This window comes from Planococcus sp. ANT_H30, assembly GCF_008369335.1.
GTDB lineage: Bacteria > Bacillota > Bacilli > Bacillales_A > Planococcaceae > Planococcus > Planococcus kocurii.
The window spans coordinates 1-56,537 of sequence record NZ_VOBJ01000003.1 but is presented as its reverse complement, the minus strand read 5'-3'; the positions used below and the strand labels follow the sequence as shown (position 1 = coordinate 56,537).

General features: G+C 41.3%; 61 protein-coding genes, 8 tRNA genes and 1 rRNA gene (1 of these 70 running past the window's edge). 54 read left to right on the top strand and 16 right to left on the bottom strand.

The features are described from left to right. The 3 genes in view from FQ085_RS08735 to FQ085_RS08725 are tightly spaced (at most 36 nt apart) and all read left to right on the top strand, a layout consistent with a single transcriptional unit that may run on beyond the window. Positions 1-1,561 carry the 3' portion of a penicillin acylase family protein gene (locus tag FQ085_RS08735; RefSeq protein WP_149456407.1) on the top strand. Its footprint begins 806 nt before the window's first position, so only the last 1,561 of its 2,367 coding nucleotides appear in the window; its start codon lies beyond the left edge, outside the window; its stop codon occupies positions 1,559-1,561. A 36-nt stretch (positions 1,562-1,597) separates the two neighbouring features. Further along, positions 1,598-1,951: a fluoride efflux transporter FluC gene (locus FQ085_RS08730; protein WP_149456406.1), complete on the top strand. Its 354-nt coding sequence runs from the start codon at positions 1,598-1,600 to the stop codon at positions 1,949-1,951. Beyond that, a complete protein-coding gene (locus tag FQ085_RS08725; RefSeq protein ID WP_149456405.1) occupies positions 1,948-2,280 on the top strand; it encodes a fluoride efflux transporter FluC in 333 nt (110 codons plus the stop codon). Before FQ085_RS08730 ends, FQ085_RS08725 begins: the two co-directional genes overlap by 4 nt. Positions 2,281-2,330: 50 nt before the next feature. Here FQ085_RS08725 and FQ085_RS08720 read toward each other — a convergent pair whose 3' ends face one another. Both FQ085_RS08720 and FQ085_RS08715 read right to left on the bottom strand, forming a co-directional pair. Next, entirely contained in the window at positions 2,331-2,750 is a 420-nt protein-coding gene (locus tag FQ085_RS08720; protein ID WP_058386417.1) for a universal stress protein, read from the bottom strand. A 12-nt stretch (positions 2,751-2,762) separates the two neighbouring features. Beyond that, positions 2,763-4,229, bottom strand: a complete 1,467-nt coding sequence (locus FQ085_RS08715) for a SulP family inorganic anion transporter (RefSeq protein WP_058386416.1) — start codon at positions 4,227-4,229, stop codon at positions 2,763-2,765. A gap of 321 nt (positions 4,230-4,550) precedes the next feature. On the opposite strand from FQ085_RS08715, the gene FQ085_RS08710 reads away from it, so the two are divergent. From FQ085_RS08710 to FQ085_RS08700, 3 genes are read left to right on the top strand one after another with little or no spacing between them, the layout of a single operon-like run. Continuing rightward, entirely contained in the window at positions 4,551-4,907 is a 357-nt protein-coding gene (locus tag FQ085_RS08710) for an ArsR/SmtB family transcription factor (protein WP_149456404.1), read from the top strand. Further along, entirely contained in the window at positions 4,900-6,969 is a 2,070-nt protein-coding gene (locus FQ085_RS08705; protein WP_058386414.1) for a heavy metal translocating P-type ATPase, read from the top strand. The genes FQ085_RS08710 and FQ085_RS08705 overlap by 8 nt, the downstream gene beginning before the upstream one ends. A 21-nt stretch (positions 6,970-6,990) precedes the next feature. After that, positions 6,991-8,109 carry a GNAT family N-acetyltransferase gene (locus FQ085_RS08700; protein ID WP_149456403.1) on the top strand — a complete coding sequence of 373 codons (1,119 nt, stop codon included), beginning with the start codon at positions 6,991-6,993 and terminating at the stop codon, positions 8,107-8,109. 137 nt (positions 8,110-8,246) lie between these two features. On the opposite strand, the gene FQ085_RS08695 is transcribed toward FQ085_RS08700, so the two are convergent. Next, on the bottom strand, positions 8,247-8,402 hold the full coding sequence (locus tag FQ085_RS08695) for a lmo0937 family membrane protein (RefSeq protein ID WP_143039509.1): 156 nt from the start codon (positions 8,400-8,402) through the stop codon (positions 8,247-8,249). 172 nt (positions 8,403-8,574) lie between these two features. Between FQ085_RS08695 and mntR the strand changes: the two genes are divergently transcribed. From mntR to FQ085_RS08670, 5 genes are all read left to right on the top strand, one after another. Further along, positions 8,575-9,006, top strand: coding sequence for a transcriptional regulator MntR (gene mntR, locus FQ085_RS08690; RefSeq protein ID WP_058386412.1), 432 nt, complete (start codon positions 8,575-8,577; stop codon positions 9,004-9,006). 12 nt (positions 9,007-9,018) lie between these two features. Beyond that, entirely contained in the window at positions 9,019-9,879 is an 861-nt protein-coding gene (locus FQ085_RS08685) for a CvfB family protein (RefSeq protein WP_058386411.1), read from the top strand. Positions 9,880-9,932: 53 nt separating this feature from the next. Beyond that, on the top strand, positions 9,933-10,820 hold the full coding sequence (locus FQ085_RS08680) for a DUF1002 domain-containing protein (RefSeq protein ID WP_149456402.1): 888 nt from the start codon (positions 9,933-9,935) through the stop codon (positions 10,818-10,820). 365 nt (positions 10,821-11,185) lie between these two features. Continuing rightward, a complete protein-coding gene (locus FQ085_RS08675; RefSeq protein WP_149456401.1) occupies positions 11,186-11,467 on the top strand; it encodes a GNAT family N-acetyltransferase in 282 nt (93 codons plus the stop codon). Positions 11,468-11,855: 388 nt separating this feature from the next. Then, positions 11,856-12,413 (top strand): DUF4064 domain-containing protein, encoded by a 558-nt coding sequence (locus FQ085_RS08670; RefSeq protein WP_149456400.1) that lies wholly within the window; start codon positions 11,856-11,858, stop codon positions 12,411-12,413. 81 nt (positions 12,414-12,494) lie between these two features. On the opposite strand, the gene FQ085_RS08665 is transcribed toward FQ085_RS08670, so the two are convergent. After that, positions 12,495-12,986: a GNAT family N-acetyltransferase gene (locus tag FQ085_RS08665; RefSeq protein WP_078080108.1), complete on the bottom strand. Its 492-nt coding sequence runs from the start codon at positions 12,984-12,986 to the stop codon at positions 12,495-12,497. A 97-nt stretch (positions 12,987-13,083) separates the two neighbouring features. Here FQ085_RS08665 and FQ085_RS08660 point away from each other — a divergent pair, with 97 nt between their 5' ends. Both FQ085_RS08660 and FQ085_RS08655 read left to right on the top strand, forming a co-directional pair. After that, complete coding sequence (locus tag FQ085_RS08660) at positions 13,084-13,530, top strand: GNAT family N-acetyltransferase (protein ID WP_149456399.1); 447 nt, start codon at positions 13,084-13,086, stop codon at positions 13,528-13,530. Positions 13,531-13,623: 93 nt separating this feature from the next. Then, on the top strand, positions 13,624-14,016 hold the full coding sequence (locus FQ085_RS08655) for a hypothetical protein (protein WP_071153525.1): 393 nt from the start codon (positions 13,624-13,626) through the stop codon (positions 14,014-14,016). Between the two features lie 152 nt (positions 14,017-14,168). Here the strand turns inward: FQ085_RS08655 and FQ085_RS08650 are convergent, their stop codons facing one another. Beyond that, on the bottom strand, positions 14,169-15,296 hold the full coding sequence (locus tag FQ085_RS08650) for an MFS transporter (RefSeq protein WP_149456398.1): 1,128 nt from the start codon (positions 15,294-15,296) through the stop codon (positions 14,169-14,171). 103 nt (positions 15,297-15,399) lie between these two features. On the opposite strand from FQ085_RS08650, the gene FQ085_RS08645 reads away from it, so the two are divergent. The 5 genes from FQ085_RS08645 to FQ085_RS08625 all read left to right on the top strand — a co-directional run bounded on the left by FQ085_RS08645 (position 15,400) and on the right by FQ085_RS08625 (position 19,868). Beyond that, the gene (locus FQ085_RS08645; protein ID WP_149456397.1) at positions 15,400-16,296 is read left to right on the top strand and encodes a diacylglycerol/lipid kinase family protein; all 897 of its coding nucleotides are present in this window, start codon (positions 15,400-15,402) and stop codon (positions 16,294-16,296) included. Between the two features lie 339 nt (positions 16,297-16,635). Further along, positions 16,636-17,421 carry an AraC family transcriptional regulator gene (locus FQ085_RS08640; RefSeq protein WP_058386402.1) on the top strand — a complete coding sequence of 262 codons (786 nt, stop codon included), beginning with the start codon at positions 16,636-16,638 and terminating at the stop codon, positions 17,419-17,421. Between the two features lie 169 nt (positions 17,422-17,590). After that, positions 17,591-18,370 carry a membrane protein insertase YidC gene (gene yidC / locus FQ085_RS08635; RefSeq protein ID WP_149456396.1) on the top strand — a complete coding sequence of 260 codons (780 nt, stop codon included), beginning with the start codon at positions 17,591-17,593 and terminating at the stop codon, positions 18,368-18,370. Between the two features lie 53 nt (positions 18,371-18,423). Further along, entirely contained in the window at positions 18,424-18,669 is a 246-nt protein-coding gene (locus FQ085_RS08630; RefSeq protein ID WP_058386400.1) for a hypothetical protein, read from the top strand. Between the two features lie 401 nt (positions 18,670-19,070). Continuing rightward, positions 19,071-19,868, top strand: coding sequence for a M15 family metallopeptidase (locus FQ085_RS08625; protein WP_149456395.1), 798 nt, complete (start codon positions 19,071-19,073; stop codon positions 19,866-19,868). Positions 19,869-19,955: 87 nt separating this feature from the next. Here FQ085_RS08625 and cls read toward each other — a convergent pair whose 3' ends face one another. The 5 genes from cls to FQ085_RS08600 all read right to left on the bottom strand — a co-directional run bounded on the left by cls (position 19,956) and on the right by FQ085_RS08600 (position 25,506). Beyond that, positions 19,956-21,410 (bottom strand): cardiolipin synthase, encoded by a 1,455-nt coding sequence (gene cls, locus FQ085_RS08620; protein WP_149456394.1) that lies wholly within the window; start codon positions 21,408-21,410, stop codon positions 19,956-19,958. A gap of 153 nt (positions 21,411-21,563) precedes the next feature. Continuing rightward, positions 21,564-22,394, bottom strand: a complete 831-nt coding sequence (locus tag FQ085_RS08615) for a squalene/phytoene synthase family protein (RefSeq protein WP_149456393.1) — start codon at positions 22,392-22,394, stop codon at positions 21,564-21,566. Positions 22,395-22,576: 182 nt separating this feature from the next. Beyond that, positions 22,577-23,296, bottom strand: a complete 720-nt coding sequence (locus tag FQ085_RS08610) for an HAD-IIB family hydrolase (RefSeq protein ID WP_149456392.1) — start codon at positions 23,294-23,296, stop codon at positions 22,577-22,579. Further along, positions 23,241-24,503, bottom strand: a complete 1,263-nt coding sequence (locus FQ085_RS08605; protein ID WP_149456391.1) for a glycosyltransferase — start codon at positions 24,501-24,503, stop codon at positions 23,241-23,243. The genes FQ085_RS08610 and FQ085_RS08605 overlap by 56 nt, the downstream gene beginning before the upstream one ends. Positions 24,504-24,660: 157 nt before the next feature. Then, positions 24,661-25,506, bottom strand: a complete 846-nt coding sequence (locus FQ085_RS08600; protein ID WP_149456390.1) for an MBL fold metallo-hydrolase — start codon at positions 25,504-25,506, stop codon at positions 24,661-24,663. Between the two features lie 167 nt (positions 25,507-25,673). Here FQ085_RS08600 and FQ085_RS08595 point away from each other — a divergent pair, with 167 nt between their 5' ends. From FQ085_RS08595 to FQ085_RS18440, 3 genes are all read left to right on the top strand, one after another. Further along, entirely contained in the window at positions 25,674-26,789 is a 1,116-nt protein-coding gene (locus FQ085_RS08595) for an NAD(P)/FAD-dependent oxidoreductase (RefSeq protein WP_149456534.1), read from the top strand. 16 nt (positions 26,790-26,805) lie between these two features. Beyond that, on the top strand, positions 26,806-28,362 hold the full coding sequence (locus FQ085_RS08590) for a GNAT family N-acetyltransferase (RefSeq protein WP_058386393.1): 1,557 nt from the start codon (positions 26,806-26,808) through the stop codon (positions 28,360-28,362). A 214-nt stretch (positions 28,363-28,576) separates the two neighbouring features. Then, positions 28,577-28,897: a DUF5658 family protein gene (locus FQ085_RS18440; protein ID WP_223145202.1), complete on the top strand. Its 321-nt coding sequence runs from the start codon at positions 28,577-28,579 to the stop codon at positions 28,895-28,897. 66 nt (positions 28,898-28,963) lie between these two features. Here the strand turns inward: FQ085_RS18440 and FQ085_RS08585 are convergent, their stop codons facing one another. The 4 genes from FQ085_RS08585 to FQ085_RS08570 all read right to left on the bottom strand — a co-directional run bounded on the left by FQ085_RS08585 (position 28,964) and on the right by FQ085_RS08570 (position 33,285). After that, positions 28,964-30,145 carry an MFS transporter gene (locus FQ085_RS08585; RefSeq protein WP_058386392.1) on the bottom strand — a complete coding sequence of 394 codons (1,182 nt, stop codon included), beginning with the start codon at positions 30,143-30,145 and terminating at the stop codon, positions 28,964-28,966. A gap of 114 nt (positions 30,146-30,259) precedes the next feature. Further along, positions 30,260-32,647, bottom strand: coding sequence for a heavy metal translocating P-type ATPase (locus FQ085_RS08580; protein WP_149456389.1), 2,388 nt, complete (start codon positions 32,645-32,647; stop codon positions 30,260-30,262). A 76-nt stretch (positions 32,648-32,723) separates the two neighbouring features. Beyond that, complete coding sequence (gene copZ, locus FQ085_RS08575) at positions 32,724-32,945, bottom strand: copper chaperone CopZ (RefSeq protein ID WP_149456388.1); 222 nt, start codon at positions 32,943-32,945, stop codon at positions 32,724-32,726. 16 nt (positions 32,946-32,961) lie between these two features. Then, entirely contained in the window at positions 32,962-33,285 is a 324-nt protein-coding gene (locus FQ085_RS08570) for a metal-sensitive transcriptional regulator (protein WP_058386389.1), read from the bottom strand. Between the two features lie 231 nt (positions 33,286-33,516). Between FQ085_RS08570 and FQ085_RS18030 the strand changes: the two genes are divergently transcribed. Then, on the top strand, positions 33,517-33,657 hold the full coding sequence (locus FQ085_RS18030; RefSeq protein ID WP_169793164.1) for an Lmo0850 family protein: 141 nt from the start codon (positions 33,517-33,519) through the stop codon (positions 33,655-33,657). 27 nt (positions 33,658-33,684) lie between these two features. Here FQ085_RS18030 and FQ085_RS08565 read toward each other — a convergent pair whose 3' ends face one another. Beyond that, a complete protein-coding gene (locus FQ085_RS08565) occupies positions 33,685-34,866 on the bottom strand; it encodes an FtsW/RodA/SpoVE family cell cycle protein (RefSeq protein ID WP_058386388.1) in 1,182 nt (393 codons plus the stop codon). 160 nt (positions 34,867-35,026) lie between these two features. Here FQ085_RS08565 and FQ085_RS08560 point away from each other — a divergent pair, with 160 nt between their 5' ends. The 9 genes from FQ085_RS08560 to FQ085_RS08520 all read left to right on the top strand — a co-directional run bounded on the left by FQ085_RS08560 (position 35,027) and on the right by FQ085_RS08520 (position 43,812). Continuing rightward, the gene (locus FQ085_RS08560; protein WP_058386387.1) at positions 35,027-35,797 is read left to right on the top strand and encodes a hypothetical protein; all 771 of its coding nucleotides are present in this window, start codon (positions 35,027-35,029) and stop codon (positions 35,795-35,797) included. 79 nt (positions 35,798-35,876) lie between these two features. After that, positions 35,877-36,224, top strand: coding sequence for a quaternary ammonium compound efflux SMR transporter SugE (gene sugE, locus FQ085_RS08555; RefSeq protein WP_058386386.1), 348 nt, complete (start codon positions 35,877-35,879; stop codon positions 36,222-36,224). Beyond that, a complete protein-coding gene (locus FQ085_RS08550; RefSeq protein WP_149456533.1) occupies positions 36,224-36,541 on the top strand; it encodes a DMT family transporter in 318 nt (105 codons plus the stop codon). Before sugE ends, FQ085_RS08550 begins: the two co-directional genes overlap by 1 nt. Before the next feature lie 73 nt (positions 36,542-36,614). Then, positions 36,615-37,685, top strand: a complete 1,071-nt coding sequence (locus FQ085_RS08545) for a D-alanine--D-alanine ligase (RefSeq protein ID WP_149456387.1) — start codon at positions 36,615-36,617, stop codon at positions 37,683-37,685. 13 nt (positions 37,686-37,698) lie between these two features. Further along, positions 37,699-39,057 (top strand): UDP-N-acetylmuramoyl-tripeptide--D-alanyl-D-alanine ligase, encoded by a 1,359-nt coding sequence (locus tag FQ085_RS08540; protein WP_058386384.1) that lies wholly within the window; start codon positions 37,699-37,701, stop codon positions 39,055-39,057. A 71-nt stretch (positions 39,058-39,128) separates the two neighbouring features. Then, positions 39,129-39,827, top strand: coding sequence for an alpha/beta hydrolase (locus FQ085_RS08535; protein ID WP_058386383.1), 699 nt, complete (start codon positions 39,129-39,131; stop codon positions 39,825-39,827). A 333-nt stretch (positions 39,828-40,160) separates the two neighbouring features. Next, a complete protein-coding gene (gene cshA, locus FQ085_RS08530; protein ID WP_143039510.1) occupies positions 40,161-41,684 on the top strand; it encodes a degradosome RNA helicase CshA in 1,524 nt (507 codons plus the stop codon). Between the two features lie 144 nt (positions 41,685-41,828). Further along, complete coding sequence (locus FQ085_RS08525) at positions 41,829-42,308, top strand: PH domain-containing protein (RefSeq protein WP_058386381.1); 480 nt, start codon at positions 41,829-41,831, stop codon at positions 42,306-42,308. Next, positions 42,301-43,812, top strand: coding sequence for a PH domain-containing protein (locus tag FQ085_RS08520; RefSeq protein WP_149456532.1), 1,512 nt, complete (start codon positions 42,301-42,303; stop codon positions 43,810-43,812). The genes FQ085_RS08525 and FQ085_RS08520 overlap by 8 nt, the downstream gene beginning before the upstream one ends. Before the next feature lie 43 nt (positions 43,813-43,855). Here the strand turns inward: FQ085_RS08520 and FQ085_RS08515 are convergent, their stop codons facing one another. Then, positions 43,856-44,464, bottom strand: coding sequence for a rhomboid family intramembrane serine protease (locus FQ085_RS08515; protein WP_149456386.1), 609 nt, complete (start codon positions 44,462-44,464; stop codon positions 43,856-43,858). A 68-nt stretch (positions 44,465-44,532) separates the two neighbouring features. On the opposite strand from FQ085_RS08515, the gene acpS reads away from it, so the two are divergent. From acpS to FQ085_RS08400, 23 genes are all read left to right on the top strand, one after another. Next, positions 44,533-44,886, top strand: a complete 354-nt coding sequence (gene acpS, locus FQ085_RS08510; RefSeq protein ID WP_058386379.1) for a holo-ACP synthase — start codon at positions 44,533-44,535, stop codon at positions 44,884-44,886. Positions 44,887-44,901: 15 nt separating this feature from the next. Continuing rightward, entirely contained in the window at positions 44,902-46,059 is a 1,158-nt protein-coding gene (alr, locus tag FQ085_RS08505; RefSeq protein WP_149456385.1) for an alanine racemase, read from the top strand. Positions 46,060-46,102: 43 nt separating this feature from the next. After that, complete coding sequence (locus FQ085_RS08500) at positions 46,103-46,387, top strand: hypothetical protein (protein WP_058386377.1); 285 nt, start codon at positions 46,103-46,105, stop codon at positions 46,385-46,387. A 4-nt stretch (positions 46,388-46,391) separates the two neighbouring features. Continuing rightward, on the top strand, positions 46,392-46,742 hold the full coding sequence (locus tag FQ085_RS08495) for a type II toxin-antitoxin system PemK/MazF family toxin (RefSeq protein ID WP_008432415.1): 351 nt from the start codon (positions 46,392-46,394) through the stop codon (positions 46,740-46,742). A gap of 167 nt (positions 46,743-46,909) precedes the next feature. Beyond that, positions 46,910-47,737, top strand: a complete 828-nt coding sequence (locus FQ085_RS08490) for an RsbT co-antagonist protein RsbRA (RefSeq protein ID WP_071153533.1) — start codon at positions 46,910-46,912, stop codon at positions 47,735-47,737. Next, positions 47,737-48,099: an STAS domain-containing protein gene (locus tag FQ085_RS08485; protein ID WP_006830185.1), complete on the top strand. Its 363-nt coding sequence runs from the start codon at positions 47,737-47,739 to the stop codon at positions 48,097-48,099. Before FQ085_RS08490 ends, FQ085_RS08485 begins: the two co-directional genes overlap by 1 nt. A gap of 2 nt (positions 48,100-48,101) precedes the next feature. Then, complete coding sequence (locus tag FQ085_RS08480) at positions 48,102-48,503, top strand: anti-sigma regulatory factor (RefSeq protein ID WP_058386375.1); 402 nt, start codon at positions 48,102-48,104, stop codon at positions 48,501-48,503. Positions 48,504-48,515: 12 nt separating this feature from the next. Beyond that, the gene (locus FQ085_RS08475) at positions 48,516-49,517 is read left to right on the top strand and encodes a PP2C family protein-serine/threonine phosphatase (protein ID WP_058386374.1); all 1,002 of its coding nucleotides are present in this window, start codon (positions 48,516-48,518) and stop codon (positions 49,515-49,517) included. A 96-nt stretch (positions 49,518-49,613) separates the two neighbouring features. Continuing rightward, positions 49,614-49,943 carry an anti-sigma factor antagonist gene (locus FQ085_RS08470; protein WP_058386373.1) on the top strand — a complete coding sequence of 110 codons (330 nt, stop codon included), beginning with the start codon at positions 49,614-49,616 and terminating at the stop codon, positions 49,941-49,943. Between the two features lies 1 nt (position 49,944). Continuing rightward, positions 49,945-50,415: an anti-sigma B factor RsbW gene (gene rsbW / locus FQ085_RS08465; protein ID WP_058386372.1), complete on the top strand. Its 471-nt coding sequence runs from the start codon at positions 49,945-49,947 to the stop codon at positions 50,413-50,415. After that, entirely contained in the window at positions 50,393-51,175 is a 783-nt protein-coding gene (gene sigB, locus FQ085_RS08460) for an RNA polymerase sigma factor SigB (RefSeq protein ID WP_058386371.1), read from the top strand. The genes rsbW and sigB overlap by 23 nt, the downstream gene beginning before the upstream one ends. Continuing rightward, complete coding sequence (locus FQ085_RS08455) at positions 51,175-51,774, top strand: PP2C family serine/threonine-protein phosphatase (RefSeq protein WP_058386370.1); 600 nt, start codon at positions 51,175-51,177, stop codon at positions 51,772-51,774. The genes sigB and FQ085_RS08455 overlap by 1 nt, the downstream gene beginning before the upstream one ends. Positions 51,775-51,881: 107 nt before the next feature. Further along, a complete protein-coding gene (locus FQ085_RS08450) occupies positions 51,882-54,047 on the top strand; it encodes a Tex family protein (protein ID WP_149456384.1) in 2,166 nt (721 codons plus the stop codon). Positions 54,048-54,070: 23 nt separating this feature from the next. Beyond that, positions 54,071-54,523: a SprT family protein gene (locus tag FQ085_RS08445; protein ID WP_058386368.1), complete on the top strand. Its 453-nt coding sequence runs from the start codon at positions 54,071-54,073 to the stop codon at positions 54,521-54,523. A gap of 172 nt (positions 54,524-54,695) precedes the next feature. After that, positions 54,696-54,770, top strand: a tRNA-Asn gene (locus FQ085_RS08440). Positions 54,771-54,775: 5 nt separating this feature from the next. After that, positions 54,776-54,850: transfer RNA gene (locus FQ085_RS08435), tRNA-Glu, on the top strand. 179 nt (positions 54,851-55,029) lie between these two features. Next, positions 55,030-55,106: transfer RNA gene (locus FQ085_RS08430), tRNA-Met, on the top strand. A 3-nt stretch (positions 55,107-55,109) separates the two neighbouring features. Then, positions 55,110-55,185: transfer RNA gene (locus FQ085_RS08425), tRNA-Asp, on the top strand. Positions 55,186-55,193: 8 nt separating this feature from the next. Beyond that, positions 55,194-55,268 (top strand) — tRNA-Gln (locus tag FQ085_RS08420). A gap of 104 nt (positions 55,269-55,372) precedes the next feature. Further along, positions 55,373-55,458, top strand: a tRNA-Leu gene (locus tag FQ085_RS08415). Positions 55,459-55,472: 14 nt separating this feature from the next. Next, a tRNA-Arg gene (locus FQ085_RS08410) sits at positions 55,473-55,549 on the top strand. 21 nt (positions 55,550-55,570) lie between these two features. Then, positions 55,571-55,644 (top strand) — tRNA-Gly (locus FQ085_RS08405). Positions 55,645-55,813: 169 nt separating this feature from the next. Beyond that, positions 55,814-56,537 (top strand): 16S ribosomal RNA (locus FQ085_RS08400); the annotation flags it as partial.

Below are 56,537 nucleotides of genomic sequence, written 5' to 3'. Positions count from 1 at the left end.
ACCTTTGCTCGCAGATGATCCGCATCTTGGTCTTAGTACTCCGTCTATTTGGTACCAGATGCATTTAGAATCACCTAAACAAAATGTAAGTGGAGTTATTTTTGCTGGTATTCCTGGAATTATTCTTGGTCACAATGAAGAAATTGCTTGGGGTGTTACTAATGTTGGACCGGATGTCCAGGACCTTTATATCGAAACACCCAATCCTGAAGATCCGACACAGTTTCGTTACGAAGGAGCATGGGAACAAGCAGAAGTAAGGAAAGAGCCCATCAAGGTGAAAGACGGAGAAACGGAAGACTTTGAAGTGTTGGTGACAAGGCATGGTCCTGTTGTTTCAAATATACTGTACGACAAAGAGCAGGCAGGAGCGGTCTTTTCCATGCAGTGGACAGCTCTTGAGCCGACACTTGAATTACAAGCAGTACTAAATTTCAATAAAGCATCCAATTGGGAAGAATTCGAACTGGCGCTAGAAGATTTTCAAGCACCTGCGCAAAACTTTGTCTTCGCTTCCACAGATGGAACAATCGCCTATAAAGCAAATGGTCGGATTCCTATCCGAAAATCAGGAGATGGACAATTGCCAGTTCCGGGAGATTCAGCTGACTACGGCTGGGAAGGCTATATACCTTTTGATGAGTTGCCACGATCGGTCAATCCAGAAGAAGGGTTTATTGCGACAGCGAATAATGAAGTGATTGACAATGCTTATCCTTATCACATTACTGATTTCTGGGCGCAACCGTATCGTTATGAACGGATTGCGGAGGTGCTAGAAGCATCAGATGAATTGACAGCACAGGATATGATGGATTTGCAGATGGACCAGAAGAATTTATACGCCGCTGAATTTTTAGCGGATATGATTGCTACGGTACGTAGTAAAACGGATGACTACGATGAAGTATTGACAATGCTCGAAGAGTGGGACCAAGTTGATAGTAAAGAACAGGCTGCGCCTTTAGTATTCCATAAATGGATTAAGCAATTACCGGAGACTTTGCTTGCCGAAGAGTTTCCGAAAGACGTTTTTAAAATGTTGGATGGAAAAAATCACATCACGGATGAAATGATGCGCAATGCATTTGCTGGGAAAGAAGGCGTTTGGGTAACGGAATACGGTGGTGTGGAAAAATGGCTTGTGGATTCATTAGAGACAGCGGTTACTGAAATTGAAGATGAACAAGGGACGGACTTGGCTGATTGGAACTGGGGAGAGCAACATCAATTAACTTTCCCACATCCACTAGCAAGTGCATCTCCAATTTTTGCTGAATTTCTTAATCCAGATCCCGTGCCAATTGGAGGTTCTAACATTACCGTGCAAGCTGCGGCATCTACGCCAGAAGGTAATGTTGATCACGGAGCATCGTGGCGTTTTGTAGCAGATCTTGCGGATTTATCGAGCGCTTATCATATTGTGGGTCCTGGACTGAGTGGGCATTTGAAATCGGATTACTTCCATAACCAAGTGGACGATTGGGCTGAAGGGGATTTCCACGAAACCGAAATCATCGATGACGTGGAAGGATCGATATTAATATTAAAAGCTGAATAAGTTATACTGGAAGAAAACAGATGCGAGGCGGTAGAAATGAAAAGAATACTGGCGGTAGGGCTTGGCGGAATGATCGGATCGCTTTTGCGTGCAAGCATATACATGGCGGTCGCAGAAGGAATGGGTCTTTGGCTTGTCAATATAGCGGGTAGCTTTTTAATTGGACTAGCGGCTGTTCGATTAACTCGGAAATCGGCAGAGCTGAGGTTATTGATATCAACCGGGTTGTTAGGGTCGTTTACGACGTTTTCAGCATTTTCAGCTGACTGGTTCCACCAGCTAGAGTCGTCTATCTGGTGGGGCTTGGTTTTTGCTATGACGATGACAGTTGCGTGCATTGCAGCAGCAGGAGCAGGTCTGTGGACTGGTCGAAAAGGAGTACCGTCATGATCGGTATCGCAATTGGTGGATTTTTAGGAGCAATCACGCGTTACGTATTTTACTTATTGGTTGAAAGTCGATTATGGCAGCCAAAAGTCGCAACTTGGCTAGTTAACAGTATTGGTTCATTGGTACTTGGTCTATTTATAGGCAGCGGCAATTTGTCAGTTTTTTGGATTACTGGATTTCTTGGAGCTTTTACAACGTTTTCAACGATGGCTTTGGATGTTGTAAAAGATTTAGAGGGCGGCAAATGGTTAACAGGCGGCGGCTACGTTTTACTCACTGTAGTCAGTGGAGTTGTGCTGTTTAGCTTAGGCTATGGTTACATGCTTTAAAAGATCCCTTTGCGAAAATCGCAAAGGGATCTTTTATTAAGTAGCTAAATTTATTTGACGATAATAACGGGTGCCTCAACGCGTTTAGCCACTTTATGGCTGACGCTGCCAAGTACCATTTCTTGCAATGTGTTTAATCCGCGGCTGCCGATCAAGACGACATCGTAACCAGTCTCATTAGCATGTTTGACGATGGTTGGTCCAGGAACACCGTGAAGCGTCTTCGTTTCAAAGTTAATACCAGCAGACCGGAAGATTTCTTCGAGTGGTACTAGATGCTTACGACGTTCCAAATGAACTTCGTCGCTGCTTTGGCCATGAAGAATTTCTGTCCGTGCTTTTTCGTAATCGATGACATAAAGCAAAGTGACAAAAGCCTGTGGATTAGTTTTGGCCATTCTGACGGCTTCATGAGCAGCTCGTTTTGAATGATCCGAGCCATCTGCTGCCACTAAAATTTTCTCATACATAAAGCATCCTCCTTATGATGTGCCTTTACTTGCAGTACTGAAGGTTGCTAGTTTGTCTACAAGCTTTTGACTTGAAGCATTTAACCCGACAATCTCAACAGACTGTCCTTGTGCTTGCAGTTTGTTCATGACCCGGTCGATTGCTCCAACGCCTGAGTCGTCCCATACTGTTGCATCCGAAAAGTCCAATACAACTTGTTCAGAAGCTTCAACTTTGTCGAATGCAGAAACAAAATCTTGTGAAGAAGCGAAAAATAATTGTCCATGTATGGTATATCTATTCGACACATTGGATTCTAATCCTTCTTTACGCACTTCGACCTTAGAAATTTTAGCGGCAAACAACATAGCGCTTAAAATAACACCGGCAAATACACCTTTTGATAAATCATGTGTATAAACAACAACAACAACTGTTAACAACATAACGATCGCATCAGCTTTTGGAGCTGTCGCTAAATACTTGAACGAACTCCAGTCAAAAGTACCGATGCAAACCATTACCATAATGCCAGCTAGAACAGGCATTGGAATTTGGACAACCCAATTGCCCAAAACGATAATGAGGAACATTAGGAAGGCCCCAGCAACAAAGCTTGACAATCGTCCACGTCCTCCAGACTGAACGTTAATGCCTGATTGTCCGATCATCGCACAACCTGCCATTCCACCGAAAAAGCCAGTAATAATGTTTGCAATGCCTTGTCCCCGTGCTTCTTGGTTTTTATCGGATCCAGTTTCTGTTGCATCATCAATAATCGACGCAGTTAATAAAGACTCGAGCAAACCGATAACGGAAAGTGCCAATGCAGTGGGGAAAATAATTTGTAAAGTTTCGAAATTAAATGGTACGCTCGGGATAAAGAAGCTTGGCAATGTTTGTGAAATGGTACCAAGACTACCGACATTTTGCATATCGATTCCACTGTATATAACAACACCTGTCAAGACAAGAATTGCAATCAAAGGTGCTGGAATAGCTGTGAAAAAACGAGGCAAAATATAAACAATCGCCAACGTAACGCCAACAAAAACGTAAGTCAACGCATTAATGCCGAAAATAAACGGTACTTGTGCCATGAAAATCAAAATCGCTAACGAGTTGACAAAACCAATCATGACAGCCCGTGGGATAAATTTCATAAAACGGGCAACTTTTAAAAGACCAAAAATTAACTGCAACACACCCGTCAGTACGGTGGCGGCTAGTAAATAGTCCAGACCATGATCACGAACTAGCAAGACCATAGCGAGTGCCATAGCTCCCGTTGCTGCCGAAATCATACCTGGCCGTCCACCGACAAAAGCGATGATGACGGAAATTGAAAACGAAGCGTATAAACCAACCATCGGATCGACACCCGCGATGATTGAGAAAGCAATCGCTTCCGGAATAAGTGCAAGTGCGACAACAATTCCGGCCAAAACGTCTCCGCGGATATTGCCGAACCATTGTTCTTTATAAGATAGTGTATTCAAAAATGTTCACTTCCTTCTATTATAATTTTCCTTGATCCAGGCTGTTGAAAATCAACTGTTTCTATTAAAAGTCTTAGTGGATTGACTCCATACCTCATCTTTTTTATGAAAACTAATGAGAAATCACTCATTATCTAACAGCTTTAGAACGGGTAGCAACGTATTAGTTAGTGAATTTGTTCACTAACAGGCTATAAAACTGTATCACCTTTTTTTTAGTATGTAAATACAATTCATTCAAATGGACGTTTGACTGTCGCTGCTAGAGCGAATATACTGAAAGAAACAATCAAACATTTATTTGAATGAAAGAGGTGCCGTATGAAAGAATTGTGTGAAGTGACGAAGGTCCATCCAGAAGTTGTTGATCGTGTACAAGAAAATATGACCGACCTGAGCGATGTAGCGAACTTATTTAAAGCGCTGGCGGATGAAACAAGACTGAGTATCGCATACGCCTTAACAATAGAAGAGGAAATGTGCGTCTGTGATATTGCAGCGGTCATTGGGTCCTCTACAGCAACAGCTTCCCATCATTTGCGTTACTTAAGAGAAAGAGCATTGGCGAAATCTGAGCGCAAAGGAAAACAAATTTACTATTCCTTGTCTGATAATCATGTTCGTCAATTGGTGACAATTGCTCACGAACACACGAAAGAAGGTGTGGAGATTGGTTAAAACCTATCGTCTGGAAAATTTATCGTGTACTAGCTGTGCAGCTAAATTTGAAAAAAATGTCTTGAATTTGCCTGAAATCAAAAATGTTAATTTGAATTTTGGTGCGTCTAAACTAACGATTGATGGGAATGTAACGATCGAAGCGCTTGAAAAAGCAGGTGCTTTCGATCATATCCGTGTCTATCCTGAAAAACAAAAGATCAAGCATGTTCCTTTCTACCAACGACGCCAGACGATAGAGACCGTTCTATCACTACTGCTATTGATCGCTGGAATTATCGTATCGTTTCAACTAGATGAAACGCATCCTTGGTCGATTGCGTTATTTGCGGGTTCTATGGCAATAGGTGGTTATCATATGTTTTGGACTGGGCTGAAAAATCTCAGTGGCTTCCAGTTCGATATGAAAACCTTAATGACGATTGCAATCATTGGTGCCGTCATTATTGGCGAATGGCGTGAAGGTGCTGTAGTGGTCTTTTTGTTCGCTGTCAGTGAAGCGTTAGAATCGTTCTCTATGAACAAAGCCCGTCAGTCGATTCGCAGCTTAATGGATTTAGCGCCAGCGCGTGCATTCATTCAACGCGGCGGCGAACTGATGGAGTTGGATACAGAAGATATTCGCATAGGAGACGTGCTAATTGTTAAACCGGGACAAAAGATCGCCATGGATGGAACTGTTCTACGCGGACAATCCGCCGTTAATCAGGCAGCGATTACAGGAGAGTCAATTCCTGCAGTCAAAACAGTCGGAGATGAAGTTTTTGCAGGCACGATGAATGAAGAAGGAGCACTTGAAGTCACGGTTACAAAACGTGTCGAAGATACTACCATCGCTAAAATCATTCATCTTGTCGAAGAAGCACAAGCTGAAAAAGCACCGACTCAGAAATTTATCGATCAGTTTGCAAAGTACTACACACCAGCAGTCATTGTCATCGCTTTTTTAGTCGCATTAGTTCCAGGATTTCTAACGGGTAACTGGGAAATTTGGGTGTATCAAGGATTAGCCGTACTTGTAGTAGGATGTCCGTGCGCATTGGTTGTCTCTACGCCCGTTGCGATAGTGACAGCTATCGGCAATGCTGCACGCCAAGGAGTACTCATTAAAGGCGGTATTCATTTAGAGGAAACCGGACGGATTAATGCCGTTGCTTTTGACAAAACGGGAACGTTAACGAAAGGGTATCCTGAAGTGACGGATGTTTTAGTGCAAGACGCAATTGAACGACAAGAGTTGTTGAAGCTTGCAGCATCCGTAGAAGCAATGTCGCAGCATCCGTTAGCTAGAGCTATCACAAAACAAGCAGCAAGCACATATCCTTCTGAAAACTTCAATTCCGTTACAGGTAAAGGTGCATATGCCACTGTTAATGAAACAGTTCTTTACGTCGGCAGTTTAAATTGGGCTGAAGAAAAAGGCTTACGTATTCCTGAAAAAGCGCGTAAACTGCAAGAGAGTGGAAAATCTGTGACAGCTGTATTTTCAGAAACGGTATTGCTCGGCATTATCGCGGTAGCCGACGCTATTCGTACAGAAAGCCCTTCGATTATCGAAAAACTAAAAGGAATGGGCATCAACCAAATTATCATGCTGACTGGAGATCATCCAGCAACAGCAACAGCTATTGCAGCAGAAATCGGCGTCACAGATGTCCGAGCAGGATTAATGCCAGAAGACAAATTATCGGCAATTAAAGAACTGCAAAAACAGTATGGGCGAGTAGCAATGGTCGGAGATGGCATTAACGATGCACCGGCTTTAGCGGCTTCAAGTATTGGTATTGCAATGGGTGGAGCAGGAACAGATGCTGCACTTGAAACAGCGGACATCGCATTGATGGCGGACGATTTGGAAAAACTTCCTTACACGATTCGACTCAGCCGAAAGACATTGCGTATAATAAAAGAAAACATCGTCTTTGCGTTAGGACTCAAGATTATTGCATTGCTGTTAATTATTCCAGGCTGGTTAACTTTATGGATTGCTATTTTTGCAGACATGGGTGCCACGCTATTGGTTATTTTGAATGCGTTACGTCTTGTGAAAGTTCAGAAGTGAGGTACGTTTGGAGGTTTTGTATTGAAGTTAACAGAGTGGACAATGGAAGAGCAGGAACAGCTAATTCATTTTATGACAACAAATTCGTGGCCTTTTCATGGTCATGAACATCCAGTCCGGGCTTTGATTGAAAAAACAATTGAAGAAGGCGGTTATAAGTCAGATCAAGTAACGACGTTTTGGATTGAAGACGAAGCAAACCAACAAGTCGGCTTAGTGAAAATATTTGATTTGCAAGACGACATTCCCCTTTTTGATTTGCGAATTGCGGATCCTTACCGTAACAAGGGCTATGGTCCAAAAGCATTAAAAATGATTGCAGATTTTGTTTTTTCATTATCAGAAAAGAAAATTCGTCTAGAAGGTAATACGCGCCACGATAATTTTGCGATGCGTAAAGCTTTTGAACGAACAGGCTTTGTCAAAGAAGCTCATTTGCGGCAAGCGTGGTTTTCTCCACGGGAAAACCGCTACTACGATGCAGTGACCTATGGTATGACCCGTGAAGACTGGCAGGCAGGAATTACCACGCCGGTCTTGTGGGACGATACCGTAATCGAGACGCAAGAATCACCTTTCAATCCGGTCCTACTCGATTTTCCTGACGAGTTTGAGTCGGAGCGATTGCTAATACGGGCACCTAGAAGAGAAGATGCACAAGCTAGTTACGAAGCTGTTATGCACTCTCTAGAAGCATTCCGACCTTGGTTGCCATTTGCGCAACAAAAGCCCGACCTGGCACAAACCGAAGCAACGTTAATTGAAGCTGCCGCAGATTTTAAATTGCGTAAAGATTTGCGATTGCATTTTTTCTTGAAGGAAACTGGGCAATTTATTGGTTCTACGGGACTTCACCGGATTGACTGGGAAGTGCGGAAATTTGAAATTGGCTATTGGGTCGATAGCCGTTTTGAGGGGAAAGGGTTTGTTACAGAGGCAGTAGAGCGCATTACGCGATTTGCTTTTGAGGAACTGGGCGCTAATCGTGTCGAAATTCGCTGTGATCCTGACAATGTTCGAAGCCGTGCAGTAGCACACCGGTTAAATTTCGAGTTAGAAGGTATTTTGCGCAACGATACGATTTCCCGTGTAGGAAACAAGCTTCGCGATACGTGTGTTTATGCTAAAATCCGCCAATAAGCTTTAAAAAAGCAGGTAAGGAGAATGTTCTCTCCCCCTGCTTTTGCTATTAGACGAATAAACAAAAAAGAGTTGCCACCAAAAGTCAGGTAAGATGACTTTTGAGACAACTCTTTTGTTTGTGATAAATAAGGCGGTTATAAGCCCTTACGCCCGGTAATTAAGTTGATAACTAGAATAATTGCAGCAATAACTAAAAGAATGTGTATGAGTCCGCCACCAACTTGCATTAAGAATCCGATAAGCCATACTACAATAATAACTGCAAGAATAATCCAAAGAATACGTGCCATTTTTTTTCACCTAACCTTTCTACTTAATATTTATTATACTAAGTACTTACCCCTAAGATAATTGCCTTAAACCTTTCTGAAAAATGAATTGTTTTACGGTGAACTCAGTCCAGTTGTTTCAATGATGGCGGTATAGTAAACTGAACATAGTTACGTGAGGGAGGAAAGAATTTTGCCTACTCCAAGTATGGAAGACCACATTGAAATCATTTATTCTTTAATTGAGCAAAAAGGCTATGCGCGTGTATCGGATATCGCGGAGGCCTTATCCGTGTTACCTTCATCTGTAACTAAGATGGTACAGAAGCTGGATAAAGATGGCTACTTGATATACGAACGCTATAGAGGCCTTGTGTTAACGCCTAGAGGCCAAAAACTTGGCAAACGGTTATTGGAACGACATGGCTTGCTCGAACAATTTCTCCAATTGATCGGTGTAGATGAAGAACGAATCTATGAAGATGTTGAAGGCATTGAACACCACTTGAGCTGGAATTCAATCGATCGGATTACCGATTTGGTCCAACTACTTGAAGAAAGCCCGGATTTTAGGGACAAACTGGAACAGTTAAAAAAAGAAGGAAAAGATAGTGAACAGAAATAGGAGGAGCTAATTATGGCGTTACACCCAGGATTAAAAGCATTACTACAAGTGAAAGATCGTTCGACATCGCAATGGATTTTATCAGATGGCTCAGGCGATGAAGTAATGATGAACGAATCAGAAATAGAAGAAGGCCAGGAAATTGGAGAAGAAATTGAAGTTTTTCTTTACCGCAATCGACAAGGTGGCGTTTCAGCAACTCCAATGATTCCGCATATTCTGCCAAGTGAGTATGGCTGGGCTAAAGTATTAAAAGTATCTCAGCGTGAAGGTGCAGTAGTGGATATTGGCACGACACGTGAAGTGTATTTGTTGCCTGCGGACCTTCCACAAATTTTGGAGTTGTGGCCAAAACAAGGTGATCATATTTTTATGACACTTCGAACAGATCGTCACGGTGATTTGTACGGACGTCTAGCAACCGAAGAAAAAGTACTAGAATTGATGCAACCAGCTCCGGAAACAGTTTTCAATCAAAATTTACAGGCACGTGCTTATCGATTATTGCCAGTCGGTACGTTTATGCTATCTGTACCTGATATGCACCGAATTTTCATCCATGAAACTGAACGTCAAGAAGAGCCGCGTTTAGGAGAAGAAAAAACAGTTCGTATTATTGGCGTAAAAGATGATGGAACATTAAATGGTTCTTTATTGCCGCGCAAACAAGAACGCTTACTGGACGATTCTGAACAAATTATGCGTTATCTAGAAGAGTCAGGCGGGCAAATGCCATTTACCGACAAGTCTTCTCCAGACGAAATTCAAGAAATTTTCGGCATGAGCAAAGCTGCTTTTAAGCGAGCTATTGGTAAGTTGTATAAAAATCGGCAGATCATCCAGGAAGAAGGATGGACTAAGTCAACTAAGTAAAGGAACCTTTTCAAGTTAATTTCGTATTAATTTGAAGAAAGGGGCAAGTTAAAATGAAAAAAATAATGACTGTCATAGCATTACTGTTTACACTGTCTGTCGTATTGCCGTCATACAGTTCGGCAAATGTTGGCATTAACGAAAAATTCGGTCTGCCAATCGTCGTCTATGGAGGGAATTTATCAGCTGATGAAAAAGCATCTGTAGCTGACAGCCTAGATGTCGCAGAAGAAGTAGACGTAGAAGAAATTGAAGTGACCGGTGAAGATTTGATCAAGTACATTAAAGACGGAGATTCCCGTGCCAATATGTATTCATCTGCTAAAATTACTCGTAAAGATGAAGGCGCAGGATTAGTCATTAACATCGTGACACCAGAAAACATCACACAAGTGACTTCTGAAATGTATGGAAATGCTATGCTGACAGCGGGTATCGAAAACGCTACAGTAGAAGTTGCGGCACCAAAAGCGGTAACTGGCCATTCGGCACTTGTCGGAATCTACAAAGCCTATGAAGTGAATGGTGAAAAGTTGGATCCAGAACGGACAGACGTCGCCAATGATGAGTTAACTGTTGCAACTGAACTTGCAGATGGCGGGATAGAAGATGCTAAAGTCAGTGAGTTATTAACTGAAATCAAAAAACAAATTGCTGAAAAAAATCCTGCATCACGCGAAGAAGTAGAACAAATTGTTGAAGAACAATTGAGCAAACTTCAAATTGAGTTGAGTCCGGAAGACCGTCAATTATTAGTAGATTTGATGGACCGCATTCGTCAATTGGATATTGACTTTTCAAAGTGGTCAACGCAATTGGAAGACTTGAGTAAGACGATTGAGGATAAGCTTACGACAATCGTTCATGACGAAGGCTTCTGGGAAAGTGTGAAATCTTTCTTTAAAAAAATAGCCGATACAGTTAGCGGTTGGATAAACTAATTTGAAGCAGACATACTCTCCTTTCGAGAATGTGTCTGTTTTTTTGTTGAATCAAATGGTTTGCAGGAAATAAAAGTGAATGATAGGATAAGTTTGTTATCTTGAATTCGAGATAAGAACAATTTCATAAATCGGGGTACATGCCGTTAATTTGGGTTTCTAACGTAAGTGAAAAAATCAAAGAATAGCTACTCTGTAAAGAAGAGCAAGCTATTTAGGTGTTTTTAACAGGAGATGAAGGTCTGCTTGGCGAAATACATATAAACAAACGTTCGTAACTTTCGATATTTTAGTAACAGAACATATTGAAATTGACGTGTTTTTATCTGTTGAAGAGGAATTAGTGAATAGGAGGAGACTGAAAAATGGATTTTAAATTGGTTGAATTAGGCAGTGATGAATTTGCTTACCGTCTGGAAGTAGAAGGCGTTATGAAAGCAGAGATTGCGTGGACGAAGTTAGCTGACGTGATGGTGATTGAACATACTTTTGTCGATGAATCAATGCGCAACAAAGGTCTGGCTAAAAAATTATTAGACCAGGCGGTGAACTTTGCTCGTAAAAATAATTTTAAAGTAGAGCCCGTGTGTTCTTATGCAGTAACTGCTTTTGATCGTTACAAAGAATACGACGATGTGAAAATATAGAAATTTATACCCTGTTCTATTAGCTATACCAACAAAAAGGCATACAAAAAGCAATCCTCTTTCAATTGAGTGGATTGCTTTTTGTTAATAGTCTGCTATGTAGTTTTCCATTCATTACCTCCATTTAAATGCTGGTTATAAAAAGAACGATGGCTGTCAAGACTGATGCTCCACCAACTCCGTACATAAAATCTGCTTGACTAAAAATTAGATTTTTTTCCATTTTTTAGAACCCCTTTCAAATCTTTGTTATTAATAAAATACCCAGAAGAGAGCTGTTTAAACAGGTTTTATTAATTTAATTAAGGGAAAAGCATAAAGTAAGCAACTAAACTCTGCAATTATTACGTATACTAGCTTAAGAACTCAAAAGAAAGAGGTGAATCGCATGATTCAGAACACCGTGAATCGAGCGGGTGAAAAAGTATTAGGTATTATTGGAATTGTTTTTAACATTTTAGCAATGGCTTTAATCGGTTTTGCGATGGTCAGTTATTCGACTATGCCAGAGATGCGACAATTCATGGAAGAGGAAATGTTAGCAGATCCGACAATAACAAATCCAGAGGATGTACAGTTAATGCTAGATATGATGTCTTCAGGTTTTAATGTTGTGGGATGGGTAACGATTGCATTATTGGCGCTAAGTACAATTTTGGCGATTGTGGCGCTAATCAATCTTCGTAAAAAAGGGAAAGCATCGATTGCTGGCGTATTCTTTATTATTGCAGGATTGTTTGCGGGATTGTTGTCATTAACGTCTATTCTGTTTTACATCGCTGCCATTATGTGTTTTGTCCGAAAACCTCGGATAGAGTCAAATCAGAATTTACGTGGTGATGATTTTAAATACCAAGAAGATCAGTTGCACCGCAAAGAAGATTCATTACGTAACGACGATACAACAATACGTAATGATGATGACACCCCTTACCGTCCACTATAGGAGTGTTCCACAAATAAAAAAGACGTTCAGGCTGAAATCGCCTGAACGTCTTTTTTATTGAATTTTTAAAAACAGCTACCTCTACAAGGCGGCTGTTTTTAAGTAGTAAACGTATTTGGCAGTTTGCAAAGGATGTCCTTCGAATAATTCTTCGAATTCCTCCAAAAACTTGAAGCCGTTCGTTTCATAGAAGTTGCGACCCTTTGTATTTTCACTTTCAACATAGACAAATAACTGATGGCCATTAGCAAGATGGCTTAAACCACTGTCAAATAATTGCTTGCCGTAGCCGGAACGTTGAAATTCTGGTTTCATGTAAATAGCGATTAGCTCAGCATCGCCATCCTCATCGACTTTCGTGAAGTTGGCAAAACCAACAGGCTGCCCTTCGTGTTCCGCCAGTAATAAAATGGTTCTTTTTAAACGCATCTCCATCATCGGAGTAGAATAGGATTTATCGAGAAAACTTTCTTGAACAGTAGAGGGAATGATTCCTGCATACGTATCATTCCAACTTACTTTGGCGATCTCTTGAACAGATGAGATATCTGCAGATGTACCGGTACGAATCATGTAATCACCTCTGAAATTCTTTCTGCAATCATATCAAAAATAAAGGTGAATAGCCACTAATGTGGAATAATAGAGGTAAAGGGGGGACTATTAAGATATGGATTTTAAAATTTATCAGTTTGATGATTTATCAGCACGGATATTATATGATGTGCTAAAGTTGCGAGTTGATGTATTTGTAGTTGAACAAAACTGTCCTTACCCAGAAATAGATGGTTTGGACCAGCAATCTATTCATTTACTTTACAGTGAAAATGATGCGATATTGGCCTATGCGCGATTAGTTCCGGCTGGTCTTAAGTATGAATTTCCGTCAATTGGTCGTGTTATCGTGCATGAAGAGGCAAGAGGACGCGGTTTAGCCAAACAATTGCTCGAAAAGAGCATCGACTATATTTCGGAACAATGGCAGGCGCAGGCAATTCAATTGCAAGGACAAGTATACTTGCAAGAGTTCTATCAATCTTTTGGATTCCAACCTACTTCAGAAAGCTATGACGAAGATGGGATCCCGCACGTTGACATGAAGTGGACGCGTAATTAACTGTAATACTTTTGACATCTAATTTAGGATTAGCTTTGTGAAAAGCGGGGTAAATAGTAAGTATTGAAAAAAACGAATAAAGGAGTGCTGTAAATGGCAAGAGGAAGAGGTCTCTTATTAGCAGGTTTAGCTGCTGGAGCATATGCATATTTTAAAAATCCTGAAAATCGTGAAAAAGCCACTAAGGCTTTTAATGATACGAAAGTGAAGGTGAATTCTTACATGGAATCACAAAATTTGAACAAAAACGATCATTCAACTGCAAATGACGATAACGTCTCAGACACTACAGAAGATCGAGAAGAAAAAATGGTAGCAGAAGGTGGAGCAGCCGCAAGCATCCAGTACTACAACGAACAACAACAAAAAAAGAAAGACAACGAAACTAGTGATGTGAAGTTGTCATCAAACGACGCTGGTAGCGAGAAGGCTGAAAACACGAAGTCTGCTACTCCAGAAACCAAAATTAACACAGATAATTTATAAAGATAAGAAGCTTTCACGTACGTTTCTGAAACCAAAATTAGTGGAGAAAACATACCTAATCTTCTCCAGCTGTTTTTGCAACAAAAAGACAAAAGGGCTGTCGTCAAAAGTCATGTTTCATGACTTTTTGGGACAGCCCCTTTTACTACCGATTATTTCTTTAAAGTCAGCACATTAAGTAAAGCAGAAGCAACTAATAAAGAGCCACTGACAATAAATCCTTGATTGGGATTGAGGGCTAAAGCCCCTGTAATACCAGAACCGATAACGACACCAGCAGAGAAAAAGGCGTAAAAGTAACCATAGGATCTTCCGCGAGACGAAGTGCTGGTCGAATCGATTAAAATGGAATTGATGGACGGAAACAGCAAAGCAAATCCAAGTCCATAAAAACACATACCCACATAAAGCAACAGTTCGGTTGACACCAAACTTACAAAGAATAATGAAACTCCCATGATGGTAAATCCAGCGATTAACGTATAAATGGGTTTAACGATGTCAAAAATTCGGTTGGTTGGGAGCAGAAATACTAAGATTGCAGAAATTCCGAAGGTGCTCAACAACAAGCCGCTAAGTTGAGAATCGAATCCAAGGATATCAACTTTAAGTGGCAACATATAAGCCAGCACACCTTGTGAGAACATCAGGAAAAAGGCACCTGAAAAAGAACGAATCAATCCGATATTTTTTAGAATATCTATCAAAGACGCAGAGTTTTTGATAGTTTTGTGTTTTGTTACGGCGGTTCGACGCAATACTAAAAAGGCCGCTACGCCAACAAGGAAAATCATCGTTCCGGTTAGAAGCATCGTTTCAGGAACATTGTTTCGACTTGTATAGACAGCCCCGTAAGCTGGCCCGACAATCGCAGCTAAACCGATAAAGGCGCCTGATATGGCTGCTCCTTTTCCACGCTTAGCTGTTTCTGTTCGATTGGCTAAGTACGTGAAGGCCGCGGGAACTACAAGTCCAGCTGCTAAGCCGTGCAAAAATCGCACTGCGAGTAAACTATAGGGTCCGTCAATTAAGGAGTAGATGAATAATGTGGTACTTGTCGACACGAGTCCAACGACTAAAATTGCAAATGGGCCTTTTCGATCGGAAAAAATGCCCGAAATAATATTTCCGAACGTATTCGATAATGAATACATACCAACTGCTAATCCGGCGATAAAAGGACTGGCGCCTAAAGACACCGCATACGTACTCATGATAGGTAGCTGGGCGAACAAGTCGAAGAAAGAAAAAAAGATAATCACATAAATGAAAATACGCAAGACGGTTCCTACTTTCTTTAACAATTACAGTTTGTAGAATTTGTCTGCCCAGACATAAGGCACATGACAACTATAAGTGTATTATACCATTGGAGGTCTGATGATGAAAAAAGCAATGTTTATATTAAATCCATCTTCTGGAAAAGAACAAGCTTCTGAATACCGCGACCAAGTTGAAAAGACACTCGTCTCAATGGGATACGAAGTAGATACAAGGGAAACTAAAAAAGCAAAAGATGCTACCCATTTTGCAACAGAAGCCTGTGAGAAAGAATACGATTTCATCGTGGCGATGGGCGGAGATGGTACGATTAACGAGGCGGTATCAGGAATAGCTGAACAGTCTCATGAGCCACTTTTTTCGCTGATTCCACTTGGTACGGTCAACGATTTTGCGCGAGCTTTGGGAATTTCCTTGGACCCACCGTCCGCTATTGAAGCGCTTAAAACGGGTTATGAAAAGCGTGTAGATATTGCTAAAGTCGGAGAACAGTTCTTTATGAATATACTGGCAATTGGTGCCATTGCCGAGTCCACTTATGATATCGATCCAGCAAAAAAAACCAAATTGGGGGCGTTGGCCTATTTTATTGAAGGGGTAAAGGCCATTGCAGCTGACTCAGAAACCTATTTCGAAGTTGAACATGATAATGGGCTATGGTCTGGAGAAGCGAAATTAGTGCTCGTCGCTTTAACGAATTCAGTAGGTGGATTTGAAAAATTAGCTCCTGAAGCCTTAACAGATGATGGTCTACTGCATCTATATATTGTGAAAAATGCTGCTTTGCCAGCTTTTGTCCGCATTGCAACTTCAGTACTTAGAGGAAAGTTAGAAGAAGATCCAGCAGTAGAAGTCATTCATACGACAAAAGTATCGATTAAAACAAACGAACCTTTATCCAGTAATATTGATGGAGATGAAGGCTGCGCAACTCCATTTATCATTGAAGTATTACCGCGCCATATCCGTGCGTTAATTCCACCAAACGAGGATGAATAACAGGGAAATTTGTATTCTGCTAGTTAAAATGTAGTGGCACAACAGATATGACTACCACACAGGAATTTACAGTAAGTCTGATTTCTATAGATTACTCTGGATTCCTGTTAAAATTAAGTTTTGTGAGTAAAAATGAAACTTATTAAGAGTAAAATCGTCTTATATAGTATAAAAATTGTATTAAAGCATTACTGAAGGCATAAGAGAAAGAATTCACATATAGAGCAAATTACATAAATAAAATACAAAAATAGCAGCTTCACTCTATTATTTTAGTTTATTTCAGTATATAGTTGAGATAATGCCGCAAAAACTTGTACAAAGAAAGACGGGGAAACGATGAATATTATCACAGCACCATCCATTCAAGAAACTATTTCAAAGATCTTTATGAATGAAACAGAAAGTTTAAACCAAATTGATGGATTGGATAAATTTTTTGAGATTGAAACACAGCTAATGTATGAAATTCACCACCTTGAAAAAGAGCGTGCTAAAGAAACATTAAGAGAATTAATTGACATGCTTTCACTTCGTTCCGAAAAAGATATTATCCGATCGATCCGTAATTATTACATCATCCTGTCTTCTGTTATGGCACGAAAACTGTATGAAATGCGTGTGCCGCCTAAAAAAGCATTTGCATTTAACTCTGCTTGTGTGGAATTGGTCGACAAACATATGAATGATTCAGAGTTCATGTTCGTAGCTGATGAGTTAATTGAGTTTTTTGTATCCATTATCTCTGAGCGCAAACAGCCTTCTTTTGGCCATCAAACAGTCAACAAAGTTGTTATTTACATTAATGATGAAGTAGAACGCGATTTATCGGTTGAAGACATTGCCAAACACTTTAGTATTTCAACAAGCCATTTGTCACGTATATTTAGAGAACATGCGGGTATTACACTAGTTGAATATTTGAACGTTCGTCGTGTAGAAGAGTCTCAATACTATCTTCGTCACTCCGATAAAGGCATTTCAGAAATTTCTAAGCAGTTTCATTTTTGCAATCAAAGTTACTTCACGCGAATTTTTAAGAAGTACACGGAAGTTACACCAAAGCAATTTCGTGATAGCCAGCACATTCCATATTTCCGCTATACGTTGCCAAATGCCAAGTAAGGAGAAGAAATTCTCCTTTTTTTCTTGCCATTAAAATGAATTTAGCAAATGGAATGCCGTAATTTTGTCACAAAAATTAAAAATTACACGCGTGTTCTGTTCATGGATTGAATTTTGTTGTGCTTATCGTTATACTTCAAGGTAGTTAAAAAAGGTGAAGGTGACTAATTTGAAAAAGAAAATTACATTATTAATGATGATGGCGTTCGCTGTTGTTTTATTGAGTGGATGTTCGGCGGTAGAAAACAAAGAAGGTATGTTTTATACGGTTTTTGTTAAACCGTTTGACGTGTCGTTGAATTATTTGGGTGACTTGTTTGGTGGAAGTTACGGGTTGGCAATTGTTGTGATTACGGTTATTATTCGTTTAGTATTAATGCCGTTTATGCTGCGGACATACAAACGCCAGCAGGGAATGAAAGTGAAAATGGATGCTATGCGTCCTGAAATGGAAGGCATTCAAAAGCGCTTGAAAGAAACGAAAGACAAGGAAGAACAGATGAAATTGCAACAGGAAATGATGGGGCTTTACAAAAAACACGAAGTAAACCCGTTAAACATGGGGTGCTTGCCTGTCGTTATCCAAATGCCAATCATCATGGGTCTGTACTTTGCTATCCTGCATTCGCCGGATGTTCAAGCCCACGAATTCTTATGGTTTAGTCTAGGTTCGCCGGACGTTATTATGACTTTGATTGCCGGAGCGGTCTATTTCTTCCAGGCAAAAGTATCTTTATGGACTATGCCTGAACAGCAACAAAAACAAATGAAATTGTTCGTCTACATTTCTCCAATTATGATCATGTTCATTTCATTCACATCGATGGCAGCTTTACCGGTATACTGGACAGTCGGCGGGATTCTCCTGATTATCCAAACCTTTATTGGTCGTAAGTTCTACTCGAATCATCCAGAAAAAGCACTGGAAGCAGTAGAAGAGAAAAAATAATAATAAAGAGAGCCGGCAACTATTGCCGGCTTTCTTTTTTAGGAGATACTGATATGAATATGAAACTTGTACAAGGAATAGCAATTGGACTTTTGAGTGTCACAGCATTGACTTTTCTCCTGTTCGGCTATTTAGAAGTAGCTGTGCTGTTCATGACTTTGCTCTTCGTTCTGACAAACAGCTTTCGCTATCGTCATATGAAAGCACAAGGAATGCACCGGGAAGCTAAATGGATGCTTGGCATGTCCGTCGTGTTCGGCCTATTGTTCTTTGTCGTTCTAGGGACGATCTTATTATAGAAAAAGCACAATCTCGTTAGCGAGATTGTGCTTTTTTTGGATAATCATATTTTTCTTTCATACGTTCTTCAAGTAGTGTATCTAATTGATTCATCAATGCCTGGATATCATGTTCTGATAGTTGATCCAATGCTTCCAGCTCCTTAAGCGTTTATAAATAGTTATTCGAAAAGAGATAAAAACTTATGGGGGTCTTTTTGTTGATATTAATGAGGTCTTTTTTTGTCTAATAAATCCATTAAAAAACTCAAGTAAAGTAAAATTTTAAGAAGACATTGTCACATCTTCTGGAAGTAAATCGCTATTTTTAAAAAACAAAGAGAAAAAGCGACTTGTTAACGAAGAATTTCGTCAGCAAGAATGATAGAATAAAATAGAAATCGACAGAAGGAAGGCTTATTATGAAATTTATCAATCGCGTAAATCAAAAAAATAAAAAGTTCTCTATCAAATGGGCGGTGATTGGTGTGTCAGCGATTATGGCTGCATTAGCGGCAGTATGGTTATATATGCACGACTTAGATGTCGAGCAAAGCATGAAAGCATTGACAGACGCCGTGTCGACGGAAGAGTCTGCTGTAGAAACGCCGAAAGACGAAGTTGTAAATCCAACTGAACCGGAATCATCAGAAAAAGCACCGGATGCTAGGGTTTATTCAGAAGACATTGAATTACCGAAAGAGCCAACCATTATTAACGGTGTGCTGTTGGCAAACAAGCAGCATCCGTTACCTGAAACTTATGCACCTGGAGAAGTACCAGAAGCACGATCGGCTTTTGAGACAATGAAAGCAGCAGCGGCTGAAGCGGGTCTCAATCTGCACGGATTTAGTACATATCGTGATTTTGCGCGACAAAAGCAATTGTACGATAGCTATGTAGCGAAGGATGGTCAACAAGCAGCAGATCGATACAGTGCACGTCCTGGCTATTCGGAGCATCAAACAGGTCTGACGTTTGATATTGGAGAAGCTGGAAAAGAACAGCACTGGGCTTCGGCATCGTTTGGTGATACGGAAGGCGGCAAGTGGCTAGCGAGTAACGCACATCAGTATGGATTTATTCTGCGCTATCCAGAAGGCAGCGAACACATCACGGGCTATATGCATGAATCTTGGCATTTCCGATATGTGGGTAAAGACATTGCGACTGAAATCTATCAACAAGACATTACATTAGAAGAATATTTAGGAATTTAAGAAAGTAAAAAACGTCTCCTTTTTTCGGAGACGTTTTTTTTATGAGCCAATTTAGATTCGTAAAAGTTATAAAAAGAATCACTTTTATTATAAAATAGGTGCTAACAGGCGGGCAATCGATTCTTTGGTTTTAATCATTCGTGTGCGATCCAAATACATTTCATAAGTCAATTCAGTCGAGAGCTTCATATCACGATGGAAGAGTTCGGCAAGGTCAGTCGATATCTTTTCGTCGTAAATAAAAGCATTCACTTCAAAATTCAATTTAAAGCTTCGGACATCAATATTGGCGGTACCAACAGTAGATGCTTTATTGTCTGTTACAATCATTTTGGTATGCAAAAAGCCGTTATCGTAAGTGAAAATACGTGCGCCAGCTCTTAACATTTGGCCAATGTAAGAGTAAGTTGCCCAGTAAACAAATGGATGATCTGGTTTATTTGGAATCATAATGCGGACATCGATACCTGATAAAGCTGCGATGCGAATCGCATCGTAGAAAGTAGCATCTGGTATAAAATAAGGTGTTTGTACGTAAACATAATCTTTAGCCAAGTTGATTAACTTTACGTACCCGTCTTTTATCTGTTCCCAATCTTCGTCAGGACCACTAGAAACGATTTGCATAGACGTATTTCCTTGCGCTGGTTTAACAGGAAAGAAAAATTCATCGTATTCAATGTCATGGTGTACGGATGCCTGATTCCAATCACGGATAAAGCGTGTTTGCAAAGGGTGCAGGGCACTGCCTTCAATACGCAAATGAGTGTCACGCCAGTACCCAAATTTTCGGCTTAATCCAATGTACTCATCGCCCACGTTAAAGCCACCGAGATATCCCACTTGGCCATCGATTACGACAATTTTTCGGTGATTGCGATAATTTAACCGCGGATTGATGATAGGTAAAATTGAGGGGAAGAAAGTTTCGACTTCTCCTCCAGCTGCTAATAATTCTTTGAAATGCCGTTTTCTTAAACTACGTGAACCCATATCGTCATAAAGTAAGCGCACTTTCACGCCTTCTTTTGCTTTAGCAGTTAAAGCATCGACAATCCGAGTGCCTAATTCATCTAATCTGAAAATGTAGTATTGGATATGAATATGGTTTTTGGCAGTTGCGATGTCCTTGAGTAGTGAATCAAATTTTTCACGACCATCATTAAAAATTTGAACACTGTTGTCTTGAGTCAGCAAAGCACCATTATTTCTTAAATGTAAGTAAATTAAATCGGAATACTTTTTTGTGTTGGGATCTTTAAATTCAAACTCGTGATCGTGCAATTCGTTCATTTGATGAGCAATCAGGCTTTCGATACCGATTCGTTTGTTGCCTTCCCACTTGAAAAGTGTCTTTTTTCTCAAGCGTCTGCCCAAAAACAAATAAATGAAGAAACCAAAAATTGGAATAAAAAATAAGACCAGTAGCCAAGCCCATGTAGAAGAGGCATCTCGTCGTTCAAGAAATACGAGCGCTGCTGCAAGCATAATGTTTAATACAAAAATGGCTGCCGTAAGAACACTAATAATGGTTACTGTCATTGGAATTCTCCTAACTTTAAAAACTTGCACAAGTAAATGCAACAATCCTTTAATCCCTGTGTCTAAAAATATGCAATTAAAAGAAAAACAGGCTTTTCCATAGCCGCAGATTCAAAAAATCCAGCCTCTTTAGAAACAGCAGGCTGGAGCAGGCTAGCTTAAATGTTCTTCTTGTTTTAACTGTTCTACGATGCCTTCGACTTCCATCCGGCTCATCTTTTCTTTTCCGGACTTCAACGCTTTTAGCGTACTATGTGCTAAAGCTAACGGAACTTTGCAGAACATGAGAATTCGCTTGTTTTTTATGGGTTTGACATACTGGTCAGCTTTAGCCAAGTTGTTTTTGGCGTAATTGAACATGTCTTCACGTGTCCAACCTGCCGGCACAAACGTCACACCTCGTTCGAAATCTTCATCGTAATTTCGCAACATATTGACGGCCTGTAATCCTCGGCCAAAAGCGATAGCGTGGTCTGGGTCTGTTATTGTTCCGTCATGCCAGTACCAGATGTCTGAAAGCATTGTGCCAACGAGTCCGGCTACGTAGTACGTATACTCATCTAAATCTTCTTTTGTTTTAATGACCCAGTCTTTTTCTACCCATTTGGACATGCCGCCAGCCATAATGGCTGTAGATTCCATTACTTGCCCTCTTATCTCCTCAGGGCAAACACTAATCCAGTCAGCTAAACGCATAGTAACGGGAGGAAGAAAATTTTCATAGGGAGCAACAAGCTCCAAGTATTGGGACTCATTAAAATCTGTTTCCAGCATTTGTTGAATGGTGCTCAGTAACTGAATTTTAATCTGATCTTCTAGTTCGGGATGATCCTCAATTTCATCAATCGCGCGCATACAAAGGTAGGCTGAGCCAACAGTTTTCTTCAACGTGGGTTCTAAAAAGCTGATTGGGATGAAAAAGGTCCGGCTTGTTTCTTTTAGCATAGCCAAGGACTCTTTTTGTAAATTCGAAACTTTGCTCATCTCAATTTCCTCCTGTTGTGTGGTTTGACATTCATGGACTTTAAATATGGCAAACCTTCTGATTACAAAATGATCTCCTACTAAATATAAACCATATAGGTAAAAAAACAAACCTTTACCCTAGAACCTTAAATTTCGAAGAAAAAACCCCTTCAAACAAATTTCTGCTTAAAGGGTTAGGCTCAATCTGTATAAAAATAGCGCCAAGCTTCATGAATGCCGCCTGCAAATTCTTGTTTGGCCCGGTAAATAGACGGGTGCTCAGTTTGTTTGAGTAGTTCAGGCTGTGCATTGCCAACGATGACTGAAGGAAAACCCAGTGTCAACATTTCTACGTCATTTCCAGAATCACCGGCCACTAACAATTTAGCTGTATTTAGCTTGTACTTATCCAAAATATATTGAAGAGCCTGTCCTTTGCCGCTACCGGATGGCAGGATATCGACATCACGACCGCCACTGTAAATCAGCTTGTGCGGAATGCCGGCTTTATTTAGTTGTGAACGAAAAGCTTCTACAATAGCTAGATCTGAAGCGAAGTAAGAACAGCGTGTAGTGATTGGCAAATTTTGCGAAACCAAACCTGGAATCACTCTAGCAATTGCCTCTATTTGTTGTGGCATCCAAGACTTTTCCAAGAATGCAGACCATTCAAGGTCTGGCTTTAATGAATCGCCTATGTAAATGCCGGTTCCCACGTCTGTAATAAGCACGTGGGGAACCGGTAAATTTTGTTCTGCCATGAGAGATAAGGCAGATTGGTAATGACGTCCGGTAATATAAATTAACGAAACTGTATAAGCTTGGTCATTATAAAAATCCATCAATTTTTTTAAACTATTGCGATCACCGACGAGCGTTCCGTCTAAATCTGTTGCCAACAAATGCGTTGCTCTGTTCATCGATAATCACCTCGTACAATGTATTTATGCGTTTGGAAATAGAATCCCAGTCAAAATCTTTGCGCGCAATTTGCACGGCTTGACGACTTAATCGTTCAGTTAATAATGCATTTGCTGACAAGACCTCCATCGCAATCGCCAAGTCAATTTCATTTTTTGTTTCGACTAACAGACCGGTAATACCATCTTGAACAACGTTTTTTAATCCACCAATATCTGAAGCAACAACGGGACTGCCACAGGCCTGAGCTTCTGCAGCGACCATTCCGAATGATTCATAAAAGCTTGGTACAATTGTAGCTGTAGCTGAGTTAAATAATAATGCCAGCTCTTCTTGAGACTGCGAACCTAAGAACTCGACGCGATGTTCAATCCCGCGAACGGCTTCACGCAATTTTTGGTCTTTAGGTAAATTTGTTTCCAAATCGATAGATTCAGCATCTCCACCAGCAATAATCAAATAAGGTGTATCGGTAGGACCCGTTTTTTCTACTAGTAATTGAAAAGCTTTTAGCAGTGTAAAAATTCCTTTAGTTACTTCCAGTCTTCCGGCAAAAACAAAAAGAGGGTTGTGGTAACCGAATTTTTTGCGTAAATGTGATCGGTTTCCGCGTACTTTAAATGCTTGGTCTACACCGATGGGGATAACTTTGATGGGAGAAGGAGAGTCGACAAAAGTTTGGATCAATTGTTTTTCGTTATTAGTAGTAGCAAGTACACAGTCTGCATTTTTTAAAATAGCTCCTTCTGCATTCATCCGGCGCTGATCATGAACTCCTGTTGCTTTTTCTTTTGCCCATGCGAGTGAGTGAGCGGTGTGTACATAAGGCAATCCAAAGTCTTTTTTCAGTTTTTTACCGATTAAACCAGATAACCAATAATGAGTATGGACAATATCATAGGATTCCAGATTTACTGTACTTTTTAGCTCTTCATAAAAGGCAGGGAGCATTGCGTACATCTCGTCTTTTGACACGAATCCTTTATGTCCAGATTCCAATCTGATTACTCGACATGCTGCCCCGAACGTTTCTATTTGAGGTGCTGAAGAATCGCACCAATGAGTTGCGACGTCTACTTGCCATCCTTTGTTTTCTAATGCGAGTGCTAATTGCTTTACGTAATTATTTTGGCCACCCGCTTGTTTGCCACCGAGTTCAGCTAATGGATCGCCATGATCCGAAATAAATAATGCTTTCTTACTCATAAAAGCTCAACTCCTTTTCGTGTTATTGGTCGTTTAGTAAAATAGGTTATCATAGTTATTTACCCATACTACGAAATTCTAAACACTGTATTTTGAATTGTCATTCTTTTTTGAAATCAGCAGGAACCAACAAGTTGTTCCTACTGATAAATGGTAGTTATTTTGTGTGGACGTATTTACCGTGAGCAGGCACCGCGGTTTTTTGAAAATTCTCTGCCAAATCAACCAATCCTTTAGCGAGAGCTGCGCCAGTCATTGGTTTGCCGTGACCTGTTGCAGCGATTGAAGGCTTAAGGTCAGCCAGTTTGCAGACAGACTCCCAAGCGGCACGCCAATCTGTTGTGAAATAAACAGGTGGACCGTGTATTTCTTTTTTCTGTCGCAGAACTTTATACAACGAATCTTGTTTCACCGTAACAAAAGCATCGCCCGCAATGAGAAGACGATCTTGTTCGCGGAACAGTGAGACATGACCCGCTGAATGTCCTGGTGTATGAATCGATTGCCACCCCGGCATTGTTGGGACGCTGCCATCTGACGGTAGTTCATGGAGATGCGCAGAAATATCAATTGCTTTGGCTGGGAAAATGCCTGACATTTTTGCCAACAGTCCGCCTTCGACTGTCGTATCAGGCTTTGGATAATCAGTGATGCCTTTTAAGTAAGAAAATTCAAGAGGGTGCGCATAAACCGGCACTTTGTATTGTTCTAAAATATCAATGAGACTACCCACATGATCAAAATGACCATGTGTTAGAATGATGGCTTTGAGCTGATGCTCAGGTCCAAAGCGTTTTTCTGCGGCCTCGAGGATTTTATTCGCATTATGTGGCATGCCTGCATCAATTAATACCCACTCGTTACTGGTAGCGGGATTGCCGATAAAGAAAACATTGGCTACTTGGACGGTATAGCAGTATACATCGGGAGCTATCTCGACTCCAGACCCGCTCTGAATAGAAGTTATGGGCAATAGGTTTTCAGTTGATTGACTTCTTTCCATAAGATTAGTTCCTCCTCTGGTAAACTTCTGCTGACATTACTACTAATAGCTTTACCCGAAATTCTAAATTTGAATCCGTATCAGGCTAAATCTATGAGATGGATTTGAGTCTCTTGGCTGACTGGATTAGAATGAAGACACAAGACTTTTGGAAACTGGGTGTTTACATGAAATCATTAATTATTATTGGTTCAGGAATTTTAGGAGCCTCTACTGCCTACCATGCAGCCAAAGCTGGAGCGTCAGTCACTTTAATAGATAGAGGCGATAAAGGACAAGCAACGGGAGCGGCAGCGGGTATCGTTTGTCCATGGATTTCGCAGCGAAGAAACAAAGCATGGTACGGACTAGCGAAAAGCGGTGCCAAGTATTATCCTGAATTGATTCGTGAGCTTGAAGCTTTAGGTGAAACCGATACGGGTTACAAACAAGTCGGCATCGTTAGCATCCATGAAGAGAGCAAACTAGATAAGATGGAGCAAAAAGCATATAAACGAAGAGTGGATGCACCTGAAATGGGAGACATCAAGAGACTGTCATCAAAAGAAACAATAGCCCTTTTTCCGTATGCGACAGAGGAATATGGAGCGCTTTGGGTCAGCGGAGCGGCTCGAGTGGATGGAAAAGCCATTCGAGACGCTTTGATTTCTTCGGCTGTAAAACTTGGAGCAGAGCGTTTAACCGGCGATGCTGAATTGTTTGTAGAAAACTCACAAGTGGTTGGCGTTCTAGTAGAAGGACAAAAAATCTATGCAGAACGAGTCATCTCGACAGGAGGCGCATGGGCTGCAGATTTGTTCAAACCCTTGGAATTAGATTTAGATATTGTGCCACAAAAAGCGCAAATTCTTCAGTTGCAAGCAGATGAACAGAGTACAGGCGATTGGCCAGTTGCTATGGTTCCTTACGGTCAATACATTGTGCCTTTTGCGAACGGTAGAATTGTTGCTGGAGCTACCCATGAAAACGGAGTAGGCTTTGATGACAAATTAACAGCGGGCGGTATTCACCACATTCTAGATAAAACATTAGAAGCAGCACCTGGGCTTGGGCAAACGGAAATGGCGGGTGCTGCTACCGGATTTCGTCCAGCTACCACAAGTGCATTGCCATTTATTGGTCAAGTTCCGGGCTACGAAAACTTCTATGTGGCAAACGGACTTGGCGCTTCAGGTCTGACTGCAGGTCCTTATTTGGGAGGGCAACTAGCAAAACTCGCACTTGGGGAACTTGTTGATATCGATTTGAGTCTTTATCAAGTAGAAGATGCATTTAGAAGCTGAAGGGAGGCGGAAGATCATGTATTGGTGCAAAGTTGCTCGAACCGAGGCGGAATTTAAGGACATTGCGCGTTTAAACTACGAAACCTTTGTGGAAGAAATTCCTCAACACCAAGCAAATGACAGTGGGACGCGCACGGATCTATTTCATAAACAAAATACCTACTTAATTGTGTTGTCAGGAGTGGAGGTAGTTGGAATGATTGCGCTACGTTCTGAACGTCCTTTTTCGTTGGATCTCAAAATTGGATCTATTGAAGAGTTCCTACCAGATGCCGGTAAGGTTTGTGAAATCCGTTTGCTGGCCGTTCGAAAAGAACATCGGAATGGGCGTGTTTTTTTCCTTTTAGCACGCGCCCTGTCCGATTATTGTCTCGAGCAAGGGTTTGACTCGGCAGTGATTTCCGGAACAGTCCGTCAGATGAAACTGTATGGACAGCTGGGCTTTCGAGCATTTGCGGAACCAATGGGGACAGGCGCAGCTGTCTTTGTTCCAATGGTCACGACACGTCATCAGTACAATGATTCTGTCGCAGCGAGGTTACAAGCAAAGCGCCGCTTATTTTTACCTGGTCCTGTGGCGTTAACTGCGGAACTCGCTACTCCTTTTCAAGAAGCACCTATTTCTCACAGGTCCGCGGCTTTTCGTGAAGTTCGACAAGAAGTAGACCGCATGCTCGAAGAAATGACGGAAATGATTCCACATCTGCTTTCAGGGAGTGGCACTTTAGCAAACGAAGCAATGCTTGGGCAAATCAAGCGGCTAAACTCCAAAGGGCTGATTTTAGTAAATGGCGAATTTGGCAAACGGTTAGTCCAACAAGCACAGCGATTAAGCATGGAATTTGAGGTAGTTGAAGAAGCGTGGGGTCAAGCTTTTCAAATGGAAAAAATAGCGCGTCAGCTGGAACAAGAGAATGTCAGTTGGGTTTTGATGGCTCATGGCGAAACGTCTACTGGTCAATTAAATGATTTTCGTATACTAGCTGATACATGTAAACAGCGAAATGTGAAATTGTGTTTAGATTGCATTAGCAGTTTTGGTGCCGTACCGTTGTCATTGGAAAATGTGTGGCTTGCGACAGCAACGAGTGGCAAAGCACTTGGAACATTAAGTGGAGTCGCTATCGTTTTTAGTAGCCATAAAATTGATCCAGACGACAACTTGCCAAGTTATTTGGATTTGGGGCTTTATGCAACAGATGTACCGTTTACGTTTTCTGCAAGTTTATTAGAAAGCATGCATCGCGCATTAAAAGCGTATCCTGCGCGTTATGAACGATTAAAACAACGGTTTATACAAATGAAAGAAGATACGAAAGACTGGCCAAACTTGGCTACTGGCTACCCGACGTCTCGCACATTTAAAATAATAGAAGAGACTCGATTTTTAGTCGAAGATGCTCATCTTTCAGGATTTGAGTTACATTGTGCCAGCAGTTATTTGAAAGTGCGTCAGTTGTTCCAAGTTTCTTGCATCCAACCCGAGTTCGAAAAGGATTGGCAGCATTTTCTCGAGTTTCACGACGTCTATCAGCGCTATCATACAAAAGAAAAAGCCTATCATGAAGAGTGATGGGCTTTTTTGCGAGTTTGTTGTCGTCAAGTTCTTGGTAAATCAATGACATGGGGCATGCATAGTAGCTTTCTCGGTTTTAATAGAATCGATCGGTTATTCCTAGGTGTATAAAAAATATATGAACAAATACCTGTTTTTATTGTCTGAAAATTAAGAAATAAGGGTAACCCATTACTAAGGTCATGTATTTCTAGTAAATGGGGTGTAAAGCATGAGGTCTGATCAGCAAAGTAACCCGTTAAAAAAATATGTCTGGTGCTTAGTCATTTTGAATTTTTTTGATGGGATGTTGACCTACATAGGTCTCTCATTTGGTGTTATAAACGAAGCCAATCCATTGTTAGTGTCATTATCTCCCTTAGCTCTCCTCGGCATCAAAATCTTATTGTCTTGTTGTCTCTTCAGCTTCCTCTTTACACCATTCATCGAGATTCAATCCCGCACATGGCGTTATACACTTTTTTTCGCAAACTTGCTTTATTCAGGCGTTCTCCTACTTCATTTAATGTGGCTAATCATTTTGTTTGTATAGCTAGAAGAAATTCGACTACAAAAAAGCACCGCTAGCAGCGATGCTTATGCTAAGTAGAAACGCCAATTACGCAGAAGCATTGGCTTTGTTTGTTGTGGCTAAAGATTTAGTAGAAGCTTTAAACAGTAGGATGAGCAAGATGCTAGCTAGTGCCAGCGCTGCAGATAAATAATAAATTCCCCCTGCTTGCATGGTGAGCAGCCACGTAAATGCCAAAGGACCAATAATGCGACCTAGGTTGTCCATTGAATAAGTCAATCCAGCAGCTGTACCGTACTTACCCCCTGATTCTTTTGACGTCAGTGATACCAATGCAGTACGAGAAAGGGCATTCCCAGCAGTAAAGATGCTTAGTGCAACACCTGCGAAAATCAAACTGTTGGTAAAGGGGAGAATAACCAAGCCGAGAGCTGTAACGACTTGTGCACCAATGATCCATTTTGTTTCAGCACCATCTTTTATGCGGCGGACGACGCCACCTTGAATCGCGGCATCAACCAGTCCGCTAGCGATGAACAAATAACCAAGCTGAAGTGGAGTAATGCTAATTTGGTCAATTTGAAACAATTGAAAAGTTGATTCTAACCCCGCTAGTAAGATGGTAACCATAAAGGACATTAAAAATAAATAGCGGATACGGAATTGCCAGAGTGTGCTAGAGCCTTTTGGCAAAAGCGCACGTTTTGTTGCTTCACCTTTACGAACAGGCTCTTTTAAGACGAGGCTTGCATAGCCCATCAATAGCAGAACCAGTACTGCAGAAACCGTGAACGGTAACGAAAGAGACACAGAGCCGAGCAAGCCTCCGATTGCAGGTCCAAAAATAAACCCAAGACCGATCGACATGCCAAGAAAGCCCATATATTTATTGCGATCTTCATTTGTGGTGATATCTGCTACATAGCCTGTGACAGCCGTGTAAAGTGCACCAGAGAATAAACCACCGACAATACGTGAAAAGTACAATAACATTAAATGATCTAGAAATAGTGAAAATAAGAAAAAACTCAAGCTAAAGCCGGCTAAACCGACAAGGATCAGTTTCTTGCGCCCGGTTCGATCAGAAAGTCTTCCCCATAGTGGTGCAGTGAAAAAAGAAGATAGGGCATAGATCGTGATGAGTCCACCGACATGGATTTCTGAATAACCTTGTTGAACGATTACTTCGGGTAAAATTGGGATAATAATGCCGAAACCTAAGTAAACAAAAAACTGAACGGACATCAATAGTAAGATGGTTTTTTTCATAATAAGAAATTCCCGCTTTCTGAAAAGAATGTGTCCTTATTTTACCCTTGTTTCTTCTATAGAACAATGATCGAAAAAAAGAGAGCCAGAAATGGCTCTCTCAAAAATGAATAATTATTTATTTAGTTTTACACGTTGAAGTCGCAACGCATTCATCACAACTGATACGGAACTGAAAGCCATCGCTGCACCAGCAAGCCAAGGAGCTAAGAAGCCAGCTGCTGCAATTGGAATGCCGATTGTGTTATAGGCGAGTGCCCAAAACAGATTCTGTTTAATATTGCGGACAGTTAAGCGACTCATTCGAATCGCGTCGACCACTCTCAGCAAATCACCTTGCATTAATGTGATGTCGGCGGCTTCCATCGCAATCGCTGTTCCAGTGCCCATTGCCATACCAACATCAGCAGTAGCTAAAGCAGGTGCATCGTTCAATCCATCTCCAGCCATCGCAACGCGTCGGCCTTGTTCTTGAAGTTTTAAAATAACATCTGCTTTTTCGGCAGGTAAAACGCCTGCAAATACTTCATCAATGCCGACTTGTTTAGCAATCGCCATTGCTGTTTGTTCTTGATCTCCGGTTAGCATGACGACATGTAGACCCATATCGCGCATTTCCTGAATTGCCTGTTTGGCATTTTCTTTAACCGTGTCAGCTACTGCAACAAGTCCACCATACTGGCCATCGACTGCGATGAACATAACGGTTTTGCCGTCTCGTTCAAAGATTTCTGCTTGAGATTCGTCAATTGCGATTCCTTCCATCAAGCGTCGATTGCCCATTACGATTTGGCGATTTGCTACTGTTGCGCGGATGCCGTGTCCTGGTATCGCTTCAAACGAACTAACGTTTAGGTTAGCGTCACCAAAATCAGAGATGGCTTGCGCCACAGGGTGTTCAGATTGACTTTCTGCGCTAGCCGCCAAATTTTTCAAATCCGTTAAGTCAAAATTAGCTACTGGAATAAAGTCTGTTACAACAGGACGCCCATTGGTGATCGTTCCTGTTTTATCCAAGACAATCGTATCGATATGTTTGGTGTTTTCTAGTGACTCAGCTGTTTTAAAAAGAACACCTTGTTCAGCAGCACGTCCAGACCCTGCCATAATGGAAGTCGGTGTAGCCATACCAAGTGCACAAGGGCAGGCAATAACGAGTACTGCAATGGTACTTTCGAGAGCAGCTGGAAAATTTCCTGGTGAAACTAGGAAATACCAGGTGATAAACGTAATGACTGCGATTCCTACGACAACAGGAACAAAAATACTGGAAATTTGGTCAGCGAGCCGCTGAATCGGCGCCTTAGATCCTTGTGCTTGTTCGACGACGCGAATAATATTCGATAAGACGGTATCTTTACCAATCTTGTCAGCCTGCACGCGAAGTGAGCCGTTAGAATTGACGGTCGCTGCAAACACAGCGTCGCCTGTTTCTTTATCAACCGGCAAACTTTCACCCGTTAGCATGGATTCATCAACGGCTGAATTGCCCGAAAGAACAGCAGCATCAACAGGAATCGATGCTCCTGGTTTAATCAATAGAATATCGCCTGTTTTAACTTCTGAGATGGGCAAGCTAACGAATTCGTCTCCGCGCTCGACCAATGCATGTTGAGGCTGAAGCTTCATCAGTTTTTTTATTGCATCTGAAGAACGCCCCTTGGCTCTTGCTTCAAATACTTTTCCTAAAATAATCAGCGTGATTAAGACCGCACTCGTTTCGAAGTATAACCCCATATTATGGCTCATATTCCAATTGGCAAGAACTAAATAGACGCTGTAAAAGTAAGCGGCCGATGTGCCGAGTGCGACCAAAACGTCCATATTAGCTGATTTGTTTTTCAAAGAAAAATAGGCACCTTTATAGAAAGAAGCGCCAATCCAAAATTGAACAGGTGTTGCGAGTCCCCACTGGACGAGTGGATTCATCAAAATATCAGGTACATACATCCAGGAAGTGAAAGAGAAGTGGCTAAACATAGTCCACAGTAAAGGGAAGGAAAATGCGGCTGATATCCAGAACAAACGAGTTTTCTTTTTGATTTCCTGTTGTTTGTAGTCGGTGGCTTCATCGCTTTCCTGATTAAGAATCGCATCATAACCGAGTGATTGAATCCGTTTGATAAAATCCTCAGGCTTGACAGCGTTGGGATTATACGAAATGTGCCCCGTTTCCATGGCTAGATTGACATTGGCTAATTGAACACCTTCCATTTTACCCAATACTTTTTCAATACGCGCCGAACAATTGGCACACGTCATCCCTTGGATAGAAAAGTCGATTTCTTCTTGTCGCACTCCGTATCCTAATTGTTCTATCTTATGTTGCATTGCCGATGCAGAGGCTTGCTCATCGTCATAGACGACCGAAGCTTTTTCGGTGGCAAAGTTGACTGTAGCTTGTGAAACGCCCGGCAATTTTTGAAGACCTTTTTCGACGCGATTCGCACACGCTGCACAGGTCATTCCAGTAATCGCCACTTCAGTTTTTTTTGTGCTCATAATTCTCCCACCCTTCCTGAAATTATATACCTATTGGGGGTATAATGTTTTGAAAAAAATAACTGCGTTTCCGCAGTTACTCACTTAAAGCTGCGACATCGTATCCTTGATCTTCAATGGCTTCCGCAATTTGAGCCACATCAATAGCTGAGGCGTCATAAGCTACATCAACAGAAGCGTTTTCTAAAGAGACCTCTACTTTGTCGACTCCTGGTAAAGCCATAACACTTTCTGTTACAGATTTCACACAATGTTGGCACGACATGCCGCCTACTTGTAAATTAATTTGTTCTTTCATCATAATTTCCTCCTTGTTATTTCCGCATCATTTTTTGGATGGTTATAAGTAGTTCATCTAATACTTCTTCTTCACCATTTTCGAGACGATCTTTAACGCACCCTTTTAAATGGCCTTCTAACAAAACTTTAGTAACGCTGTTTAGTGCAGACTGAGTAGCCGCAAGTTGTGTGATGATGTCATCGCAATAAACATCTTTCTCCACCATACCTTTTATACCCCGGACTTGTCCTTCCACGCGGTTCAGACGGTTGGTCAAATCCCTTTTAACGGAGAGGGGATGGTGGCTTTTTCGACAAGAGTTATCCAGTGCAAAGGGTTTTTCAATTAATTCGCTCATCTGAAGATTCTCCTCTCCTAAATCTGCTTATATTATACCTCTATGGGGTATATAAATCAAAGGATTTACATTTTCTTCGCAATTGTCATCAAAATGATAAGTTTAAAATTCTGAAATGATGGTATTATATACATAGACACAGAAAAGTCAACGATTTGCATCTTGCTTATGAAACGTAGCAAGTTTACATACGTCCTTATAGGTAACGAAAAATACAAAGAGGTGATCTGGATGGCGAAAAACGTAGACGTTCGCAACATTGTTTCAAATTTATCGAAACTAGGAATCCAAGCAAAAATCACAAAATCCCGAGTCGAGTTAATAAAAGCAATTGCCTTGCCGCAACCAATCCAAGCGCAATCTCAACAATAAAAACTCCGGCGCACTGCGCCGGAGTTTTTATTTTTTGTTTTTATCGAACATATAGTTCTTGTGATGAAATTTCATGCTAAAGACAATTCCGAGTGCTAGCATATTCCCGATCAACGAACTACCTCCGTAACTAATGAAGGGAAGCGGAATTCCGGTAATTGGCAAAAGTTGAATCGTCATGCCGATGTTCTGGAATACGTGAAATGTGATCATCGCAATAATTCCTGCGCATACATAAGTGCTGAACATATCTTTGAATTGCAGTGTTATCTTGGTCAAATGATAGATAAGCATGAAAAACAAGATGATAACAGTACTCGCTCCGACAAATCCGAAATCTTCTGAGATCACAGTAAAGATAAAATCTGTATGGTTTTCCGGCACGTAAACCTGTCGTCCTTGATAACCTTTGCCGAATACTTCTCCTGATCCGATAGCATTCAATGCCGCAATTAAATTATATCCGCCAGATTCTGCGTAGGAATACGGGTCAAGCCACGTATAAATACGCTCGAACATATATGGTTTTAATCCAAAAGCGCTAGACAGAAAATCTTGGGCATTAATAGTCATCCATAGCAAGACGCTGCCAACAACAGCGACACCACCAAAACTCGGCGCAATAATCTTCCAAGAAATTCCTGACACAACCACAACGGCTAAAGTGATAGCAATAAAAACAAGAGCAGTTCCTAAATCAGGTTGAAGCAGGATAAAGCCAAGAGGGATAGCCAGACAAAGACCAATTTTTCCAAGAAGAAAAAAATCGGATTTGATGGATTTTATCAAATTTTGTTCGTGGTGGGTAGAAATCATTTTTGCCAGCGCTAATATATAGAAAGTTTTCATAAACTCAGCGGGCTGAATGTTGACAAATGGTGTGTGAAACCAAGCTTTGGCACCGTTGACTGGCTCAGCTATCTGACCAACACCGTCAGGCGAAATCATAAGTAGAATCAGCAAGAAAATACCGAAACCATATAAGTAATAAGCCATCTTTTTGTATTGTTCAGGATCAAAATACATCAAAACCCCAATCATTACGACAGAAACAACATAAAATAAAGCTTGTCTTGGAACAAAGTTCGTTAAATACTGACCAGAAGTCTGAGCAGAAGAAATGGCCACTAGACTGATGATGAAGAACAGAAATAAGATGAAAGCTAGCGACCAGTCGATTCGATCGGTAAAGCTTTTGTTAGTTTGCATGGTATTTTCACCTGTACTTTTTATTATTGTGAGTCGAAAACTATTATAACGTATATAACTGCAATATGCGCATGATAAAAGTAATGACGCTTTCGAAGCAGGTATGTTTCATATTTCTTCTTTTTGGACGTATAATAAGAAACGGAATGGAGTGGAGGAAATGGAGAGAAAACCGTTGAACGCGGACGTCTACATACAGCATTTATATATATACTTGAACGAATCTGATCAATTTGCCTTATTCAGCGGACTGACTTTTGCCCATTTTTTGGATGCCATGAAATTGCCTAAAAATCTTCTGTTGTTAAAGCATCCCTATGAAGATGCATCTTTTAATATGCATACCCATATGGAGTTTGCTACACAAGAAGAGTTTGGTCAGTTGAGAAGAGCGCGTGCAAATAAGAAAAGTGAATTTTGTTGGATTGATTTTAGGAGTGAAAAGCAATTAAATTCTTTGACGCCTCAGGAACAAGCCGAATTGCTGTATATTGGCCACAAAAAAGAGCCGCTCAAGACACCGTTTTATTCAACTCTTCAAAATGAATTTGTCTATTTATCGAGTGAAGAAGAAGAAACCACAAAAATTTACTTCCGCAAATTAGAGCGCCTGAATGAGCTGGTCGGAAATTACTTTACGTATTTAATTCGGCGAGAAGAGAACGGGCAAAACTTTTGGCGACGTAAAGCAAAAGACTTAATCCCAGAGTTGCCTGCTGAAATTCTTCAATCCTTGAAAAAGAATTATCGTGAAGGCGTACTCATTTCATTGGCAGACCCCGAAAAAACGAAAAACACGATTGAATTGCACATTCGTCCAGTAGAAGAGATTTCATTTTTGGATGAATTTTGGTCCGACATTGAAGAATATACAAAACAAGGGGTTTCACGTAAGATTATCTACGATAGAAAACAAAAAACGTGGAAATGATACCTGGCAGCAGGTATCATTTTTTTGGATCGATGCTCTACTCCAACAGAGCAAGTGTGAAAAGAAAGAAGGGAATTACATGGCCTGGATTTATCTCATGATTGCGGGAATTACAGAAATTGTGTGGGCAATTGGCTTGAAGTTTGCTGAAGGCTTTACGAACTTAGTTCCTTCACTTATAACATTCGTTTTTATCGTCATCAGCTTTATGCTGTTTGCGATTGCGATGAAAACAATTCCAATCGGTACGGCTTATGCAGTATTTACTGGCATTGGTGCTGCAGGTACAGCTATTTTAGGTATCTTTTTATTTAATGAAAACGCTAGTTTAGAAAAATTGTTCTTTTTAAGTTTATTGCTAATTGGGATAATTGGGTTAAAAGTTTTAGATGGAAAAGAAACTTCGAGTAAGGGCGTGCAGTCATGATGGATTGGCTGATATTAATAATTGCGGGATTGTTTGAAGTGGCGTTTGTCACTACTATGAAACTATCCAATGGCTTTAAAATAAAACGGTACACAGCGCTAACGATTTTGTCCGGCGCGCTTAGCTTTTATTTGCTGTCACTGGCGTTAACAACAATTGCGCTTGGAACAGGCTATGCTGTATGGACAGGCATCGGTGCTGCAGGAAGCGTTCTAGTCGGTATGATATTTTTCAAAGAAAGCAAGCAACTGGCAAAAATATTTTTTCTATCCTGTATTTTAGCAGGAGTCATTGGCCTGAAAATTTTCGGTGGCTGACATGAAAAAAATATTAGTCACTGCAGGTTCGTGATAAACTAAGAAATATGGATAACGAAATGAGGTCTCTTGGATGAAAAAACGAGTCGGTTTATTATATGGAGGCAAATCGGCAGAGCATGAAGTTTCTCTGTCTACAGCCTTAGCAGTTACAAATGCAATAGATTTTGAAGCATATGAAATTTACCCAATTTATATCACGCAAGACGGCGAGTGGAGAAAATGGGATCGTCTTGAAGGTGCAGTAAAAACAATTGAACAGCTTCAATTGCCTGGAGAATCTTCGAAACCCAATGATATTTCTGGATTTCTTCCATCACAAAGTAGTGACGTGCTGGACGTTATTATTCCCTTGTTGCATGGACCAAATGGCGAAGATGGAACGGTTCAAGGTCTTCTTGAAGTGATGAATATCCCATATGTTGGGAATGGTGTACTGGCATCTTCTGCAGGTATGGACAAAGTCGTAATGAAGCAATTATTTGAGCAGGCAGGTTTAAAACAAACGCCTTATGTGTATTTTATAAGAAGAGACTGGGATCAGAACCAAAGTTTTTGGTTGGATAAAATAGAATCAGAACTTGTATGGCCGCTTTTTGTGAAACCTGCTAATTTAGGATCAAGTGTAGGAATCAGCAAGGCTGACAATCGCGAAGAACTAATTTTAGCCGTAAAAGAAGCATTGAAATTTGATCGCAAAATTGTCATTGAACAAGGAGTGGACGCTCGTGAAATCGAAGTTGGCGTTCTCGGAAATGACGAACCAGCTTGTTCAGTAGCAGGTGAAATTAAGCCGTTAAAAGCTTTTTATGATTACCAGGCGAAGTACAAAGACGGCAATACGGCCATGATTATTCCGGCTGAATTAGACGAATCGGTTTATGCAAGACTAGAAACAGATGCTAAGAAAGCCTTTAAAATACTGGACTGTTCTGGGCTTGTCCGAGCAGATTTTTTTGTCACAGCGGATAGTGAAATTCTGATTAACGAAGTGAATACATTACCAGGCTTTACACCTTACAGTATGTTCCCGTTACTGTGGGAACATACAGGTTTGCCTTATCCGGAGTTAATTGAACGCCTTATCGTTTTAGCAATCGAACGGCACGAAGAAAAACAATTACTGCAAGTTAAAATAGACTGAGTGGAGAAACCAAATGAAAAAAAAGATTGAACAAGTAGCCAAATGGCTAGACATCAAAACTAATTTAAAGGGCTTCGACGTTACAGGGGTCTCGATTAACACGAGAACGCTCGAGCCGGGTGATTTGTTCATCCCTTTTCGTGGAGAAAAAGTAAATGGACATAAGTACGTCCGTTCGGCTATCGAATTAGGTGCGGTAGCTTCTTTATGGCAGCGCGACGAGCCAGGAGCACCAGAAGATTTACCGTTGCTATTTGTGGACGATTGCGAAGTAGCTTTGCAAGAGATGGCTCGCACGTACCGCGATGAATTGTCAGCGATTGTGATTGGAATCACCGGTTCAAATGGTAAAACTTCGACAAAGGATCTGGTAGCAAGTGTCTTAAAGCCTTATTTTAAAGTGCAGAAAACGCCAGGTAACTTTAATAATCAGCTAGGTTTGCCTCTAACCATTTTGTCTCTAGAAGAAGACACGAAAGTTGCTGTCCTCGAAATGGGCATGAGCGGCAAAGGGCAAATTGAGTTTTTGTCAGAATTAGCGCGTCCCGATTATGCCATTATCACCAACATAGGCGAAGCACATTTGCAAGACCTTGGATCTCGTGAAGCTATCGCCGAAGCGAAATTCGAAATTACTGCAGGTCTACAACAGCATGGCAAGCTTTTCTATGATGGCGATGAGCCTCTATTGCAACCCTTTATGGAAACTTTTCCACAAGGTGTTTCTTTTGGGTTCGACGACAACAATGAGTTGACGGTGACAGATATTAAAGCTACTGAAGATGGCAGCAGCTTTATGGTTAGCGGGATTATAGACGCTGCATTCACTATTCCAGTTTTAGGGGAGCATCAAGTGAAAAATACGCTTGCCGCTATTTTGGTAGCGCTCGAAGCAGGCTTATCGGAAGAGCAAATCCGTAAATCTTTAAAAGATGCAGCACTGACCGATATGCGGATGCAGATGATTCAAGCAGATAACGGTGCGATGTTTATTAACGACGCTTACAATGCAGCTCCATCATCAATGACTGCAGCGCTAAATTTTATTCGTGAAACGACAATGAAAGATAAAAAGTGGGTAGTGCTAGGGGATATGCTTGAACTTGGAGACAATGAGCAAAACTATCACGAAGCACTTAGTAAGTACATTTCGGATAATTTAGCAGGCGTTTGTCTATATGGTCCTCGTATGAAGTGGCTTTACGATAAGTTGCAGCCGAGTTATGCAGGCAAGCTATTATGGAGCGAAACGGAATATGAACCGATTATCGAGCTGTTGCAAACTTATACAAATAAAGACTCCGTTATCTTGGTAAAAGGTTCTCGGGGGATGGCTTTAGAAAACATTATCGAACCTTTCGTCACAGCGTAGTTGTGGAAAAGTGCAATTGACGGTGATGTTTGAAATACCACGCTGTTAAGTGGTGAGAAGAGGCGAGTGGATTGAAAACCGGTGTTCTTTGTATACACGGCTTTACAGGAGGACCGTTTGAAGTTGAGCCTTTTGTTGATTTTTTAAACGAACAAACCGACTGGATTGTAGAAATACCGACACTGCCAGGGCACGGTGAAAAACTAGCGCTAAAGAGAATGTCGGCAGAAAGTTGGATGATGGAAGCTGAATTAGCCTTAAAAAGGCTGAAAAAATCAGCGGATCGCATCATTGTTGTCGGATTTTCGATGGGTGGTTTGATCGCTATGTATTTGGCCATGCGCTATAAGATCGACCGGCTTGTACTATTAAGTGCTGCTGCTAAATACATTAGCCCAGCACAGATTCTTAAAGAAGTGCAAGAAGCATTAAAAGATATAGTGTCTGGAAAAATAGCAGAAAATGCACCTTTGCATCTTTACCAATACAAACTGACGAATACACCTGTCAGCTCGGCTATTGAATTTTTGCGAGTAGTCAAAATGGTAGAACCTTATTATTCTAAGATTACAGTGCCTGTTTGTATTGTCCAAGGTAACAGGGATAGCATAGTGCCTGCTTCGGCCGCGGACTTTATCTATAACCATATTGGGGCAGTTGAAAAACAGATGATTCGTTCGGAGCTTGGCAAACATTTAATCTGCTATAGCGAAGATCGAGAAGAGTGGTTCGAGGACGTTTTTGAGTTTATGAACAGAGGATTAGAGTAAACTGATTATTGGAACCTTTGCGTATTGATTGCAAATAAAAAAAATACATGTTATTCTTTTGAAAGCAATGGATACATTTTTGAGAAACTCTTCCCCGTGAAGAGTATTTTTTTGAGCAAAACGGTTTGTTCTATAGATAGGGTATCAAACACCCGCCGATCAGACCGCTCGGCAAAGCCCGAGCTTTTCCTGTTCACACATCCCCTCTGACTTAAAACTACAGAGTATGATTTTCGACGTGAAACTTCCTCATAAAGGCTCGCCCTTGTCACGAATTCATCTAAAATGTACACCATTTGTAAATCAGATGAAGACAAAAGGAGATTGAAAAATTTGGTAAAATTTTCAGAGTTAAATATTAGCGAAACAACTTTAAAGTCCGTAAAACGTATGGGGTTTGAAGAAGCAACACCAATTCAAGAGGGAACAATCCGTCTTGGAATGGAAGGTAAAGACATTATTGGACAAGCGCAAACAGGTACTGGTAAAACAACGGCTTTCGGAATTCCTTTGATTGAAAAAATCGACACTAAAGACGGTAATGTTCAAGGATTAATCATCGCACCAACACGCGAATTGGCAATCCAGGTTTCTGAAGAACTTTACAGATTGGGACAAGATAAAAACGTACGTATTCTTTCGGTATACGGCGGCCAAGAAATTAGCCGACAAATCCGTGCACTTAAAAACCGTCCGCAAATTATCGTTGGTACTCCAGGACGTCTATTAGACCATATCAACCGTCGTACGCTTAAATTGGATAATGTCAACACATTAATCCTTGATGAAGCAGACGAAATGTTGAACATGGGCTTTATCGAAGACATTCAAACAATTATGGCAAGTGTTCCTGATACTCGTCAGACATTGTTGTTCTCAGCAACTATGCCGGATGCAATCCGTCGCATTGCAGAGAAATTCATGAAAACGCCAGAAATCGTTAAAATCAAATCAAAAGAAATGACTGTTGAAAACATTGAGCAGTTCTACGTGAAATCTGTAGAGCGCGAGAAATTTGATTTCCTTTCACGTCTTTTGAATGTTCAACAACCGGAACTTGCGATCGTTTTCGGACGCACAAAACGCCGTGTTGATGAATTAGCTAAAGCTTTGAATATCCGCGGCTACCTTGCTGAAGGAATTCATGGTGACTTGAGCCAAGCAAAACGTATGTCTGTTTTAAAACAGTTTAAAGCCGGCAAAATCGATATCTTGGTAGCAACAGATGTAGCAGCTCGCGGACTTGATATTTCAGGCGTGTCACACGTATACAACTTTGATATTCCACAAGATCCTGAAAGCTATGTTCACCGTATCGGCCGTACGGGTCGTGCAGGTAAAAAAGGAGTCGCAGTAACGTTTGTAACACCACGTGAAATGGGCTACTTGGGCATTGTTGAACGCACTACGAAGAAAAAAATGGAAGCTTTAATTCCTCCAACTGCGAACGAGGCTGTACTTGGTCAAAAACGCGTTGCGATGGAACAATTGTTTGAAATGACAGAGAAAAACAATCTTGGCGATTACCGTGAATTCGCGGCGCAAATGCTTGAAAAGCATGATGCGGTTGACTTGATTGCAGCAGCTCTTAAAACAATGACTAAAGAACCGGAAGATGTTCCAGTATCAATTTCCGAAGAACGTCCTTTGCCATCACGCGGAGGCGGCGGATATAAAGGTAAAGGCGGCGGCGGACGCAGTTCTGGAGGCGGCGGTTACAAAGGTAATCGTTCATCAGGTTCAGCTCGTCCATCATCAAGCCGTGGAGCAAGCTCAGGCGCAAGCCGTCGTCGTGAAGGCGGAAGTGCAACTGGCGGCGGACGTCCAGGACGTACGACTCGTCGTAGCGAATCTTAATACCGATTAATTCAAAGGACGTATGCCAAACAGGAAACTGTTTGGCGTACGTTCTTTTTTGCTGTCTACATATCATGTACAATGGAATGAAACGTCTGAATAAGTAACTCGTATACTGATAAAGAAGCGATTGGAGAGAAATAGATGGAAAATCAGCCCAAAAATCAAATTTCAAGAAAAGGCTTAACGGTTTGGCGCGTTTACGGCAGTATGGAAACTACGGTTATTGCACTGGTTGCTATTGGGGCAGGTGTGTTAACGTATTTCTTTGATTGGCCACAATGGTTATATGCTGTTTATGGCGCGGTTATTTTGCTGTTTGGCTTTTTGCTCATTTACTTATTTCCGAAGATTCGTTGGCAGCGCTGGCGTTATGAAGTGCGAGAACAGGAAATTGAATTACAGCATGGCTTGTTCATTGTGACCCGTACATTAGTACCAATGGTTCGTGTCCAGCACGTAGATACTGAGCAAGGACCAATTTTACGAAAATATGATTTGGCACAAATTTCGATTTCGACAGCGGCAACCACTCATACAATTCCGGCATTGATAACGGCGGAGGCTGATGAACTAAGAGCTAGAATTTCTGGTTTAGCAAGGGTGGCGGAAGATGATGTCTAAAGAACGCTATAAATTGCATCCTATTTCGGCTTTTTTAAATTTCATTAAAGGATTAAAGGAATTAATCCTACCGTTCATTATTATTTTTGGAGTCAATCTATTCAGAGACGGTGGAATTAGCTCGATGTTCAATCAAGGATGGCAGGGGTTAATTCCGGTATTAATAGGAAGCGTTGTGCTAATTTTTCTGTTAGTTGGTGGAATTATTAAGTGGAAGCGTTTTGTGTATTGGTTCGAGGATGGAGAATTACGAATTGAGTATGGCCTATTTGTAAAGAAAAAGAGGTATATTCCGTTCGAACGGATTCAAAGTCTAAATTATACAGAAGGAATTTTTCATCGACCATTTGGGTTAGTAAAAGTGAAAGTAGAAACAGCAGGCTCAGGAAAAGTGGGACAGGCCGAAGCTGAACTAACGGCAATTTCGCGTGAAGATGCAGATCGTATCGAAAATGAAATAGAAAAAGCTAAGCAACACCCTACAGAAGCAGTTTTTTCAGAAATGGGACCGATAGAATATGTGGAAGTTCCTGCTAAAAAAGTGACTACAGAACTTTATCGCATGTCTATGAAAGAATTAATGATTCTTGCAACGACTTCCGGCGGAATTGGCGTGGTCATTTCAGCAGTCGCAATTTTTCTTTCCCAATTTTCTGAGTTTATACCGTATGATGCCATTTATGAAGAAGTCATGCTATTTTTGCGTTTTGGTGTATTGATTGTTGCGTTAACACTCTTTTTTATCTTATTGATCGCATGGATTATTTCCGTAATTATGACAATTGTCGCAAATTACCAATTTAGCCTTCAACGCGATGAAGACCATATTTATATTACTAGAGGATTATTAGAGAAAAAGAAAATTTCAGTTCCGTTAAAGCGAGTTCAAGGAATTAAAGTGAGTCAGAATCCTTTGCGTGAGCTTTTTGGATATGCGACGGTCGTAGTTGAAAGTGCAGGTGGCTCAGTTGGCGATAAGGATGAAAAAATTCGTCTGTTTCCGTTAGTGAAAGTGAGTCGGATGCGACCTATACTAACAGAGCTGTTTCCGGAACTGCAATGGACACCGGAATTGGTTAAGGCGCCGAAACGCAGCATTCACTTTTTCTATCGCCTGAATTTAGTTTGGCTGTTTCCTGGGCTTGTCGCTTTAGGTTATTTTTTCTATCCATATGGATTGCTAACGTTGTTTGTTGTGCCGATTATTGTCATCTCTGGAGTTTGGCAGCACAGGACGGTCGGCTATTCGTTAGCTGAAAAGCAACTAACGATGCAATTTAGAGGGCTTAGTAAAAATCGCTATTATATTTTGAAAAAAAGGATTCAAGTTATTCAAGTGACGCAAAGCTATTTCCAGCGTCGTAAAGGAATTGCATCGATTCATGCAACGATTAAAGCGGGTATGGCAGGAGCTACTGCAACGATTGCCCATATGGAAAAAGAAGACGCAAGTCGGATTTTGTCTTGGTATGAACCATCCGGAACAAAAGAGGTTGAAGAGTAAAAAAGTCCAAAAAAACAGCCGGAATGTAGTATTCCGGCTGTTTTTATTTTTTAGCTCGCCAGCTAACAATTCGTTTAGGGTGGAAGTAGCTGAGTCCAATAAGGAACCCGGTAATCATTCCGGCGATGTGGGCTGTTACGTTAACGTTTGGCGTCAAGAAAGTCATGACTATACTAATGACGATAATAGGGAGTATAATTTGTTTGAGTTGCGGTAAAGCACGTCCTCCGTAATACACCAATGCGCCAAATGCACCAAAGACTCCAAAAATCGCACCACTCGCTCCGACATGTGCGTAATCGAGCGGCTGTAAAAAGTAAGTAGCCGCAGAAGCTAAAAATCCTGCCAACAGGTAGATCGTAATAAAACGAACTTTTCCAGTCAAACGTTCTAATTCAGGTCCGAACAAGAACAAGGAGAACATGTTAAACAGGAGATGCATCAATCCTCCATGTAAAAACATTGGTGTAATGAATCGCCACCACTGACCTTCAGCAATGTAAAAGTTGGATCCAACGCCATAAAAGTAAATCCAATCACCGAGTAAAGGCAATAAACCCAGTACATAGACCAATAAATTAAGCGCGATCAAAGTAGAAACGACCGGATATAGCCGCAAGTATTGCTTAAAGCTTTCTGTTCGAATAAACATTTTGTCACCTCTATTTCATACATTTAATTATACCTGTTACTGGTTTGTGATTGAAAGGAGAAACATTTATGATTACAGGAATCGGGATAGATATCGTTGAATTGTCGCGAATTCGACGAATAGATGCCAAGTCACCAAAATTTCGTGAACGTGTATTAACTGAATTTGAACAGGCTGAATACAGTCGATTAACAGAAACGAGAAAAGCAGAGTTTTTAGCAGGGCGCTTTGCGGCTAAAGAAGCATTTTCTAAAGCTAAAGGCACTGGAATTGGTGGTGCCTGTTCTTTTCAAGATATTGAAATTAGAAAAGACGCTAAAGGCAAGCCGTCTATTTATTTCAAGCATATGGAAACGGGTCTAGTATCGATTACTCATTCCAAAGAATTTGCAGCGGCACAAGTTCTTCTACAAACAATTTAACTGGGTGGTGTCAACATGACAGAACAGTATCGACCGACAAAAGCGGTCATTAGTCTAGAAGCAATCAAAAAAAATTTAACAGCGTTTCAAGAAAAAAGTGGAGATGCGAAAGTGATTGCGGTGGTAAAAGCAGATGCTTACGGACATGGGGTCTTAGCGGTGGCAAAGGCAGTCATCGAAACGGGTGTCGATATGCTAGCAGTTGCAACACCAGACGAAGCTCTTTTCCTGCGCGACCAAGGCATTGAAACGGAGTTACTGGTACTAGGTGCGACACCTGCCAAATTTATTCCGGTTGCGCAACAGCGCAATATTATTGTGACAGCTATTTCTCTTGATTGGTTATCGATGGCTGCGAGTCATTTGGAAGAGAATTTAGAGATGCTAAAAATTCACTTGAAAGTCGATACCGGGATGAGACGCATTGGTATTCAACTGGATGAAGTAGATCAGGCGCTAGGCATTATTGCGGATCACGACTTTAGTTTTAAGGGGATCTTTACGCATTTCGCAACTGCAGACGAAGAGAATTCTTCTCTATTTAACCAACAGGTTCACGCTATGAACAGTGTCATTAAACAATTGGAAGATCCGTCTGTGATGGTCCATGTATCCAATAGTGCAACCGCCATCATGCATCCAGAGTTGACGAGTGACGCGGTGCGCGTAGGAATTTCGTTGTACGGCATTGCGCCTTCTCCATACGTCGGTCAGGAAATGGAATTTCATTTGTATCCTGCACTGAGCCTAGAAACAGAAATTGTTCATGTGAAAAAAGTAAAAGCTGGAGAAGCGTTAAGTTACGGAGCGACTTACCGTGCGGCACGAGACGAGTGGGTTGGGACGATTCCAATTGGTTATGCAGATGGCATGTTGCGAGGACTACAAGGGCAGGATGTGTTAGTAAACGGGCAACGTACTCCGATTATTGGGCGGATTTGTATGGATCAATGTATGATTCGACTTTCTAAAAAGGTGCCTGTGGGTGAAAAAGTCCAGTTGATTGGACGTCAAGGAGAGCAGCAAATTTTTATTGATGAGTGGGCTGATAGACTGGAGACGATTCCATATGAAATTCCTTGTATCTTAACAAAACGAGTACCGCGTGTTTACTCGGAAAGCGCGGAGGTTTCCGATTTGTCTTTTCACAAGCTTGATAAAATGGTAAGATGAAGCAGACGAAGACAGAAGAACGGGATTTTCGGAGGTGTCGGCTGTGTACGAGAAGTCAAAGACAAAAGAAGTGGTTGTGAAAATGCCAAAGCAATTTATTTCAGAGTTGACAACTCATTCAAATGAGCATGTCCAAGAAAGTGGAGATTATATTTATGTTTCCACAAGCCGGGTGACAAAAAATCTGTATGACTCATATCATATTCGAGAAGCGATGATCAAAGGCTACGTGGAGATGTCTCAAATCAATCTATCGATTGCTTGTGAATGTTCTCACGCTGAGTATGAAGCGGAGCATATGACTGTCCGACTCGTAAGCGGAGGGTGACAACTTGATTGTAAAACGCGGAGATGTTTTTTTTGCGGAATTATCGCCAGTCGTCGGGTCTGAGCAGGGTGGGACCCGACCTGTACTGGTGATTCAAAACGATATAGGGAATCGTTTTAGTCCCACTGTTATTATTGCAGCAATCACGGCGCAAATTCAAAAAGCCAAATTACCGACTCATGTAGAAATCAACGCCAAGAAATACGGCTTTGAGCGCGATTCCGTTATTTTGCTAGAACAATTGCGAACCATTGATAAGTCGCGACTGACCGACAAAATTACGCAGCTTGACGACACTTTGATGGAAAAAGTAGACGAAGCATTAGAAATCAGCGTAGGTCTTGTTAAATTTTAAGCATACATATTCTTTTGAAGGCACCTCGAGAATCTTTCTCGAGGTGTTTTTTTAAAGAAGTAACCTTACTGACAAAAAAGATGTGAAAAAAACGAATTTCCGATACAATAAAGAGTAGCAGATAAAATTAGCGATACATAGTGTCACAGGGAGGGTTTTCAATCTATATGAATAAACAAATGGCTCAATATATACAGGGCAACTTAACCGAAATCGTTTCAAAATGGCAAGAAAAAATGAAAGATGAAAAAAATGAACGTTCTTTTCAGTTGATGCCTGAAGAACTAATGAATCAAACGAGCCAAGAATTCGCAGAACTAATGATTTCTAATTTGCTGGAAAGCCATCAAGCTTATGAAAGTCGTGTAAACGATTTTGCTGAGAAAGTTGTGCGTCTTGGTTGGTCTATCACATTTGTTACGAAGGCAATCAATCATTTTGCTGAAATTGTTTACGAAGACTTAACAAAAGAAGAAATCATCCATGAAGGTAATCTGGCTGCTTATATAGAAGAATTCTCTAAGTGGATATCACCAATTCGTGAAAGTACTATTCAAGCCTACTCTAAAACATGGGAACGTACGGTAAGCTTGCAAAAAATTGCGTTGCAAGAATTGTCGGCATCATTAATTCCGGTGTTCGATAAAGTGTCAGTCATGCCGCTAGTAGGCACAATAGATACAGAGCGAGCAAAGTTGATTATGGAGAACTTATTGGAAGGTGTCGTGAAGCATCGTGCAGAAGTTGTATTGCTCGATATTACTGGCGTTCCAGTAGTAGACACCATGGTCGCACATCATATTATTCAAGCAGCAGATGCTGTTCGTTTAGTAGGCGCGAAATGTATGCTCGTCGGAATTCGTCCTGAAATTGCCCAGACAATTGTTACACTCGGCATTAATTTGAACGACTTTACGACAACGAGTACTTTACAGCGAGGCGTAGAACAGGCGTTAGCTTGGACGAATCGAAAAATTGTGGAGGTTGAAGACTGATGAATTTTAGAATTCCGATTTTAAAGTTAAGAGATACATTAATTGTCTCGATTCAATGGGAACTTGATGACCAAACGGCTCTTCAATTTCAAGAAGACTTATTGGCGAAATTACATGAAACAAGTGCACGTGGTGTCGTCATCGATTTGACGTCGATTGATTTTATCGACTCATTTATTGCGAAAGTTCTGGGGGATGTCATCAGTATGTCGAGTTTGATGGGGGCCAGAGTAGTTATTACCGGTATCCAACCAGCAGTTGCTATCACTTTAATCGAGTTGGGAATTCGACTTGAAGATGTTATGACAGCGCTAGATTTAGAAAATGGTTTGGATAAACTTCAATTGGAATTGGAGGCTTAACAATGAACGGTGAGTCCTCAGTTGAAATTTTAACAGAATGGGATATTGTTGCTGCACGACAACTCGGACGCAATGTAGCGAAAGAGCTTGGCTTTGGCACGGTTGACCAGGCCCGTATTACGACGGCTATCAGCGAGCTTGCGCGCAATATTTATTTATATGCTGGAAAAGGCAGGATCGAAATTCAACAGTTAACCCAAAATGGCCTTAAAGGCATTTTGATTATTGCTGCAGACAATGGTCCAGGGATTCCGGATATCCGTCAAGTGATGGAAGATGGTTTTACAACTTCTGGCGGATTGGGAGCAGGACTTCCAGGCGTTAAGCGGTTAATGGATGATTTTAAAATCGAAACTAGTATAGGTGAAGGCACAGATATACGAGCTACTAAGTGGCTTCGTTAGGGGGAACACCCAATGGTTCAGGAAATCGAGAATCAATATAAAGAGATTTTAAATGAATACATGAAAAAACAAACAGAACAAAATTTGTATGTCGGCCAAAATTTTAGCCGACAGCTCATCTTGGAGAATATCGCTCCTGAAGAAGTGATCAGCATGCATAAAGTAGCAATTCAAGAGCTTTATGGTGAATTGCCAGATATAGTCTGGCATTCATTTGATTTTTTGATTGAAATGATGATCAATTACGGATTGGCACTTCAAGAACGACAAAGTCTTATCAAACAACAGGAAGAGCTAAAAGTAGAAATGGATTTGGCAGCAAATGTCCAAGAAACCTTGCTGAAAACTAAATTGCCTTTATTAGAAGGTTTGGATATCGGCCTTCTTTCTATCCCTGCGCGAAAAATGAATGGGGATTATATTTATTTTGTTAGTGACCAAGAAGGCTATGCTGGGGTGGCAGTTGCGGATGTAATCGGCAAAGGCCTTCCGGCTGCTCTTTGCATGTCTATGATTAAATTTGGTATGGATAGTTTGAACAGTGCACATGCGCTACCCAAAGACGTATTAAGTGTCATTAATCGAATTGTTGAAAAAAGTATTGATGACTCGATGTTCGTTTCTATGTTTTATGGGAACTACGATGCTAAACGAGCGCGTTTAACTTATGGCTCAGCAGGACATGAACCTGCTATTTTATATCGTGCAAAAGACAATAAATTTACGGAGTTATATGCAAAAGGTCTACTGTTAGGGGTATCCCCCGCCGCGGTCTACGAAGAACATACAGTCGATTTAGAAAATGGTGACTTGGTCATCATGATGACAGACGGAGTAACTGAAGGCCGAAATGAAGAAGGTTTTATCGAACGCGAAGTTATTTATGAGTTAATTGAGCATAAAAAAACAGAACCGGCACAAGCCATTGTGCAATATGTTTACGACGAGCTTGAACGAATGCAAAATGCGCAATTCCAAGACGATTTCACGCTAGTAATTTATAAAAAAGTTTAACGACAGGTTTAACTGCCAACTAATTGTGGTATTAATGCTTAGAATAGACTTTTTTTAGTGAAATTGAATTTTAAAAAAACGGGGTGTCAAATCACAATGAATATTCAAGTAGACTTAACTGAATCGGATAATGTTCTTGAAGGATTTATCGGCGGAGAAATTGATGCACACACTGCACCAGTTTTGCGTGGAAAATTAGAAACTTACCAGAATCACCAAGGATTAAAAGCAGAGTTGGATCTTTCCGACGTTAATTATATGGACAGTACAGGACTTGGAGTTTTTGTCGCTTTTTATAAATCAATTAATTCAAATGGTGGACATGTAAAGTTAAAAGGACTTTCAGCACGACTAAAACGACTGTTCGACATTACAGGTCTCGGTGACATTATGGATATCGAATCTGCAGAGAAGGGTGGGAACTAGCATGCGTCCTTTTGATTACGTAGAAATGCGCGTTCCTGCCAAATCACAGTATGTTGGAGTTGCACGACTTACCATTTCAGGTTTAGCCAGCCGTGTTGGTTTTTCTTTTGACGATATTGAAGATTTAAAAATCGCTTCAAGTGAAGCCGTAACAAATGCAGTTCAGCATGCTTATGCAGAAGATGAGCAAGGTGAAGTGGTTATCGGATGTGCACTGTATGAAGATAAAATTGAGATTATGGTAGCAGATCACGGCAAAAGCTTTAATTTTGAAGAAACAAAAGCAAAAGTCGGTCCGTATCACGACCAAGAAGAAGGTGCTTTTCTCCGTGAAGGAGGCCTCGGCTTGTATTTAATCGAAACATTAATGGATGAAGTTAAAGTTCATCATCAAGAAGGAGTTACAATCTTTATGACAAAGCATGTTGAAGGAGAGCAGGTGGAGAAGGATGTCGAAACAGTCTCATCCTAATCAACCTACTAAAGAGCAGGTGCTTGATTGGATTGAAGCTTACCAAAAGACAGAAGATGAAGAAGCCCAAACAAACTTGGTGCTAAATTATAAACGCCTTGTTGAATCCATTGCGCGAAAATACTCAAATGGGAAATCGTATCACGAAGATATTGCGCAAGTAGGTATGCTTGGACTTTTAGGGGCTATCAGACGGTACGATCCATCATTTGGTCGTAGCTTTGAGGCTTTTGCTGTGCCTACAATTATCGGAGAAATTAAACGATTTTTGCGTGATAAGACTTGGGCAATCCATGTTCCACGACGGATAAAAGAATTAGGGCCCCGTATTAAAGCGACGGTTGAAGTGTTAACAAGAGAGCTTCAACGTTCGCCACAAGTGTGGGAAATTGCCGAATACCTGGATGTTGAAGAAGATGACATTTTAGAAGCAATGGAAATGGGTAAAAGCTATCAAGCACTTTCGATGGACCACTCTTTAGAGGCGGATTCAGACGGTAGTACCGTCACATTATTTGATGTAGTAGGTCAGGAAGACGATGGTTACGAGAAAGTGGATCAGCGGATGCTTGTAGCTGAAGCGATGAACGTGCTTTCTGAGCGAGAAAAGCAAATCATCCAATTCACTTACATAGAGCAGCTGAGCCAAAAACAAGCCGGAGACAAGCTTGGTATTTCTCAAATGCACGTTTCCCGGTTACAGAGAAAAGCTATTAAAAAACTCCAAGAAGCTATTTTAGCAGCGGGCGGAGTTTTGTAGTGGAGAGCATTCAGCATAATCTTGTGAATGCTTTTATTTTCAACGAAGCAAAAAAAGGGAATTATGAATCTGGTGACAGTTACCATACGGTCTTAACAGATGATTATTTTATTTGCTCCGTAGCTGATGGATTAGGGAGTGGGCCAATTGCGCGGGAGTCGTCTCAGGTCATCCCTCAGATTTTAAGAGAGTTTCATCATGAAACGATCGATCAATTGATGTATCGTTTTAATGGATTAATGCTTCAAAAGCGTGGTGCTGCCGTTGCTATTTTTAAAGTTGATTTCAAGAAAAAAACGCTTGAATATAGCTGCGTCGGCAATATTCGGTTTTATGTATACCGCAAAGCAACAGATGAAATTATCTATCCATTGCCAGTGATGGGTTATCTGTCAGGACGTCCGCAAAAATTACGTACTCAACTGTATACGTATGTAGAGAACGATCTGTTCTTGATTCACTCTGATGGGGTGGATTTAAGAAACCCAAAAGCTATGATGCGAAAAGCTTCAGTTCCAGAGCAATTGTATCGTGATATTCTAGAATCCATCCAAACGGGTGATGATGCTACATTCATAACAGGAAGCCTACTCAAATGAGTTGGCTTCTTTTTTATATGGACAATCTTGAACAAGGAATAGGGACGTCGTGGGCTGCTCTTTTCTGAATGTGTTAAAATAAAAAAGAAATGAAGGGGAGTGTCTAGATGGAAGCGCAACAAATTCATACATTGATCGCAAAAGAAACGGGCGTGCGAAACAATCAAGTCGCGCAAGTTATCGCATTAATCGAAGATGGCAACACCGTACCTTTTATCGCACGTTACCGAAAAGAAGCAACCGGATCTTTGGATGAAGTCCAAATTAAAGCGATTGATGACCGTTATACATACATTCAGAATTTAGAGCAACGGAAAATAGAAGTGATTCGTTCGATATCAGAACAGGAAAAACTAACAGAAGAACTGGAAAAAGCGATTCACAATGCCACTGTGTTGCAGCGGCTAGAAGATTTATATCGACCATACAAACAAAAGCGTCGGACAAAAGCGATTATCGCAAAAGAAAAAGGGTTGCAGCCGTTAGCGGATTGGTTACTAGAGCCTGGCGATGAAACAGTGACTGAAAAGGCTAAGGAATTTGTCGATGTACAGGCAGATGTCGTTTCGACTGAAGATGCAATTCAAGGAGCACAGGATATTCTAGCGGAATTATTTGCGGACGACCCAGATGTTCGAGAGAAAATTCGTTATATGACTCGAAAAGATGGAACCATTGCCACCGTAGCCAAAAAAAATCACGAAGACGAAAAACAAGTCTTCCAAATGTATTACGAATACGAAGAAGCTATCCAAAAAATTGTTCCGCATCGAATTTTAGCGATTAATCGAGGAGAAAAAGAAGACGTTCTAAAAGTTTCCATTAATCCGCCTGTGGATCGCATCGTCACTTTGATGAAAAATAATTGGATAAAGCAAACGCATTCAACAACAGATGTGATAGCCGAAGCGATTGAAGACAGCTACAAACGATTGATCCAACCATCAGTGGAACGGGAAATTCGAACTGAACTAAGTGAAAAAGGAGAAACGCAAGCCATTCATATTTTTTCGGAAAATCTGCGGAATCTTTTACTGCAACCACCGATGAAAAACAAAATGGTTTTAGGAGTGGACCCAGCTTACCGGACAGGCTGCAAGCTTGCAGTCATTGATGAAACAGGCAAGCTGTTAGAAGTGGCAGTGATTTATCCGCATCCACCCAAATCAGATCTAGCCGGCTCGAAGAAAATTATGGAACGCTTAACAGCTAAATACCCAATTGAAATTATGGCAATTGGTAATGGTACTGCATCACGAGAAACAGAACAGTTTGTTGCGGACTTTTTGTCGGAAACTTCGGCAGATATCTCTTACGTGATTGTAAATGAAGCAGGAGCTAGTGTTTATTCGGCATCTGACATTGCGCGAGCAGAGTTTCCAGACTTAAAAGTGGAAGAGCGGAGTGCGGCTTCGATTGCACGCCGTCTACAAGATCCACTCTCGGAGTTGGTAAAGATTGATCCAAAAGCGGTGGGGGTTGGACAATACCAGCACGATGTTTCTCAAAAGAAATTAGCGGACCAGTTAACTTTTGTTGTTGAGACGGCGGTTAACCAAGTTGGGGTCAATGTCAATTCAGCATCTGCTTCGTTATTGCATTATGTGGCAGGGTTAAGTAAAACTGTAGCGGAAAATGTGATTAAAGTGCGTGATGAAAATGGCCGATTTACTACACGTGCGCAGTTGAAAAAAATTCCGCGTCTAGGAGCCAAGACTTATGAGCAGGCAATCGGATTTTTACGGATTCCTGAAGGCAAGAACCTATTAGACGCAACAGGGATTCATCCTGAGAGTTATGACATTGCAGAAAAACTGCTGAAACTAGTAGGCGAAGACAAAAAATCTGTTGGAAAAGCAGGGCTCTCTGAAAAACTTGAAGCACTCGAGCTAAGCGAGTTAAGTGCAGAGTGGGGTGTCGGAGAAATTACGTTGAAAGATATTGTGGATGCGTTGAAAAAACCATTCCGTGATCCGCGTGATGAATTCCCACAACCTTTATTGAAAAATGATATTTTGAAAATGGAAGATTTGTTGCCGGGGATGGAAGTGCAGGGGACGGTCCGGAACGTAGTCGACTTTGGAGCGTTTGTTGACATTGGTGTGAAGCAAGATGGGTTAGTGCACATCTCGAAACTGAAAAAAGGATTTGTTAAGCATCCGTTAGAAGTCGTAGCGGTCGGAGACATTGTCACTGCTTGGGTAGAAAAAGTAGAGAAAGACAAAGGGCGCATTGCTTTGACGATGCTACAGCCAAAAGAGCAAATCCTTTAATCTAGAACAATAGGGGAGTTAACATGACGAACGAAGAATTGACGAGATTGATTAAGGAAATCTCGCTGACTAGTTTTCATAAGCCTTTCCAACACGAAGGTGTTTTTAATTTTAGGCTTCGAACGACAGGGGGGAGATACCTACTGCGTTCTCATAATATCGAAATCAATCCAAGCTCTTATGAGAAATTTGGTTATGAGGAACTCGAAGGCATTATCAAACATGAACTATGTCATTATCACCTTCATATAGAAGGAAGAGGCTATAAGCATCGAGATCAGGACTTCAGGGAATTACTAAAGGAAACCGGTTCGCCGCGCTTTTGTTCTTTACTGGAAGATAAAAAAAAGAAGCCCGCAGCCAAGTTGTATGTGTACCAATGTGTTGCATGTAAAACGAATTACAGGCGGAAGATTCGTATGAATACGGAGCGTTACAGGTGTGGTCGTTGTTCTGGAAAACTAACAGCGCAATAATAAATTCTTAAGTAGAGAGAGCGATTCAGTTATGAATGGCTCTCTTTTTTGATGCAATTTGAACAAGTTTTTTAGCTAGGGAAAACAAATATTAAATTTAAATGAAAAAGGTATTGACGATTCTCTTAGACCTCTTTATAATAGAAAAAGTCGACAAGTACTTAAGTGTCATTCCGAAGTAGCTCAGTGGTAGAGCACCGCACTGTTAATGCGATGGTCGTAGGTTCGAGTCCTACCTTCGGAGCCATTCATGGCCCCTTGGTCAAGCGGTTAAGACACCGCCCTTTCACGGCGGTAACACGGGTTCGAATCCCGTAGGGGTCACCAACTCTTAAAAAACAATTAATCTGAAAAGTTATAGTTAGATAATAACTGTGTTACACTAATACAAGAGTTAACGAGGGATAAGATAAAAAATGTCTTTGAAAGATTTATCCTTTACGGTGTTAGTACAACGAAGATGTTGTTTTAAAATGACTACGAAAAAATAGTCTACATAGTATTGTCGCGGGGTGGAGCAGTTCGGTAGCTCGTTGGGCTCATAACCCAAAGGTCGCAGGTTCAAATCCTGCCCCCGCAACCAAATGGTCCCGTGGTGTAGCGGTTAACATGCCTGCCTGTCACGCAGGAGATCGCCGGTTCGATCCCGGTCGGGACCGCCATTTTTTAGTGGGGTATAGCCAAGCGGTAAGGCAACGGGTTTTGATCCCGTCATGCCCTGGTTCGAATCCAGGTACCCCAGCCATTAGTATTAAACCAAAACGACGATAAAGTAGAAATTTTATTTTCTCATTGACATCAAGGTGGCAATCAAGTACAATAGATTTTGTCACTAAAATGAAATTCAATGCGGTCGTGGCGGAATGGCAGACGCGCTAGGTTGAGGGCCTAGTGGGAGAAATCCCGTGGAAGTTCGACTCTTCTCGGCCGCACCATAAACTTTCGAAATGCGCCCGTAGCTCAATTGGATAGAGTACTTGACTACGAATCAAGCGGTTAGAGGTTCGAGTCCTCTCGGGCGCACCATATTTTCTTCCTTATAATAATGCGGGTGTAGTTTAGTGGTAAAACCTCAGCCTTCCAAGCTGATGATGGGGGTTCGATTCCCCCCACCCGCTCCAATTTTTTAAAACTGAACCTTGAAAACTGAACAGCAAAACGTCAACAAATAGCAACGGCCGCGCAAAACGGCCCGCGCAAAACTTACTGATCAGCATCACGCAGATCAAAGCGAATCGTGCGTCTTCGGACGGCGATACGCCAGCAGTATTGAGCAATCAACACTACTCTATAATGGAGAGTTTGATCCTGGCTCAGGACGAACGCTGGCGGCGTGCCTAATACATGCAAGTCGAGCGGAACTTTGGGAGCTTGCTCCCATTGTTTAGCGGCGGACGGGTGAGTAACACGTGGGCAACCTGCCCTGCAGATCGGGATAACTCCGGGAAACCGGTGCTAATACCGAATAGTTTGCGGCCTCTCCTGAGGCTGTACGGAAAGACGGTTTCGGCTGTCACTGCAGGATGGGCCCGCGGCGCATTAGCTAGTTGGTGGGGTAATGGCCTACCAAGGCGACGATGCGTAGCCGACCTGAGAGGGTGATCGGCCACACTGGGACTGAGACACGGCCCAGACTCCTACGGGAGGCAGCAGTAGGGAATCTTCCGCAATGGACGAAAGTCTGACGGAGCAACGCCGCGTGAGTGACGAAGGTTTTCGGATCGTAAAACTCTGTTGTGAGGGAAGAACAAGTACCAAGTAACTACTGGTACCTTGACGGTACCTCACCAGAAAGCCACGGCTAACTACGTGCCAGCAGCCGCGGTAATACGTAGGTGGCAAGCGTTGTCCGGAATTATTGGGCGTAAAGCGCGCGCAGGCGGTTCCTTAAGTCCGATGTGAAAGCCCACGGCTCAACCGTGGAGGGTCATTGGAAACTGGGGAACTTGAGTGCAGAAGAGGAAAGTGGAATTCCATGTGTAGCGGTGAAATGCGTAGAGATGTGGAGGAACAC

Excerpts from the sequence above, each read along its gene's own strand:
- FQ085_RS08730 (WP_149456406.1), top strand. The coding sequence starts at position 1,598 with ATGAAAAGAATACTGGCGGTAGGGCTTGGCGGAATGATCGGATCGCTT.
- FQ085_RS08725 (WP_149456405.1), top strand. The coding sequence starts at position 1,948 with ATGATCGGTATCGCAATTGGTGGATTTTTAGGAGCAATCACGCGTTAC.
- FQ085_RS08720 (WP_058386417.1), bottom strand. The coding sequence starts at position 2,750 with ATGTATGAGAAAATTTTAGTGGCAGCAGATGGCTCGGATCATTCAAAA.
- FQ085_RS08710 (WP_149456404.1), top strand. The coding sequence starts at position 4,551 with ATGAAAGAATTGTGTGAAGTGACGAAGGTCCATCCAGAAGTTGTTGAT.
- FQ085_RS08695 (WP_143039509.1), bottom strand. The coding sequence starts at position 8,402 with ATGGCACGTATTCTTTGGATTATTCTTGCAGTTATTATTGTAGTATGG.
- FQ085_RS08685 (WP_058386411.1), top strand. The coding sequence starts at position 9,019 with ATGGCGTTACACCCAGGATTAAAAGCATTACTACAAGTGAAAGATCGT.
- FQ085_RS08680 (WP_149456402.1), top strand. The coding sequence starts at position 9,933 with ATGAAAAAAATAATGACTGTCATAGCATTACTGTTTACACTGTCTGTC.
- FQ085_RS08675 (WP_149456401.1), top strand. The coding sequence starts at position 11,186 with ATGGATTTTAAATTGGTTGAATTAGGCAGTGATGAATTTGCTTACCGT.
- FQ085_RS08670 (WP_149456400.1), top strand. The coding sequence starts at position 11,856 with ATGATTCAGAACACCGTGAATCGAGCGGGTGAAAAAGTATTAGGTATT.
- FQ085_RS08665 (WP_078080108.1), bottom strand. The coding sequence starts at position 12,986 with ATGATTCGTACCGGTACATCTGCAGATATCTCATCTGTTCAAGAGATC.
- FQ085_RS08660 (WP_149456399.1), top strand. The coding sequence starts at position 13,084 with ATGGATTTTAAAATTTATCAGTTTGATGATTTATCAGCACGGATATTA.
- FQ085_RS08655 (WP_071153525.1), top strand. The coding sequence starts at position 13,624 with ATGGCAAGAGGAAGAGGTCTCTTATTAGCAGGTTTAGCTGCTGGAGCA.
- FQ085_RS08645 (WP_149456397.1), top strand. The coding sequence starts at position 15,400 with ATGAAAAAAGCAATGTTTATATTAAATCCATCTTCTGGAAAAGAACAA.
- FQ085_RS08640 (WP_058386402.1), top strand. The coding sequence starts at position 16,636 with ATGAATATTATCACAGCACCATCCATTCAAGAAACTATTTCAAAGATC.
- FQ085_RS08630 (WP_058386400.1), top strand. The coding sequence starts at position 18,424 with ATGAATATGAAACTTGTACAAGGAATAGCAATTGGACTTTTGAGTGTC.
- FQ085_RS08625 (WP_149456395.1), top strand. The coding sequence starts at position 19,071 with ATGAAATTTATCAATCGCGTAAATCAAAAAAATAAAAAGTTCTCTATC.
- cls (WP_149456394.1), bottom strand. The coding sequence starts at position 21,410 with ATGACAGTAACCATTATTAGTGTTCTTACGGCAGCCATTTTTGTATTA.
- FQ085_RS08615 (WP_149456393.1), bottom strand. The coding sequence starts at position 22,394 with ATGAGCAAAGTTTCGAATTTACAAAAAGAGTCCTTGGCTATGCTAAAA.
- FQ085_RS08610 (WP_149456392.1), bottom strand. The coding sequence starts at position 23,296 with ATGAACAGAGCAACGCATTTGTTGGCAACAGATTTAGACGGAACGCTC.
- FQ085_RS08605 (WP_149456391.1), bottom strand. The coding sequence starts at position 24,503 with ATGAGTAAGAAAGCATTATTTATTTCGGATCATGGCGATCCATTAGCT.
- FQ085_RS08600 (WP_149456390.1), bottom strand. The coding sequence starts at position 25,506 with ATGGAAAGAAGTCAATCAACTGAAAACCTATTGCCCATAACTTCTATT.
- FQ085_RS08595 (WP_149456534.1), top strand. The coding sequence starts at position 25,674 with ATGAAATCATTAATTATTATTGGTTCAGGAATTTTAGGAGCCTCTACT.
- FQ085_RS08590 (WP_058386393.1), top strand. The coding sequence starts at position 26,806 with ATGTATTGGTGCAAAGTTGCTCGAACCGAGGCGGAATTTAAGGACATT.
- FQ085_RS18440 (WP_223145202.1), top strand. The coding sequence starts at position 28,577 with ATGAGGTCTGATCAGCAAAGTAACCCGTTAAAAAAATATGTCTGGTGC.
- FQ085_RS08585 (WP_058386392.1), bottom strand. The coding sequence starts at position 30,145 with ATGAAAAAAACCATCTTACTATTGATGTCCGTTCAGTTTTTTGTTTAC.
- FQ085_RS08580 (WP_149456389.1), bottom strand. The coding sequence starts at position 32,647 with ATGAGCACAAAAAAAACTGAAGTGGCGATTACTGGAATGACCTGTGCA.
- copZ (WP_149456388.1), bottom strand. The coding sequence starts at position 32,945 with ATGAAAGAACAAATTAATTTACAAGTAGGCGGCATGTCGTGCCAACAT.
- FQ085_RS08570 (WP_058386389.1), bottom strand. The coding sequence starts at position 33,285 with ATGAGCGAATTAATTGAAAAACCCTTTGCACTGGATAACTCTTGTCGA.
- FQ085_RS18030 (WP_169793164.1), top strand. The coding sequence starts at position 33,517 with ATGGCGAAAAACGTAGACGTTCGCAACATTGTTTCAAATTTATCGAAA.
- FQ085_RS08565 (WP_058386388.1), bottom strand. The coding sequence starts at position 34,866 with ATGCAAACTAACAAAAGCTTTACCGATCGAATCGACTGGTCGCTAGCT.
- FQ085_RS08560 (WP_058386387.1), top strand. The coding sequence starts at position 35,027 with ATGGAGAGAAAACCGTTGAACGCGGACGTCTACATACAGCATTTATAT.
- sugE (WP_058386386.1), top strand. The coding sequence starts at position 35,877 with ATGGCCTGGATTTATCTCATGATTGCGGGAATTACAGAAATTGTGTGG.
- FQ085_RS08550 (WP_149456533.1), top strand. The coding sequence starts at position 36,224 with ATGGATTGGCTGATATTAATAATTGCGGGATTGTTTGAAGTGGCGTTT.
- FQ085_RS08545 (WP_149456387.1), top strand. The coding sequence starts at position 36,615 with ATGAAAAAACGAGTCGGTTTATTATATGGAGGCAAATCGGCAGAGCAT.
- FQ085_RS08540 (WP_058386384.1), top strand. The coding sequence starts at position 37,699 with ATGAAAAAAAAGATTGAACAAGTAGCCAAATGGCTAGACATCAAAACT.
- FQ085_RS08525 (WP_058386381.1), top strand. The coding sequence starts at position 41,829 with ATGGAAAATCAGCCCAAAAATCAAATTTCAAGAAAAGGCTTAACGGTT.
- FQ085_RS08520 (WP_149456532.1), top strand. The coding sequence starts at position 42,301 with ATGTCTAAAGAACGCTATAAATTGCATCCTATTTCGGCTTTTTTAAAT.
- FQ085_RS08515 (WP_149456386.1), bottom strand. The coding sequence starts at position 44,464 with ATGTTTATTCGAACAGAAAGCTTTAAGCAATACTTGCGGCTATATCCG.
- acpS (WP_058386379.1), top strand. The coding sequence starts at position 44,533 with ATGATTACAGGAATCGGGATAGATATCGTTGAATTGTCGCGAATTCGA.
- alr (WP_149456385.1), top strand. The coding sequence starts at position 44,902 with ATGACAGAACAGTATCGACCGACAAAAGCGGTCATTAGTCTAGAAGCA.
- FQ085_RS08490 (WP_071153533.1), top strand. The coding sequence starts at position 46,910 with ATGAATAAACAAATGGCTCAATATATACAGGGCAACTTAACCGAAATC.
- FQ085_RS08485 (WP_006830185.1), top strand. The coding sequence starts at position 47,737 with ATGAATTTTAGAATTCCGATTTTAAAGTTAAGAGATACATTAATTGTC.
- FQ085_RS08480 (WP_058386375.1), top strand. The coding sequence starts at position 48,102 with ATGAACGGTGAGTCCTCAGTTGAAATTTTAACAGAATGGGATATTGTT.
- FQ085_RS08475 (WP_058386374.1), top strand. The coding sequence starts at position 48,516 with ATGGTTCAGGAAATCGAGAATCAATATAAAGAGATTTTAAATGAATAC.
- FQ085_RS08470 (WP_058386373.1), top strand. The coding sequence starts at position 49,614 with ATGAATATTCAAGTAGACTTAACTGAATCGGATAATGTTCTTGAAGGA.
- rsbW (WP_058386372.1), top strand. The coding sequence starts at position 49,945 with ATGCGTCCTTTTGATTACGTAGAAATGCGCGTTCCTGCCAAATCACAG.
- sigB (WP_058386371.1), top strand. The coding sequence starts at position 50,393 with ATGTCGAAACAGTCTCATCCTAATCAACCTACTAAAGAGCAGGTGCTT.
- FQ085_RS08450 (WP_149456384.1), top strand. The coding sequence starts at position 51,882 with ATGGAAGCGCAACAAATTCATACATTGATCGCAAAAGAAACGGGCGTG.
- FQ085_RS08445 (WP_058386368.1), top strand. The coding sequence starts at position 54,071 with ATGACGAACGAAGAATTGACGAGATTGATTAAGGAAATCTCGCTGACT.